45 protein-coding genes (1 of these 45 running past the window's edge) are annotated in these 57671 nt (G+C 66.1%); 17 read left to right on the forward strand and 28 right to left on the reverse strand.

What is annotated here, in order from left to right; translation table 11 throughout:
* Positions 1-150 precede the first annotated feature (150 nt).
* On the forward strand, positions 151-1824 hold the full coding sequence (locus WDB66_RS12430; protein WP_339398917.1) for an FMN-binding glutamate synthase family protein: 1674 nt from the start codon (positions 151-153) through the stop codon (positions 1822-1824).
* Between the two features lie 71 nt (positions 1825-1895).
* On the opposite strand, the gene xseA is transcribed toward WDB66_RS12430, so the two are convergent.
* Positions 1896-3251: an exodeoxyribonuclease VII large subunit gene (gene xseA, locus WDB66_RS12435; protein WP_339398918.1), complete on the reverse strand. Its 1356-nt coding sequence runs from the start codon at positions 3249-3251 to the stop codon at positions 1896-1898.
* 286 nt (positions 3252-3537) lie between these two features.
* Between xseA and WDB66_RS12440 the strand changes: the two genes are divergently transcribed.
* Together WDB66_RS12440 and ispG are read left to right on the forward strand one after the other, a co-directional pair.
* Positions 3538-5202, forward strand: coding sequence for a hypothetical protein (locus tag WDB66_RS12440; protein ID WP_339398919.1), 1665 nt, complete (start codon positions 3538-3540; stop codon positions 5200-5202).
* A 115-nt stretch (positions 5203-5317) separates the two neighbouring features.
* Positions 5318-6556: a flavodoxin-dependent (E)-4-hydroxy-3-methylbut-2-enyl-diphosphate synthase gene (ispG, locus tag WDB66_RS12445; protein ID WP_339398920.1), complete on the forward strand. Its 1239-nt coding sequence runs from the start codon at positions 5318-5320 to the stop codon at positions 6554-6556.
* 18 nt (positions 6557-6574) lie between these two features.
* Here ispG and WDB66_RS12450 read toward each other — a convergent pair whose 3' ends face one another.
* From WDB66_RS12450 to WDB66_RS12490, 9 genes are all read right to left on the reverse strand, one after another.
* Positions 6575-7465 carry a GGDEF domain-containing protein gene (locus tag WDB66_RS12450; RefSeq protein WP_339398921.1) on the reverse strand — a complete coding sequence of 297 codons (891 nt, stop codon included), beginning with the start codon at positions 7463-7465 and terminating at the stop codon, positions 6575-6577.
* Positions 7466-7555: 90 nt separating this feature from the next.
* On the reverse strand, positions 7556-8488 hold the full coding sequence (locus tag WDB66_RS12455; RefSeq protein WP_339398922.1) for a DMT family transporter: 933 nt from the start codon (positions 8486-8488) through the stop codon (positions 7556-7558).
* A 121-nt stretch (positions 8489-8609) separates the two neighbouring features.
* Positions 8610-9656, reverse strand: coding sequence for a UDP-N-acetylmuramate dehydrogenase (murB, locus tag WDB66_RS12460; RefSeq protein WP_339398923.1), 1047 nt, complete (start codon positions 9654-9656; stop codon positions 8610-8612).
* Complete coding sequence (locus WDB66_RS12465; RefSeq protein ID WP_339398924.1) at positions 9656-10693, reverse strand: quinone-dependent dihydroorotate dehydrogenase; 1038 nt, start codon at positions 10691-10693, stop codon at positions 9656-9658. Before WDB66_RS12465 ends, murB begins: the two co-directional genes overlap by 1 nt.
* Before the next feature lie 5 nt (positions 10694-10698).
* A complete protein-coding gene (locus WDB66_RS12470; protein ID WP_339398925.1) occupies positions 10699-10995 on the reverse strand; it encodes a DUF4190 domain-containing protein in 297 nt (98 codons plus the stop codon).
* A 90-nt stretch (positions 10996-11085) separates the two neighbouring features.
* Positions 11086-12618, reverse strand: coding sequence for an L-piperidine-6-carboxylate dehydrogenase (amaB, locus tag WDB66_RS12475; protein ID WP_339398926.1), 1533 nt, complete (start codon positions 12616-12618; stop codon positions 11086-11088).
* Positions 12619-12835: 217 nt separating this feature from the next.
* Entirely contained in the window at positions 12836-13951 is a 1116-nt protein-coding gene (locus WDB66_RS12480) for a formylglycine-generating enzyme family protein (protein WP_339398927.1), read from the reverse strand.
* Positions 13938-16184, reverse strand: a complete 2247-nt coding sequence (locus tag WDB66_RS12485) for a sulfatase-like hydrolase/transferase (protein ID WP_339398929.1) — start codon at positions 16182-16184, stop codon at positions 13938-13940. Before WDB66_RS12485 ends, WDB66_RS12480 begins: the two co-directional genes overlap by 14 nt.
* A 16-nt stretch (positions 16185-16200) precedes the next feature.
* A complete protein-coding gene (locus WDB66_RS12490; RefSeq protein ID WP_339398930.1) occupies positions 16201-18579 on the reverse strand; it encodes a sulfatase family protein in 2379 nt (792 codons plus the stop codon).
* Between the two features lie 210 nt (positions 18580-18789).
* On the opposite strand from WDB66_RS12490, the gene WDB66_RS12495 reads away from it, so the two are divergent.
* Complete coding sequence (locus tag WDB66_RS12495) at positions 18790-19446, forward strand: response regulator (protein WP_339398931.1); 657 nt, start codon at positions 18790-18792, stop codon at positions 19444-19446.
* Here the strand turns inward: WDB66_RS12495 and WDB66_RS12500 are convergent.
* The gene (locus tag WDB66_RS12500; protein WP_339398932.1) at positions 19436-21343 is read right to left on the reverse strand and encodes a sensor histidine kinase; all 1908 of its coding nucleotides are present in this window, start codon (positions 21341-21343) and stop codon (positions 19436-19438) included. The genes WDB66_RS12495 and WDB66_RS12500 overlap by 11 nt on opposite strands.
* Positions 21344-21644: 301 nt before the next feature.
* On the opposite strand from WDB66_RS12500, the gene WDB66_RS12505 reads away from it, so the two are divergent.
* Entirely contained in the window at positions 21645-23270 is a 1626-nt protein-coding gene (locus tag WDB66_RS12505) for a POT-type proton-dependent oligopeptide transporter (RefSeq protein WP_339398933.1), read from the forward strand.
* Positions 23271-23274: 4 nt separating this feature from the next.
* On the opposite strand, the gene ygfZ is transcribed toward WDB66_RS12505, so the two are convergent.
* Positions 23275-24195, reverse strand: a complete 921-nt coding sequence (gene ygfZ / locus WDB66_RS12510) for a CAF17-like 4Fe-4S cluster assembly/insertion protein YgfZ (RefSeq protein WP_339398934.1) — start codon at positions 24193-24195, stop codon at positions 23275-23277.
* A 43-nt stretch (positions 24196-24238) separates the two neighbouring features.
* Here ygfZ and WDB66_RS12515 point away from each other — a divergent pair, with 43 nt between their 5' ends.
* The 6 genes from WDB66_RS12515 (at position 24239) to WDB66_RS12540 (ending at position 28252) form a co-directional block, all read left to right on the forward strand.
* Positions 24239-24409, forward strand: coding sequence for a DUF1674 domain-containing protein (locus WDB66_RS12515; RefSeq protein WP_339398935.1), 171 nt, complete (start codon positions 24239-24241; stop codon positions 24407-24409).
* 75 nt (positions 24410-24484) lie between these two features.
* On the forward strand, positions 24485-24886 hold the full coding sequence (gene sdhC, locus WDB66_RS12520; RefSeq protein WP_339398936.1) for a succinate dehydrogenase, cytochrome b556 subunit: 402 nt from the start codon (positions 24485-24487) through the stop codon (positions 24884-24886).
* Positions 24883-25275 carry a succinate dehydrogenase, hydrophobic membrane anchor protein gene (sdhD, locus tag WDB66_RS12525; RefSeq protein WP_339398937.1) on the forward strand — a complete coding sequence of 131 codons (393 nt, stop codon included), beginning with the start codon at positions 24883-24885 and terminating at the stop codon, positions 25273-25275. The genes sdhC and sdhD overlap by 4 nt, the downstream gene beginning before the upstream one ends.
* 8 nt (positions 25276-25283) lie before the next feature.
* Entirely contained in the window at positions 25284-27077 is a 1794-nt protein-coding gene (gene sdhA / locus WDB66_RS12530) for a succinate dehydrogenase flavoprotein subunit (RefSeq protein ID WP_339398938.1), read from the forward strand.
* 94 nt (positions 27078-27171) lie between these two features.
* Positions 27172-27957, forward strand: a complete 786-nt coding sequence (locus WDB66_RS12535) for a succinate dehydrogenase iron-sulfur subunit (RefSeq protein ID WP_339398939.1) — start codon at positions 27172-27174, stop codon at positions 27955-27957.
* Positions 27958-27997: 40 nt separating this feature from the next.
* The gene (locus tag WDB66_RS12540; RefSeq protein WP_339398940.1) at positions 27998-28252 is read left to right on the forward strand and encodes an FAD assembly factor SdhE; all 255 of its coding nucleotides are present in this window, start codon (positions 27998-28000) and stop codon (positions 28250-28252) included.
* A gap of 382 nt (positions 28253-28634) precedes the next feature.
* Here the strand turns inward: WDB66_RS12540 and hflD are convergent, their stop codons facing one another.
* Positions 28635-29240, reverse strand: coding sequence for a high frequency lysogenization protein HflD (gene hflD, locus WDB66_RS12545; RefSeq protein ID WP_339398941.1), 606 nt, complete (start codon positions 29238-29240; stop codon positions 28635-28637).
* 275 nt (positions 29241-29515) lie between these two features.
* On the opposite strand from hflD, the gene WDB66_RS12550 reads away from it, so the two are divergent.
* Entirely contained in the window at positions 29516-30796 is a 1281-nt protein-coding gene (locus WDB66_RS12550; RefSeq protein WP_339398942.1) for a glutamate-5-semialdehyde dehydrogenase, read from the forward strand.
* A 220-nt stretch (positions 30797-31016) separates the two neighbouring features.
* Here WDB66_RS12550 and WDB66_RS12555 read toward each other — a convergent pair whose 3' ends face one another.
* The 11 genes from WDB66_RS12555 to WDB66_RS12605 form a co-directional block, all read right to left on the reverse strand.
* Positions 31017-35957 (reverse strand): alpha-2-macroglobulin family protein, encoded by a 4941-nt coding sequence (locus tag WDB66_RS12555; protein WP_339398943.1) that lies wholly within the window; start codon positions 35955-35957, stop codon positions 31017-31019.
* A 108-nt stretch (positions 35958-36065) separates the two neighbouring features.
* Positions 36066-37787: a thiol reductant ABC exporter subunit CydC gene (gene cydC / locus WDB66_RS12560; RefSeq protein ID WP_339398944.1), complete on the reverse strand. Its 1722-nt coding sequence runs from the start codon at positions 37785-37787 to the stop codon at positions 36066-36068.
* Positions 37784-39505 (reverse strand): thiol reductant ABC exporter subunit CydD, encoded by a 1722-nt coding sequence (cydD, locus tag WDB66_RS12565; protein ID WP_339398945.1) that lies wholly within the window; start codon positions 39503-39505, stop codon positions 37784-37786. The genes cydC and cydD overlap by 4 nt, the downstream gene beginning before the upstream one ends.
* Before the next feature lie 3 nt (positions 39506-39508).
* A complete protein-coding gene (gene cydX, locus WDB66_RS12570) occupies positions 39509-39625 on the reverse strand; it encodes a cytochrome bd-I oxidase subunit CydX (protein ID WP_337336310.1) in 117 nt (38 codons plus the stop codon).
* Between the two features lie 21 nt (positions 39626-39646).
* Entirely contained in the window at positions 39647-40801 is a 1155-nt protein-coding gene (gene cydB / locus WDB66_RS12575; protein WP_339398946.1) for a cytochrome d ubiquinol oxidase subunit II, read from the reverse strand.
* 11 nt (positions 40802-40812) lie between these two features.
* On the reverse strand, positions 40813-42384 hold the full coding sequence (locus WDB66_RS12580; protein ID WP_337336316.1) for a cytochrome ubiquinol oxidase subunit I: 1572 nt from the start codon (positions 42382-42384) through the stop codon (positions 40813-40815).
* 97 nt (positions 42385-42481) lie between these two features.
* A complete protein-coding gene (locus tag WDB66_RS12585) occupies positions 42482-42838 on the reverse strand; it encodes a carboxymuconolactone decarboxylase family protein (RefSeq protein ID WP_339398947.1) in 357 nt (118 codons plus the stop codon).
* A gap of 11 nt (positions 42839-42849) precedes the next feature.
* Positions 42850-43485 (reverse strand): SAM-dependent methyltransferase, encoded by a 636-nt coding sequence (locus tag WDB66_RS12590; RefSeq protein ID WP_339398948.1) that lies wholly within the window; start codon positions 43483-43485, stop codon positions 42850-42852.
* Positions 43486-43499: 14 nt separating this feature from the next.
* Positions 43500-43868, reverse strand: coding sequence for a rhodanese-like domain-containing protein (locus WDB66_RS12595; RefSeq protein ID WP_339398949.1), 369 nt, complete (start codon positions 43866-43868; stop codon positions 43500-43502).
* Positions 43865-44212: an ArsR/SmtB family transcription factor gene (locus WDB66_RS12600; RefSeq protein ID WP_339398950.1), complete on the reverse strand. Its 348-nt coding sequence runs from the start codon at positions 44210-44212 to the stop codon at positions 43865-43867. Before WDB66_RS12600 ends, WDB66_RS12595 begins: the two co-directional genes overlap by 4 nt.
* Before the next feature lie 5 nt (positions 44213-44217).
* The gene (locus WDB66_RS12605; protein WP_339398951.1) at positions 44218-44604 is read right to left on the reverse strand and encodes a rhodanese-like domain-containing protein; all 387 of its coding nucleotides are present in this window, start codon (positions 44602-44604) and stop codon (positions 44218-44220) included.
* Positions 44605-44882: 278 nt separating this feature from the next.
* Here WDB66_RS12605 and WDB66_RS12610 point away from each other — a divergent pair, with 278 nt between their 5' ends.
* The 5 genes from WDB66_RS12610 (at position 44883) to trxC (ending at position 50937) form a co-directional block, all read left to right on the forward strand.
* Positions 44883-45086 carry a YgaP family membrane protein gene (locus tag WDB66_RS12610; protein WP_339398952.1) on the forward strand — a complete coding sequence of 68 codons (204 nt, stop codon included), beginning with the start codon at positions 44883-44885 and terminating at the stop codon, positions 45084-45086.
* 12 nt (positions 45087-45098) lie between these two features.
* Positions 45099-46169, forward strand: coding sequence for an efflux RND transporter periplasmic adaptor subunit (locus WDB66_RS12615; protein WP_339398953.1), 1071 nt, complete (start codon positions 45099-45101; stop codon positions 46167-46169).
* A 1-nt stretch (position 46170) separates the two neighbouring features.
* Positions 46171-49434 carry an efflux RND transporter permease subunit gene (locus WDB66_RS12620; protein WP_339398954.1) on the forward strand — a complete coding sequence of 1088 codons (3264 nt, stop codon included), beginning with the start codon at positions 46171-46173 and terminating at the stop codon, positions 49432-49434.
* On the forward strand, positions 49431-50405 hold the full coding sequence (locus tag WDB66_RS12625) for a Tll0287-like domain-containing protein (protein ID WP_339398955.1): 975 nt from the start codon (positions 49431-49433) through the stop codon (positions 50403-50405). The genes WDB66_RS12620 and WDB66_RS12625 overlap by 4 nt, the downstream gene beginning before the upstream one ends.
* A 73-nt stretch (positions 50406-50478) precedes the next feature.
* Positions 50479-50937: a thioredoxin TrxC gene (gene trxC, locus WDB66_RS12630; RefSeq protein ID WP_339398956.1), complete on the forward strand. Its 459-nt coding sequence runs from the start codon at positions 50479-50481 to the stop codon at positions 50935-50937.
* Between the two features lie 218 nt (positions 50938-51155).
* On the opposite strand, the gene WDB66_RS12635 is transcribed toward trxC, so the two are convergent.
* The 4 genes from WDB66_RS12635 to WDB66_RS12650 all read right to left on the reverse strand — a co-directional run.
* Positions 51156-55193, reverse strand: a complete 4038-nt coding sequence (locus WDB66_RS12635; RefSeq protein WP_339398957.1) for a S8 family serine peptidase — start codon at positions 55191-55193, stop codon at positions 51156-51158.
* A gap of 391 nt (positions 55194-55584) precedes the next feature.
* Complete coding sequence (locus WDB66_RS12640) at positions 55585-56349, reverse strand: YggS family pyridoxal phosphate-dependent enzyme (protein WP_339398958.1); 765 nt, start codon at positions 56347-56349, stop codon at positions 55585-55587.
* Positions 56350-56461: 112 nt separating this feature from the next.
* Positions 56462-57217: a helix-turn-helix domain-containing protein gene (locus tag WDB66_RS12645; protein ID WP_339398959.1), complete on the reverse strand. Its 756-nt coding sequence runs from the start codon at positions 57215-57217 to the stop codon at positions 56462-56464.
* 20 nt (positions 57218-57237) lie between these two features.
* Positions 57238-57671, reverse strand: partial view of an oxygen-independent coproporphyrinogen III oxidase gene (locus WDB66_RS12650; protein WP_339398960.1) — the final stretch only. Its footprint extends 913 nt past the window's final position; 434 of the gene's 1347 nt are visible here — the last part of the coding sequence; the start codon falls outside the window, past its right edge; its stop codon occupies positions 57238-57240.

Consider the following 57671-nt stretch of genomic DNA (forward strand, 5'->3'; position numbering starts at 1 on the left):
CATGGATCAGGTCATGGATCAGGTCATGGATCAGGTCATGGATCAGGTCATGGATCAGGTCATGGATCAGGTCATGGGTCGGATCATGGATCAGGTCATGGGTCGGATCATGGGTGGTGTGCCGGCTCGCAGCTGCGGGGGCGACTGGCTATGCTTTTGCTCCCGTTCCTGCCGGAAGCCGCCGCCATTTTTTCGCCACGTTATTTCGTTTTCTGGGGATGTGTCCTGCTTGCGTTCGCTTCCGCCTGGGCGCTGTCGCGCGGCGCGGGGCTGGTCTGGTTCTGGCCGCTGGGGGTGTTCGGTGCGCTGGCGCTGCTGGGAGTGGTGGACATCACGCAGCGGCGCAGTTCGCTGCGGCAGAACTATCCGGTGGCGGCGCATGTGCGTTTCCTCGTGGAGGCTTTCCGGCTGGAGATCCGCCAGTACCTGATCGAGGACGACGAAGCCGAGTTGCCGTTCTCCCGGGTGCAGCGTTCGATCGTCTACCAGCGTGCCAAGGATGTGCTCGACAAGCGCCCGTTCGGCACCCAGATGGCGCTGTACGGCGACGGTTACGAGTGGATCAACCATTCGCTGGCGCCGGTGCAGATCGAGTCGCACGACTTCCGCATCAGCATCGGCGGATCGCAGTGCGCGCAGCCGTATTCGGCCAGCGTGTTCAATATCTCGGCGATGAGCTTCGGGGCGCTGTCGGCGAACGCGATCCTAGCGCTGAACGAGGGTGCGCGGCGTGGCGGCTTCTTCCATGACAGCGGCGAAGGTTCGATCTCGCGCTGGCACCGGCAGAACGGCGGTGATCTGGTCTGGGAAATCGGTTCGGGCTATTTCGGTTGCCGTGATGCCGAGGGCCGCTTCGATGTCGAACGTTTTCGAGAGAATGCGCGCGATCCGCAGGTCAAGATGATCGAGCTCAAGCTCAGCCAGGGCGCCAAGCCGGGGCAGGGTGGCATCCTGCCCGGGGCCAAGGTGTCAGCCGAGATCGCGCAGGCGCGAGGTGTGCCCGAAGGTGTGGATTGCATTTCGCCGGCGCGGCATAGCGCGTTTGATTCGCCGCTGGGGCTGCTGCGCTTCATCCAGTTGTTGCGCCAAGAAAGCGGCGGCAAGCCGGTCGGTTTCAAGCTGGCGATCGGGCATCCGTGGGAATGGTTCGGCATCGCCAAGGCGATGGAGGTCAGCGGCATCCTGCCGGATTTCATCGTGGTGGATGGCGGTGAAGGCGGCACTGGCGCGGCGCCGCTGGAGTTCGCCGATCACGTCGGAGTGCCGCTGCGCGAGGCGCTGATGCTGGTGCACAACACCCTGGTGGGGCTGGATCTGCGGCAGAAAATCCGCATCGGGGCGGCCGGCAAGATCATCACCGCGTTCGATCTGGCGCGGGTTCTGGCGATGGGTGCGGACTGGGGCAACGCCGGGCGCGGCTTCATGTTCGCGCTGGGCTGCATCCAGTCGCAGAGTTGCCATACCGACCGCTGCCCGACCGGCGTCGCGACGCAGGATGCGCGGCGCCAGCGTGCGCTGGATGTGCCGGACAAGGCGACACGCGTGCAGCAGTTCCACGACAACACGCTGATGGCGTTGAGGGAACTGCTGGCCGCAGCCGGTTTGAGCCATCCGGACCAGCTCGGTCCCGAACATCTGATCCGTCGTCTGTCCTCGTATGAAGTGCGATCGCTGGCGGCGCTGTACCCGTGGGTAAAGCCGGGCGAACTGCTGGCCGGTGGCAGCGAGCACCGCGTGTTCCAGCGCTTTTGGGCGATGTCGTCGGCGGACACCTTCGATGTGCCGGAGGAACTGATGTCGCTGCGGCAGAGCCGGGTGAGCTGATCCACGAACACCGTTTTCGTCCCCCGTTTCGGGCGGTGGAAGCGGCTGAAGCGAGGAACTCGCTCAGGTGTTCAATCTTCGCCCTCGGGTTCCACCCGCAAGCGGCGCCGGCCATCGGCCAGGCGTGCGCTGATGCGTTGCCCCGGTTGCAGTGCGCTGGCGTGGCGGATGCTGCGACCGTGTTCGTCCAGCAGGATGCTGTAGCCGCGTTGCAGCGTGGCCAGCGGGCTGACCGCGTTGAGGGTGCGGCCCAGTTCGGTCAGGCGTGCAGCGGCGCGGGCCAGATGCTGGCCGGTCAGGCTGCGCTGGCGCTGGTGGGCATGGGTGACGGCCTGGTGCAGCGCGGTGATGCGCAGGCGCGGGTGCTGCGCGGCCAGACGCAGCGCCAGACGTGAAAGCTGCGCCTGTGGCGGCTGCAGGGCCTGGGATGTGCGGTGCAGCAGGCGCTGCTGCAGTGCGCGCAGGCGCTCGCTGCCGCGCGCCAGCCGCGCGGCGGGATGCTGTGCGGCAAGCCGGTGCTGCAGTGGGTCCAGACGCAGCCAGCTGCGTTCGCGCAGGCGTGCGAACGCGCTGTCGATGCGGCCACGTTGGCGTTGCAGGCTGCGTTCAAGTTCGCTGCCGTCACGGCTGAGCAGTTCGGCTGCGGCCGACGGCGTGGCGGCGCGCAGGTCGGCGACCAGTTCGGCGATCGAGGTATCGACCTCGTGCCCGATCGCGGCCACCACCGGGGTCTGCGTGGCGGCGATCGTGCGCGCCAGGGATTCGTCGTTGAACGCGGCCAGGTCTTCCGGCGAGCCGCCGCCACGGGTCAGCAGCAGCACGTCGTAGCGGCCGGACTGGTCGGCGCGGGCCAGCATCCGGACGATTTCCGACGCGGCCAGCGGGCCTTGCACCGGCACCGGCAGCAGTTCCACGCTCAGCAGGGGGAAACGGCGGCGCAGCACGGTCAGCACATCGTGCACAGCGGCACCGCCGGGCGAGCTGAGCACGCCGATATGTGCGATGCGCGCGGGCAGGGCGCGTTTGCGTGCCGCTTCGAACAGGCCCTCGGCCTGGAGCCTGGCCTTTAGCTGCTCGAACGCACGGCGCAGCGCGCCTTCGCCGGCCTCTTCCATGTGGTCGATGATCAGCTGGTACTCGCCGCGCGGTTCGTACAGCGTGACGCGGCCGCGCGCCAGCACCTGCATGCCGTCCACCGGGCGGAACTTGAGCCACTGGCTCTTGGGCTTGAACAGCGCGCAGCGCACCTGGGCACGGGCGTCCTTCAGCGCGAAATACAGGTGCCCGGAGGCCGGGCGTGAAACGCCGCCCAGTTCGCCCTCGATCCAGACCATGCCGAAGGCGCCCTCCAGCAGGTCACGCGCCAGCGTGTTCAGCTGCGACGGTGCGAGGATGTTGCGTTCGGAAGTGGGCGGGCTGTTGTTCAACACGGTTCCGTGTGGGCGGGGCGATCGGTGATTCTCACATGAAATCGAGAAGAGTTTCCCACTGCATTGATTTGGAAGCACTTGTGCATTGTCACTTTTTGCAAGAACGCGGCCTGTGGCGCGTTGTTGCGCCACCTTGCCGTTGCCGGCGAGCGCTGTGGAAACATGGATGGCGCGCCGCCCGCCATGCTGGGGTTACACTCGCTGCATCCGGCCGCGCGCCTGCCCGGACGTGGCTGTTGCGTGTCCACGTCAGATCCACGTCAGAATCAGATCGGACTTCGCCATGATCAATCCCTACCGCACCCTGAGCGAACATCTGCCCGAGCGTTTGCCGGCCGGCAAGGATGCGCTGCCGGGTGATCCCAAAAGTCTGCGCGCCTGGGTCGAAGGGTTGCCGCGCGCCAACCAGCAGGCCTATCTGGCGCAACTGGTGCAGGCCCTGGACGGCTTCCGCAATCGGCGTTTCGATGGCTTTGCCCGGCTGGAAGCCATGGAGTCGCTGCGTCCGGCGCTGCTGGAAGCCCTGACCCTGCTCGCCAGCCGCTTGCAGGGCAGCACCTTTCCGCTGGCCAATGCCAAGGCCGAAACCGCCGGCCAGTTGATGGCGCTGCACCGTGATCTGGCGCTGGGCTACCGTCTGGCCGTGGTCGAGGCCTGTGCGCCGAGCGGCAAGCTGCCGTTCCTGCGCGGCGGGCAGGTGGCGCTGGCGCTGGAACGCGCCGCCTACCATCACGTGCGCTGGCTGGGCGCCAGCTATTTCCTGTACCGCCCGCCGGAGCCGCGTGCCTGGGCCAATCTGTACGCGCTGGCGGCATTCGCCGAATCCCAGGGTCTGGCCAGCAAGGCGGTCGAGGATCCGGCCGAGCGCAGCAGCCTGACGGTGGCGCTGCTGCAGAACCAGGCGGTGCTGATGTCCCTGGCCAATCCCTACCGCTTCAGCCAGCGCGAACTGGTCGATCTGTGGACCCTGACGCGTGATGTCGCCAATCTGGTGGAACTGACGCCGCAGCGCTTTTCCGCAGCAGGTTCGGTGGTGCTGATCGATGTGGATGCCGCGCCGACCTTCTTTTCGCGCGCACCGAATCCGGACGAAGGCGATGTGCTGTGGGTGGACCTGCGCAAGCTCGACGGCTTGATGCGGGCCACGCTCTCGCACGCCGGCGGCACCCGCGATGCGGTGCTGCGGCTTTCACGCCAGTACAGCCTGACATTGTCGGTCGGTTTGCTGCAGCGCGCACTGGAAGGCTGGGACCAGGATGCCTCGCGCAGCTTCGTGCGGCTGGATGGTGGTTATGCGCTGGAAGGCGTGGTGGGCCTGAGCGGGCTGCACTACCACATGGCCGGCCAGCAGGATTTCGACGGCTTCCTGCGCGATGTGCGTGGCATGCCGGCGCTGGCAGTGCAACGCGCGGCCTGGACACACGGCAGTGTCGACAGCAACCGCGTGCCAAGCGTGGAAACCCGCGTGCTGGACCAGAGCCTGGGCGGCTACCGGGTGCGCTGGGATGCGGCCCAGGGTGTGCGTGCGCGCATCGGCGAACTGGTCGGGTTGTCACTGCCGCTGCAGGACGAGACGCGCGACTGGAGCGTGGGCGTGGTGCGCTGGCTGCGTTACGACGAGGACGGCGCGATGGAGGCCGGCATCGATCTGATCGCGCGGCGTGGTCATGCCGTGGCGCTGCGGCCGCTGGATATCGAAGGCAGCTCGCAGGCGCCGGTGCGCGCGATCGGGCTGATGACGATGGCGGCAGAAGAAGGCGATGGAGAGCGGGAAGTCTTCCTCGTCGATTCGGTGGCGGGGCTGGATGGTCCGAGGATCGAGGTGGTGCGCAACGGCAACCGCTGGGATTTCGAGGAAGGCGACGGCGCCAAGATCTACGATTGTGGCCAGCTGAAAGTGCTGCGGCGCAACGGCGACTACCTGCTGGTGGCCGGCGAGCGCGCCTGAATCCGGCCTGCCTGCCGGTGGCGATGGCGGGTGACAGCCGTGCGGTGTCATATCCGATCCGCGATAATGCGCCGTTGCGCCGGCCGCTTCTGCCCGGCCGGAGTCCGTGAAGATCATGAGTATTGCCAGCATTCCCGTGCGTCGTCGCGCATTGCAGGCCCGCATCGGCGGCGTCGCGGTTGGTGGCGACGCGCCGGTGGTGGTGCAGTCGATGACCAACACCGATACCGCCGATGTCGCTTCCACTGTCAAGCAGGTCGCGCAGCTGTGGCGCGCCGGCTCCGAACTGGTGCGGCTGACGGTCAACAACGCCGAAGCCGCCGCCGCCGTGCCGCGCATCCGCGACAAGCTGGCGATGATGGGCGTGGAAGTGCCGCTGATCGGCGATTTCCACTACAACGGCCACACCCTGCTGACCGATGAGCCGGCCGCAGCGCAGGCGCTGGCCAAGTACCGCATCAATCCGGGCAACGTCGGTTTCGGGCGCAAGCGCGATACACAATTCGCCACGCTGATCGAATTCGCGATCCGTTACGCCAAGCCGGTCCGCATCGGTGCCAACTGGGGGTCGTTGGATCAGGATCTGGCGGCGCGGTTGATGGACGAGAACGCGCAGCGCGCGGTGCCCTGGGATGCAACGGCGGTACTGCGCGAAGCGCTGATCCGTTCGGCGCTGGATTCGGCGCAGCGTGCGGTGGAACTGGGGCTGGCGCCGGAAAACATCGTGCTCTCGTGCAAGGTATCCGGAGTGCAGGATCTGATCGCGGTCTATCGCGATCTTGCCGCGCGCTGCGACTTCCCGCTGCATCTGGGCCTGACCGAAGCCGGCATGGGCAGCAAGGGCATTGTTGCGTCCACCGCGGCGCTGGCGGTGTTGCTGCAGGAAGGCATTGGCGACACGATCCGCATTTCGCTGACGCCAGAACCGGAGGAATCGCGCACCCGGGAAGTCATCGTCGCGCAGGAACTGCTGCAGACGATGGGGCTGCGCGCCTTCACCCCGCAGGTCACGGCCTGCCCGGGCTGTGGCCGCACCACTTCGACCTTCTTCCAGCACTTGGCCAAGACCGTGCAGGAGCATGTGCGCGAACAGATGCCCCGCTGGAAGATCACCAACCCCGGCGCCGAAAACCTGACGCTCGCGGTGATGGGCTGCATCGTCAACGGCCCGGGCGAATCGCGCCATGCGAACATCGGCATTTCGCTGCCTGGAACCGGCGAGGCGCCGACCGCGCCGGTGTTCATCGACGGGCAGAAGGCAGCGACATTGCGCGGAGAAAACATCGCGCAGGAATTCATCACGCTGATCGACGACTACGTGCAGCGCACCTACCGCGCCGGCACCGGCGACTGAATCACGCCAGCCGCCGCATCAGTTGCCGCACAGCACCCGGTTGCGGCCTTCCTGCTTGGCGCGGTACAGCGCGTGGTCGGCCACGCGCATCAGGTTGGCGCGGTCCGGGTGCTGCGTATCGCGCACCGCCAGACCGATGCTGATCGTGATCGGTTCGCCGATCAGCGCCGGTGACCAGGTGGCGGCGGCCACCGCCTCGCGGATCTGCTGCATATGTACCAGCGCCGCCTCGCGTTCCAGATCCGGCAGCAGCAGGCCGAACTCTTCGCCGCCGATGCGTCCGGCGATGTCCTGCGGACGCAGCACCGTGCGCACCGTGGCGGCGATCTGCTTGAGTACCTGATCGCCGACCGGGTGGCCGTGGGTATCGTTGATGCGCTTGAACAGATCCACGTCCAGGATCGCGAAGGCCATGGCCGCGTCGGTGCGTGCCGCGCGTGCCAGCTCGCGGTCGACCAGTTCGACGAACTGGCGGCGGTTGTAGAAACCGGTCAGGCCGTCATGGCTGGCGAGCTGGTGAACTTCCTCGTGGTAGCGCGCCTCGACGCTGGCGTCGCTGATGAACTTCAGGATGCTCTCGCCGACGGTCAGATGGTCGCCATCGGCCAGATCGGCGACGCCGACAACTCGGTCGTTGAGCCGGGTGGCATTGGTCGAACCCAGGTCGCGCACGCGGTAACGGCCGTTTTCGGCCCAGATCTCGCAATGCCGGCGCGAGACCGACGGATGCAGGATGTGCAGATCGCTTTCGTGCTCGCGCCCGATCACCACCGGGGTGTCGCGGATGTCCACGCGCTTGCCGAGTCCGGCGCCGTGGATCACGACCACGCATGCGACCAGACTTCCCGGCTTGTCGGGGCCGGCCGACAGCAGGGTGCGCTGGGTAGTGTCAGGGTCGAACTTGGACATGGGTGCGACGGATTGGTGATGCACTGATCATCGCCGAAAACCGTCGCGAATGCGCACGCTTCGGCACATTCATGATGTTTTTTTCACGACTCAGCCTGAAATCCGGCTCTCGCCGCCGACCTCCGGATCGGTGACCGCGCGACGTGCCAGCTTGGCTTCGCGCAGTGCGATGTAGTAGTTCGACGCCAGGATGATGCCGGCACCCAGCATGGTCCAACGGTCAATCACCTCGTCGAACAGCAGCCAGCCGTAGAAGCCGACCACCAGCACCTGCACGAAGGTGATCGGGGTCAGCAGCGAGGCGTCGCCGAGCTTCAGCGCACGGGTCCACAGCAGATGCCCGGCGGTGCCGAAGAAGCCGGCCAGGATCACCCACAGCCAGGTGATGCCCTGCGGCCAGGTCCAGACGAACAAGGCCGGCACCAGCGACATCGGCACCCAGAACAGCGAGGTGTAGAGCACGATGGCGTCGGGCTTTTCGGTGCGCGACAGGAACTTGATGCTGATCGCGACGCTGCCGCTCAAGGCCGCTGCCGCCAGCGCCACCAGGGTGTGCACGCTGAACGAGGCCGCGCCCGGCCGCACGATCAGCAGCACGCCGACAAATCCCACCAGCACCGCAGTCCAGCGCCGGACGCGGACCACTTCGCCCAGCACCAGCACCGCGCCGATGGTGACGAACAGCGGCGTGGCATAGGAAATTGACACCGCCTCGGCCAGCGGCAGATTCACGATCGCCCAGAAACCGCACATCATCGACAGGATGCCGACCAGGCAGCGCATGAAGTACAGCGACAGGTGGCGGGTGCGCAGCAGCCCGGTGCCGTGGCGCAGCAGCAAGGGCAGGGCGAAAAACAAGCCGAACAGGGTGCGGAAAAAACCGATCTCGAAGACGTGCAGATCGTTGGCCGCGAACCGGATCGTCACCGCCATCGTGCCGAACATCAGGGTGCTGCCCAACATCATCAGGATGGCACGACGCAGGTCGTGGGTGGCGGAAGGTTCGGCGGGGGCAGGGCTCATGGTGCGCTGCAATATGAGGCCGGAAAGGCACTTTTGCCAGAGCGGAGCGAAGCTCGGGGTGGGATGGTTCAGCAAGGAGATCGCTGCAGCGTGGCGTGGTCTCGTGCCAGCGCTGCCGAGATCAGAAATCCGCGCCGATGATGCGTGCTTCCGGCTCCAGCTTCACCCCGAATCGTGTCTGTACCGAGGCACTGATGCGGCGCGCCAGATCCAGCAGTTGCGCGCCACTGGCCTGGCCGTGGTTGACCAGCACCAAGGCGTGCTGCGCGGCAACGCCGGCATCGCCATCGCGATGGCCCTTCCAGCCGGCATGTTCGATCAGCCAGGCGGCTGAGAGCTTGCGCTGCGTTTCGTCGCCATGGGCCGGGAACACCGGCAGCGACGGCGCTTCCCGTTGCAGCGCCTGCGCCAGCTCCTGCGGCACCACCGGATTGCGGAAGAAGCTGCCGACATTGGGCAGCCGGTCTGGGTCGGGCAGCTTGCGGGTGCGCAGCCGCGATACCGCCTCGGCGATCTGCGAAGGCCGTGGCGGGGTGTCGGCGCCGAGCGCGGCCAGTTCCTGCGGCAGGCCCGGATAGTCGATGCGCGGCGGATGTTGGTGCGGCAGGCGCAATTCCAGCGCGGTGATCAGCCAGCGCGCCGGTTCGCGCTTGAACAGGCTGTCGCGGTAACCGAACGCGCATTGGGCGCGGTCCAGCCGCACGATGCGGGCTTCGTGCCGATCCCAAGCTTCGACGGTTTCGATGAATTCGCCGACCTCGGTGCCGTAGGCGCCGATGTTCTGGATAGGTGCGGCGCCGGCAGTGCCGGGGATCAGCACCAGGTTCTCCAGCCCGGCCAGGCCCAGCCCCAGGCTCCAGCGCACCACGTCGTCCCAGTGCTCGCCGGCGCCCACGCGCAGCAGCGTGCCGCGCTCGTCCCGGCCCAGCTGCTGGCGGCCCAATTGGCCGATGGACAGCACCACGCCGGGCACGTCGCCGACGAACAGCGTGTTGCTGCCTTCGCCCAGCACCATCAGCGGCGCCTGTTGCAGATATGGCAGCGCGAACAGTTCGGGCAGGCCTTCGGGGCGCAGCACTTCGACCAGCAGTTCAGCGCGCGCGGCAACCCGGAACCCGTTGCGCGCCGCGAGCGAGGCGTTTTCCGCCAGACGATACGCAGGGCTCATCAGTGTTGCGTGCCCTGTTCGCGGCGCCGGCGCAGCGCATCGACGCATTCCCCGACCAGCGCCGGGCCGCGATACACCAGCCCGCTGTAGCACTGGACTAGCTGCGCACCAGCCGCCATCTTGCCGGCCGCATCGGCACCGCTGAGGATGCCGCCGACGCCGACCAGCGGGATATTCGGGTCCAGCGCATGGCGCAGGCGGCGCAGCACTTCGGTGGAAAGGCCGTACAGCGGTGCGCCGGACAGGCCGCCGGTTTCACTGGCGTGTTCGGCGCCGCCCACTTCGGAGCGGTCCAGCGTGGTGTTGGTCGCGATCACGCCGTCGATGCCCAGGTCGTTGAGGGTGCTGGCCAGCGCGTCGATTTCGGCACTTTCAAAATCCGGTGCGATCTTCAACAGCAGTGGCCGCTGGTTGCCGCGCGCGGCTGCGAGCCGGGCCTGGCTTTCGCGCAGGCCGCCAACCAGCGCGCGCAGCGGTTCGCCGAACTGCAATGCGCGCAGGCCGGCGGTATTGGGTGAGGAGATATTGACCACGATGTAGCCGGCCACGTCCCAGGCGCGCTCCAGGCAATGGAGGTAGTCGTCCAGCGCGCGCTCGTTCGGGGTGTCCTTGTTCTTGCCGATGTTGATGCCGATCACGCCGTTCCAGCGTGCCCGTTCGACGTTGCGCACCAGTGCATCGATGCCGTCGTTGTTGAAACCCATGCGGTTGATGATCGCCTGGTGTCCGGTGAGCCGGAACAGGCGCGGCTTCGGGTTGCCCGGCTGCGGTTTCGGCGTGACCGTGCCGACTTCGATGAAACCGAAGCCGAGCGCGGCCAGCGCGTCGATATGCGCGCCGTTCTTGTCCAGCCCGGCGGCCAGGCCGACCGGATTGCGGAACTCCAGACCGAACGCCCGGGTGGGCAGGTCCGGCACGCGGCGGGTGGCCAGGCGCGCCAGCCCGGTGCGGTGCGCCAGTTCGCCCCAGCGCAGCGCACGCTCGTGCGCGCGTTCCGGATCGGAGGCGAACAGCAGCGGGCGAAGCAGTCCGTACACGGTGGTCAGTTCGCCAGAACACTGATCGCAGCGAGCCCACCGAAGAACAGGAACAGCGCCAGCACTCCGAGCACCACCAGCACCAGTTGGATGTAACCCAGCAGCAGGCCGGCAATCGCCAGGCCGTCGCCGTCCAGGCGTTCGGGTTCGCGCCGGATTTCGGCACGCGCCATGTGGCCGGTGATGATCGCCACCAGCGAACCGAGCAGCGGGATCACGATCCAGCTCAGCACGCCGAAGATCAGGCTGACGATCGCCAGGGTGCTGGTCTGGCGCGGGGACAGCGGGGCAGGGACGTTCATGCGGGCATCCTCGACGTGCGGTGATGGGTGGATGATGCAGCCAACGGGCCGGCAGTGCGACTGCCGGCCTTGTGTGCGCAGGCGTTTGGCTTACAGATCGAACTTGATGCCCTGTGCCAGCGGCAGCGAATCGGAGTAGTTGATGGTGTTGGTCTGGCGGCGCATATAGACCTTCCACGCATCCGAACCGGATTCACGCCCGCCGCCGGTGTCCTTTTCGCCACCGAAGGCGCCACCGATTTCCGCACCGGAAGTGCCGATGTTGACGTTGGCGATGCCGCAGTCGCTGCCGGCCGGCGAGAGGAACTTCTCCGCCGCCTTCAGATTCTGCGTGAAGATCGACGAGGACAGGCCCTGCGGCACGCCGTTCTGCATGTCGATGGCCTCGTCCAGCGTCGAATACTTCATCACGTACAGGATCGGTGCGAAGGTCTCGTGCTGCACGATCTCGTCGCTGTTCTTCAGCCCGGTGATGATCGTGGGCAGCACGAAGTTGCCGGGGCGGTCGATGCGCGCACCGCCGGTGGCGACGGTGCCGCCGGCGGCCTTGGCCTTCTCGATCGAGTTCAGGAACTGCTCGACCGCTTCCGGGCTGTTGAGCGGGCCCATCAGATTGGCGGCATCGAGCGGATCGCCGATCTTGCCTTCGACCTGCTTGTAGGCCTTGACCAGCGTCGCCAGCACGTCGTCGTAAATGGATTCGTGCACGATCAGGCGACGGGTCGTGGTGCAACGCTGGCCGGCGGTGCCGACCGCGCCGAACACGATGCCGGGAATGGCCAGCTTCAGGTCGGCGCTTTCGTCCAGGATGATGGCGTTGTTGCCGCCCAGCTCCAGCAGGCAGCGGCCGAGACGGGCGGCGACCTTCTGGTTGACGATGCGGCCGACCTGGGTGGAACCGGTGAACGAGATCAGCGGCACGCGGCGGTCTTCGACCAGCTTTTCCGACAGCGCGGTGCCGGCATCGTTGATCAGGAAGAACAGGTCGGGGAAGCCGGCTTCGCGCAGCGCTTCATTGCAGATCTTCATGCTGGCGATGGCGGTCAACGGGGTCTTGTTGGACGGCTTCCAGATGCAGATATCGCCGCAGATCGCGGCCAGGAACGAGTTCCAGCTCCACACCGCGACCGGGAAGTTGAAGGCGCTGATGATGCCGACCAGGCCGATCGGATGGTACTGCTCGTACATGCGATGGCCGGGGCGCTCGGAATGCATGGTGTAGCCGTACAGCATGCGGCTCTGGCCGACCGCGAAATCGGCGATGTCGATCATTTCCTGCACTTCGCCGTCGCCTTCCGGCTTGGACTTGCCCATTTCCAGCGCCACCAGCGAACCGAGCGCGTCCTTGTGCTTGCGCAGGGCTTCGCCGCACAGGCGGATCGCCTCGCCACGGCGCGGTGCCGGCGTGGTGCGCCAGACCTTGTAGGCTTCCTGCGCACGCGCGATCACGGTTTCGTAATCAGCTTGGGTGGTGGCCTCGACCGTGGCGATGACCTCGCCGGTGGTCGGATTGCGTGGCTGGATCAGGCCGGCACCGGTGGCGCTGGACCATTCGCCATGGCCCAGATAAGTGCCGGGGTTGGTCTGGGCAAGGCCGAGGGATTGCAACAGGGCGTTCGACATGGTGACTCCGATCAGGATATTCAGCCGGCCATTGTAGCGGCTCGGGCCGGCGGCTGTTGACCGGCCAGCCTGCAACACGGGCGCGGGATCGGAAGCGGTGTGGCGGCTGGAGTTGTGTCCGAAAGAGCGCTCACGGCTGCGATGGCCGCCCGCTGTCGGCGGTCCCGGAGGTCTGACGCGATCAGCGCTTTTCAGGTGACGCTGAAGTCGCCGCTGATCACGCCGTGCGGACCAGCCGGAAGCCCAGATGCGACATCGGGCTGTACGGGTCGCAGCCGCGTCGGGCGCTGGGGCGGTAGGACAGGCAATAGTCCTCGTTGCAGAGGAAGGAGCCGCCGCGGATGACCCGTTTCGGCGCGTTGACCGGTACGCCGGGTTCGGACGGGTCGTAGCAGTCGGCCGGGCCGGCCGGGTTGTCTATCGGGCCGCCTGCATCGCGCGCCTGATGCGTGAAGTAGTCGGCGCGGTACCAGTCGGCCACCCATTGCCAGGCGTTGCCGGTCATGTCGTACAGGCCGTAGCCGTTGGCCGGAAAGGTGCGGGCGGCGGAGGTGCCGACCGCGCCGCCGGCCTTCGGGCTGACCACGGGGAATGGGCGCTGTTTCACATCCCAGTAATTGGCCAGTTGCGCGCCGTCGGGGCTGGTCAGTTCGTCGCCCCAGGCGTAGGTGGCCTGTTCCAGTCCACCGCGTGCGGCGAACTCCCATTCGGCTTCGGTCGGCAGCCGCTTGCCGGCCCAGCGCGCATAGGCCAGTGCGTCCTCGTGGCTGACCTGTACCACCGGGTGCGAACCCTTGCCTTCGATCGTGCTGCCCGGTCCTTGCGGGTGCCGCCATTGTGCGCCGGGGACATAGCTCCACCAGCGCGAATAATCGTCCAGCCGCTGCGGCGCACTGCTGCCGGTGAACACCATCGCGCCGGGCACCAGCATGTCATCCGGTGGCCGTGGCACGCCCGGCGGCAGTTGCACGCGGATGGTGTCCCAGTCCGGCTTGCGTTCGGCGGTGGTGACGTAGCCGGTTTCGCGCACGAACTGCGCGAACTGGTCGTTGCTGACGTGCGTGGTGTCCATCCAGAAGCCATCCACCTGCACCGCATGCGCCGGCCGTTCGTTCAACTGCGCCAGCTTGTGGTCGCTGCCCATCAGGAAGCGGCCGCCCGGAACCCAGGCCATGCCCAGTGGGCCGTTGCTGCCATCACCGATGAGGATCCGGTGTGCTTGCGGGCGTGCCAGCAGGCGCCCGCCGAGCACACCGCCGGCGGCGGCAGCGGCCACCAGGGTGATGCCGCCAAGCAGCAGTTTTCGACGTGGAATGGAATCAATGGACGGCATGGCTGGGCGGGCAGACGGTGTTGTAGTTGGACAGGATGATGACGCCGTCGTCGTTGTCGGTGATACCGTCGAAAACGCCGTCGATGAGGAAATCGTAGACACTGGACAGGCCCCAGTTATCGGCGATGCGTTGCCATTCAAACAGGTCGGTCGAATCCACCACGCCATCGCGGTTGCCATCGCCCGGGCAGTCGGGCTGGGAGGCGAGCAGTTCGTCCAGCCGCGCCGCCAGATGGTCGTAGGCGGCCTGCTGGTCGATGGTCAGGGGGCCGTCGAGCAGGTTGTTGCTGGCCGGATCTTCCAGCATCGGCAGCGGTGCGGCCTGGTCGACCCGATAGAACTCGATGCTCAGGTCCTGGCGGGCGTCATCGGTATCACTGTCGTAGTTGATCGTGGTGTTGTGCACGATCTTGTAATCGTCATCGCGGATCGCGAGTGAGCTTTCCGGCAGCACTTCGACCGGCAGCGCAGCCGGATCGGCGGCGAAGATGGCCCGGTTCACCTGCCAGCACTGCGCATAGCCGGCGCCGCCGTTGTCCACCACCGAAGGATCGCTGTAGCCCGGCCCCCACCAGACTCCGAGATTGTCTTCGCACACGCTCTTGGAGGTGGGAATCTGGGTGCAGCTGCCGCCGGCCACCGCGCTGCGGCTCATGACGCAGGGGCCGTTGCGGCCATCGTTGGCCTGGAGGTTGACCCCGGCCTGGGTGAAGTTGATCGTGCGCAGGCCGGCCTGGGCGGGGTCCTGCAGATACGGCAGCAGCGCCACCGAATCGATGGTGCGCGGCGATTCCTGTTGCGCGTCCAGGCCCGCCAGTTCACCGAAGAACTGGAACAGGTCCACCGCATTGACCATGTGCTCGACGCTGCGGCCGGGCTGTTCCACCTGCGGCCCGGCGACGATCAGCGGCACCCACACGCCGGTCTGGTAGGAGCCGCCCTTGGCCAGCGACGGGTTGAAGGGCGCCTTGACCGCGAAGCCCAGCGAGCCGTTGTCACCGACGATCAAGATCACGGTGTTGGACGCCTGCGGGTCGTAGACAAGATTGTCATCGCCGTCGCGCGTGGCCAGACCGGTTTCCAGCAGCAGGCGGCCGAATTCGGTGTCCATGGCCTCGGTCATCTGGTTCTGGATGATGCGCCCGTGCACGGTGCTGGTGCAGTCCAGCAGATTGCCGGAAAACCCCGGTGCATCCGGCAGGAATTGCGACAACAGCGCGCTGCTTTGCGGAGCGAGTGCCATCGGTGCCGGTTGCCACGGCGTGTGCGCGGCCGAATAGCTGACCGTGGCCATCCATGGGGCGTCAGCCGGGCGTGCATTGATCCACTGGATCGCGGCATCGGTTTCGATCGTGGTGCGGTAGCCGCGTGCGCGCGGATCGCTGAACGGCACTTCTTCCACATCGCCATCGTCCACGATCACCAGCGGCGAGACGTAGAAGGCGTTTTCCCGGTTGAAGTCCAGCGTCACGCCGTCCGGCAGCGGCGCATCGCAGTCGGCCTGCTCGCGCACGAAGATGCCGCCCTGGGCCATGCAGGCCATGCCGCTGCTGTCGTGGCCGAGCACCGGTGGCGCGGGCAGCGAGGTGCAGCTGCCGTCGCTGAAATGGCAGGCGCCGGCCAGATGGTGCGGGTAGAAGCCGCAGCGCCATTCCCCGGCCTCGTATACTCCGCCGGCCGTGGTGTCGACCGATCCGGGCAGGCCGCCGACCCAGCCGTGGAAATGGTCCCAGCCCAGCACCGCCGGGGTGGCGTTGCCGGCTTCGTTGTGCTCCGGCCCGGCCAGATGGAACTTGCCGAACATCGCGCTCTGGTAACCGGCTTTCTTCAGCAGTTTGGGCACGGTCAGGTCGTATGGCGAGATCTGCGAATTGGCCAGGTCGTTCGGCCCCAGCGCCTGGTACATGTTGGTGCGCAGCGGGAAGCGGCCGGTGAAGAACGCGGCCCGGCCGGGCGAGCATTCGGGCATCGACCAAGTGTTGCGGAACTTCACCCCGGCTTCGGCCACGGCTGCGATATTTGGCATCGGTGGCGGTGTTGCGCCGCCGTAGCCGAACGCGGCCATCTGGTCGATGCCGACATCGTCCATGACGATGAACAGGATGTTGGGTGGCGGTGCTTCGATTCCGCTTTCAAAGCTGTCGGAAAATATCGTGCTGCCCGCCGATGCGGCCATCGGCAGCAGGAGCATCGCCAGCAGTGCCGAAAACCGCCGGTACAGGAAGCTGTGCATGGTCGCGATTCCCATCTCAGTGCGCCGCCGGCGGCACGCAGGTGGCACCGAGGTTGGCGATGATGATGGCCAGATCCGCATCATCGGTGCGGCCATCGTGGTTGAAGTCGTACCAGGTCGATTGGCCGGCGCCATCGTGCTGGTTCAAGGTGCTCAGTTCGGCCCAGTTGTCCAGATCGGCCTGGTCCACCTGGAAATCGCGGTTGCCATCGCCGGGGCAATGGATCTGGTCGTAGTTGTAGTGGTAGGCGGCCACCGCATCGCGCTGGTCCAGTTCGGCGGAAAGCACGCCGTAGGCGGCCTGGGCTTCGGGATCGAGGCCGGACACATCCAGCGGCGCGGGGCCGATCGCAAGCTCGCTGCCTTCCTTGTCGAGCACCGGATTGGGCTGCGCCAGCATGTCGATCCGGTACAGCTCGTCGATATTGCTGTTGACGCCGGTGTAGACGGAATTGACCGGATTGGCCAGATCCTCGGTGAAAGTCTTGCGGTTCAGCCGCACCAGCTTGTGGACACCATCGCTGGCGGCCTTGGACGAGTCGGGCAGCACCTTGGTGGCATCGGCCGGATTCAGTGCCTTGCGGTAGGACATGACCTGTCCGCAGTGCTCGAAGCCGGCAGCCGGCACGCCCGCCAGACCCGAATCGGCGCCGTACCAGACTCCGCCCTGATCGCCGCACAGCGCCTTGTTCGGAAAGATCACGAAGCAGGTGTCGGCGGCCTCCACCACACAGGGCTGGGCCACGATGCCGGCGGCGGGGTTGGGGAAGTTGGTGCCCATTTCGGTGAAGTTGATCGTGCGCAGCGCGGCGTGCGCCGGGTCGGTCAGATAGGCCAGCATCGGCTGCGCATCAATCGGGCGTTCGGCTGGGATGTGCGCGTCGATGTCGGCGCCGACCAGATCGGCGAACAGGCGGTACAGATCGGGCGAACTGACCTGGTGCTGCACCTCGCGGCCCGGCGCGGCGACCATCGGGCCGGCCACCAGTAGCGGCACGCCGACGCCGGTCTGATAGGACGAGCCCTTGGCACGGGTCGGGTCGAAACGGCCCGGTTGGGTGAACTTGACGCTGTTGACGTAGGTGCCGTTGTCGCCCATGACCACCACCACGGTGTTGCTGCGGGCCGGGTCGTAGCTCAGGCTGCCGTCGCCGTTCCACTCGGCCAGCCCGGTTTCCACCAGCAGTCGGCCGATTTCCCGGTCCATCGCTTCGACCATCAGATTGGTGATCAGGTGGTCGTCGATCATGCCGATGATCTGCCCCGGCGCACCTTCCACATCCGACAGCGGCGAGCAGACCAGATTGTCGTTGCGGCCGGGCGTGTCCGGCGCGATCAGCGCCAACGGCGGCACCTGCAATGGCGTGTGCACGGCCGAATAGCCCAGTGACATCATCCACGGCCTGTCGGCAGGCTGCGCGTTCGCCCAGGCGATGGCGCGGTCGGTTTCCATGGTGCTGCGGTAGCCGCGCGCCGAGGCGTCGGTGGCCAGCACTTCGCCGGCGTTGCCATCCGCATCGCTCCAGACGAACTTGCCGGTGTAGTAGCCGTTCTGCGCCTCGAAATCGATATGCGCCGGCGTATTGGCCTGGCAAAACTGGTTCGGATCGAAGATGCCGCCGCGTTCCAGACAGGCACGGCCCGGTGTGTGCAGGCCGCCAGCATCGTCGCGCACGATCTGCTCGCAGCTGTTGTCGACGAAATAGCAGGCGCCCTGATCGGCGCCGTGGGTGCCGTCCATCGTGGTGTTGGAGACGAAGCCGCATTTGTGCGGGCCGGCGGTGACGTCATCGCCGAAGCTGCGCAGGCCGGCGCGGGTGTCGATCGGATAGGGCGCGCCATCCAGATAGCCGTCGAAGTGGTCCCAGCCGAGCTTCCACATGGTCTGCAGGCCGTAGGGCAGGTTCGCCGAGGTGCCCAGATTGGTGCCGGTCAGATGCATCTTGCCGATCATCGCGTTGGTGTAGCCGGCGGTCTTCAGCAGCTTCGGCAGCGTCATTTCGTAGGGCGAGATTTCCGAATTGGCCAGATCGGTCTGCACCACTGCGTTGAGGATGTTGGTGGTCGAGGGATAGCGCCCGGTGAAGAAGCTCGCGCGCGTCGGCGTGCAGGTTGGCATCGACCAGGCGTTACGGAACTTGAGCCCGGCCTCGGCAATCGCGGCCAGATTCGGCGTGCGCGGTGGAACCAGCCCGCCATAGCCGTAGAAATCGAGCTGATCCAGGCCCAGGTCGTCAATGACGATGAACAGGATGTTCGGTGGGCGGGCGCCGTCGGCGCTCTCGAAGCCGTCCGCGAATACGGCGTCGCCATCGCCGGCGAGGGCTGGCGCGGACAGCAGCAGGAGCGACAACGCTGCAAGCGGAACTTTCAGCAAACAAGGCAGGCGTTTCATGTGGTTCCCCCCGGAGCATGGATGTGATGCCTGTCATCAGACCGCCCGCCACGCGATTCGGGAACACCATGAATATGGCATGGGCGATGCTCCGCGCCTGCGCGATGATCGGCCGATCCGAAAACGACGCGTGGCATGAGTCCGCCTAACAAACGATGCCAACGTCCGGGGTCGACTTGAGGCAGGCCTTGCGAGCACGATGGCGCGGTGATGGAAACGATACGAATCCTGCTGCTTGAAGACGATGCCCCGACGCGCCAGCGGCTGCACGATGCGTTGGCCGCCGATCCGGGCTTTTCGGTCGAAGCGGTCGACAGCCTTGCCGCCGCCCGCGCCGCCATTGCGCGTGAATGCCCGCAGGTGCTGCTGACCGATCTGGAACTGCCCGATGGCCACGGCGCCGACCTCACCGCCGAAGTGCATGCCGCGCATCCGCAGGTGGAAATCCTGGTGATCTCGGTGTTGTGCGACGAGGCCAATGTGGTCGCAGCAATTGCGGCCGGCGCCAGCGGCTATATCGTCAAGGACGCATTGCCCGAGGATATCGGCAACACCGTGCGCCAGGTGCTGGATGGGGAATCACCGCTCTCGGCCGGCATCGCGCGCTATCTGCTGCGCCGCCTGCAACCGGCTGCGACAGCCGGTGCGGAACCGGTGGCCCGGCCCGCGCTGGATCTGACCGGGCGCGAAACCGACATCCTGTGGGGCATCGCCAAGGGCATGAGCTACAACGAAATCGCCGACAGCCTGGGCATTTCGCGCAAGACCCTGCCCAATTACATCAAGAGCATCTATCGCAAGCTCGAGGTCAACAGCCGGGGCGAAGCGGTGTTCGAGGCAGTATCGCGCAAGCTCATCACGCTGTGACGGCGGCATCGTGCCCGCCGCCAAGGCGCTGCGGCAGATCCACGATCACGCGTGTGCCCGAGGCATCGCTTTCCACGCTGAGTTCGGCGCCCAGCGCGCGTGCGCGGCGCTGCATATTGGCCATGCCGTAATGCCCGCGCTTTGCTTGCGCGCCGCCCTTGCCATGATCGCGCACGATCAGGCGCACGCCGTGGCCGGGCCGCGGCGGCGATTCGATCCGCACCACGTCCGAGCCGGAATGCCGGGCGGCATTGTTCACCGCCTCCTGCAGCAGGCGAAACAGGTTCAGCGTATGCGTGGGTGACAGGCCCGGCAGGTCGGGCAGGTCGTGCACCTTCCATTCAAGACGCAGTCCGGAACGGCGCAGCTGCGGTTCGATCCGGTCGCGGAAGGCGACCAGCATCATGCCCAGGTCGTCGCCGAAATCCTCCATCGAGTCCACCACCAGGCGCAGGTCGGTCAGCGCGCTGTGGCTGGCGCGCGCCACTTCCTCGGCCACCGGGCCGCTGCCGCGTTCGCTCAGCGACACGATGGATACCAGCTGCCCGGCGATGCCGTCGTGCAGATCGCCCATCAGCCGCATGCGTTCGGTGGCCAGTGTCTCGCGCCGCGCCTGCGCCTGTTCGCGCTCGAACGCCTGTTGCAGTTTCAGCCGCGCGGCCGCGACTTCGTGCTGCAGGCGGGCGTTGAAATCCTCCAGCAACGACAACCCTTCAGCAAAGCCGCGCAGCACGATAGCACCCATGATGGATACCAGGATCGGCCCGTTGAAACGCGCCAGCAACACATGCGCGCGGCCGATGCCGGTGCCCAGCATCACCTGATCGCGCACCGCAAGCGCCATCAGCACGCCGATCGCGACCAGCAATACCAGCGCGGTGCGATCCCGGCCCCGCACGCCGGCGCGCCACAGTTCCCACAGCGCCAGCGCCGCGAGCACCAGCGCCAGCGGCACGAAGAGCAGCGAGACCAGGCGCGTCGCCCAGACCGCCGGCAGCAGCAGGAAGGCGAGCACCATCAGCGCGGCGGGCAGCAGAAACCAGCGGGTGCGTAGCGGCGGCGTGCGTCCGGTCAGTTGCCAGACGAAGGGCAGCAACAGGCAGGCGGCGACGAAGCGCAGGGTGTTCGCCGGCACCAGCAGGAAATCGCCGAAGGCGCTGGCGATCAACGGCGACAGCGAGGTCAGCGCGAAACTCAATGAAATCGTCGCGCACAGCAGATACAGCTGATCCTGACGGCGCGCCAACCAGATCAGCAGCAGGATCGAACCGATCGCCAGCAGCGCGCCATCCATCAGCCGCGACAGCACCACGACCAGGAAATGCGCCGCTTCGTAATCGTCGCGCAGTTGTTCTTCCGGGCCGAAGAACACCGGGCCGACCGCACCCGAACCCATGCGCCCGGCCAGCACCAAGCCGATCTCGTTGCGGCCCGGCTGCAACAGACGTTCCGGAATGGTGGCGATCTGCGGCGCGCCCTGGCCCTGGCGCAGCGAGGTTTCGGCCAGCGTGCTGTCGAGCATCGGCACGCCGTTGAACATGACCTGGATGCGCCCGGTGAACTGCGGCACGTAGAGCGCGAACGGGCCGTCGGCAGAGGGCTGATGCTCGAATCCGATCCGGTAGCTGTGCACGCATTCGCCCTGCGAATGGCAGTTGCTCGGCAGCCGCATCGGCACCGGCCCGGTGTCGTGGGCGCCATCGCCGGAGCTGCGCAAGGCGCTGTCGAAACGCAGCACGCCCGGATCGTCGACGCGCGCACCGGTGTCCATCAGGGTGTCCAGCGCCAACAGCAACAGCGCGGCGCCGGCCAGCAGCGCCGCCAGGAATTTCCATGGCATCGGGCCGGGCGTCGGGCCGGGTGTTCCAGCGCCGGCGGTGGTGCGCGGTTCGGCCACGCGCGTTCCTGTTCGGATCAGAGCATTCGATCATGGCCGTGGCCATGGGCTGCCGCAAGGCGATTGTCGGGGCTTTGGCGCGGTCGGCGGGGTTCGCGTGCCACAGGTGCGTTGCCTGTCACAGTTCGCGGCATGTCCCGGGTGTCTCCGGATCTTCGTGCGGGCTGGCAATCCATCGGTGAATTGCGGCCGTGGCGGGTGTGATGCCGGCTTTCGCTGCCTCCAATGTGGCGCTGCGGCTTGGGCTTTGGCGGCGAGTTGGGCACACTGCTGCGCTTTCCTGCCTGATGGACCGCCCCGCATGAGCTCAACAGCAGCCGCTCCAGATGCGCGCATGCCGCGCCAGATTTCCTACATCATCGGCAACGAGGCCTGCGAGCGCTTCAGCTTCTACGGCATGAGGAACATCCTCATCCCGTTCCTGATCAGCTCGGTGCTGCTGGCCTATCTGCCAGCTGGCCCGGAGCGCGACGGGGCGGCCAAGGACATCTTCCACACTTTTGTCATCGGCGTGTACTTCTTCCCGCTGCTGGGTGGCTGGCTGTCGGACCGCTTCTTCGGCAAATACAACACCGTCCTCTGGTTCTCGCTGATCTATTGCGCCGGCCATGCCTGTCTGGCGCTGTTCGAGGACAACCGCAACGGCTTTTTCACCGGCCTGTTCCTGATCGCGCTGGGCTCGGGCGGCATCAAACCGCTGGTGGTGAGCTTCTGCGGCGACCAGTTCGACCAGAGCAACAAGTCCAAGGCCAAGGTGGTCTTTGATGCCTTCTACTGGATCATCAACTTCGGCTCGTTCTTCGCCTCGCTGCTGGCGCCGCTGCTGCTGCGCGGCTACGGGCCGGCGGTGGCATTCGGGGTGCCGGGCGTGCTGATGTTCATCGCCACCTTCGTGTTCTGGCTGGGGCGCAAGCAGTACGTCAACGTGCCGCCGTCCGGGCGCGATCCGGATTCGTTCCTCAATGTGGTGCGCAGCGCGCTGAACGGACGCAGCCAGGGGCAGGGCAATGCCGGCACCGTGGTGGCGCGCAGTGGCATCGTGATCGCGGTGGCGATGCTGGCGCTGTGGGCATTGAAAGCGCTCGGGGTTTCGTTGCCGTGGTGGCCGGATTCGTTCGGGTTTGTCATCACCGCCTGTCTGGCGCTGGGGGTGCTGATCGCCTTCGGCGGCTGGGGCGCCTCGCTGCAGCTGGAGCGCGCCCGTGGCCGGCATCCGGATGCGGCGGTGGATGGCGTGCGTGCGGTGCTGCGCATCCTGATCGTGTTCGCGCTGGTGACGCCGTTCTGGTCGCTGTTCGACCAGAAGGCCTCGACCTGGATCATCCAGGGCAATGCCATGGTCATCCCGCATGAGCAGTGGTGGTGGCCGAGCTGGCTGATCAAGGAGCCGGCGCAGATGCAGGCGCTGAACCCGTTGCTGGTGATGTTGCTGATCCCGTTCAACAACATCGTGCTGTATCCGCTGCTGCGGCGCATGGGATTCCAGGTCACGGCGCTGCGCCGCATGGGCTGGGGCATTGCGATCTCGGGTGTGTCGTGGATCGTGGCCGGTGTATTGCAGTTGTGGATCGACGGCGGCAGCGATGTCTCGCTGGCCTGGCAGGGCCTGCCCTATCTGCTGCTGACCTTCGGCGAGGTGCTGGTCTCGGCCACCGCGCTGGAGTTCGCCTACAGCCAGGCGCCGCACGCGATGAAGGGCGTGATCATGGCCTTCTGGTACCTGACCAGCACCTTCGGCAGCCTCTGGGTGCTGCTGACCAATGCCGCAGTCCGCAACGACGTGGTGACCGCCGCCATCGCCAACACCGGACTAAGCGAGAACGCCTTCCTGATGTTCTTCTTCGCCGTCTTCGCCTTCGTCGCGGCCGCCGCCTTCGCCGCCTACGCGCGGCGCTATCCGATGCAGGATAACTATCGGATGGCGTGATGGGTCAGCGTGCCAGGCCATCCAGCAGTGGCAGCGTGGTGGCATGGATGTCTCCGTCTTCGCTGTGGAAGCTGGCGTCGGCCGCATCAAGCGGGGCGATGGCGAGGGCTTCGATGCGTTCGCCGAGGGCCTGGATGCTGATGATTTCCGCCTGTGCGCCGGCTTCGTTGCGCAGGCGGGTGCCGGGTGTGGCGGGCTGGTTCAGTGCCAGACGCAGCGTGCCGCGTTTGGCCTGGCCAAGGAAGTGCACGCGCGCGACGATCTCCTGGCCCGGGTAGCAGCCTTTTTTCACACTGAAGGCGGCCAGACGGTCCAGCCCCAGCATCTGTGGAGTGAAGGCTTCGCTCTGGTCCGGGCCCAGGCGGGGCAGACCATGCGCGATATCGTCCAGATTCCAGCGGGCTTCAAGGGAGGCGTCATTGCCGCGCTGGTCGGCCTGTGTCCCGGTGTCGGCGGCATGAAGCACAAGGGTGCGTGCGCTGTCGCCGCCCAGGTCCAGTGCAATCCGGCGCCATTGGCCCTGATCGTCGCGTTCGATATGCGCCTGCGCGCGTTCGGCGCTGAAGCCGGCATCGGCCGGCGTGCCGAACAGGCCGAGGGCTGAAGCATCGGGCAGGGCCTGGAGCGTGAGCTTGCTGCGGAAGCGGAATGCGGCCAGTCGCTGTGCGAGTTCTTCGGCCGGAAAATCCGGCAGCCAGGCCAACAGGTTCTCGCCATCCAGCCGCAGCAACGCGAACAGCGCCACCACGCGGCCCTTGGCGGAAAGCCACAGGTTCCACTGCCACTGGCCATCGGCCAGCAGCGCCACATCGTTGGCGAACTGGGCCTGTGCGAAGGTGATCGCGTCGCGGCCGGAGAGCTGCAACAGGCTGCTTGCACCCAGCAGGATCACAGGTGTCGAAGTGGGGAGCGGCTTGATAGACATGGCCGGTGGTACTACCCTTTGTGCATTGCACGAACCGCCCGCCATGATAGGTCAAACGCAGCCAGCTCCCCAGCCCGCGCAACCGACGAACGAGCCTTCCGCAACGGAAGTGCCCGTGGAGCAGCCGGCCCCGCGCGAGATTGGTGGCCGCGATGGCCCGGAGCCCACACGCTACGGCGATTGGGAAAAAAACGGTAGATGCATTGATTTCTAGTTGTCGCTGCTGCCTCGTTGCGGAGGCGGCTGCGGTTTGTCGGCCATTTGTTCCAACCTCCACGAGAGCGTGTCCATGACGCAGCGCGAGCGCCCCCTGTCACCGTTCATGCTGGGATCGTATTACCGGTTCCAGGTCACTTCGGTCATGTCCCTGTTGCACCGAGCCACCGGTGTGGTGTTGTCGCTGGGCGCCTTCGTACTGACGGCCTGGCTGGTGGCGGTGATGGCCGGTCCGGAGGTCTACGCCCGCTTCGTCGAATGCGTCGGCTCACTGCCGGGCCGCATCGTGCTGGCCGGCATCGGTTTCTCGCTGATCTACCACCTGCTCAACGGCATCCGCCATCTGGCCTGGGATCTGGGCTACGGGCTGACGCTGAAGGGTGCTTACACCGGTGGCACGATCGTCGCGGTGCTGGCGGCGGTCTTCACCCTGTTGCTGTGGTATTTCGGCTTTTCGGCAGGAGGTGCGGCATGAGTTCGCAAGATCGTCTGCGTGATCCGCTGGCACGCGCCCGTGGCTTGGGTTCGGCCAAGCACGGCACCCAGCATTTCATTTTGCAGCGCGTCAGCGCGGTGATCCTGGCGTTGCTGACGCCGTGGCTGCTGTGGTTGCTGATCACCCTGATCCCGGCTGATTACGCGACGGTGCGCAGCACCCTGGCACACCCGGTCAATGCGGTGCTGCTGCTGTCGTTCCTGCTGGCGCTGTTCTGGCATTCGCGCCTGGGCCTGCAGGTGGTGATCGAGGATTACGTTCACCATCACGGCCTGGGCACCATCGCGCAGATTCTGGTGCTGTTCGCCTGCTCGCTGGGCGCGCTGGTTTCCCTGGTGGCCATCGGCCGCATCGTTTTCGCTGCTTGAGTGCTTTCATGACCACCGCATACAAGATCATTGAACATACCTATGACATGGTTGTCGTCGGTGCCGGCGGGTCCGGCCTGCGCGCGACCTTCGGCCTGGCCCAGAAGGGCTTCAACACCGCTTGCATCAGCAAGGTGTTCCCGACCCGTTCGCATACCGTTGCGGCGCAGGGTGGGGTGGCGGCGGCGCTGGCCAACATGGGCGACGACGACTGGCGCTACCACTTCTACGACACCGTCAAGGGCTCGGATTGGCTGGGCGACCAGGACGCGATCGAATACATGTGCCGCGAGGCGATTCCGGCGATCTACGAGCTGGAACACTACGGCGTGCCGTTCTCGCGCACCGAAGACGGCAAGATCTACCAGCGTCCGTTCGGCGGCATGACCACCAAGTTCGGTGAAGGCCCGCCGGCACAGCGCACCTGTGCCGCAGCCGACCGCACCGGTCACGCGATGCTGCATACGCTGTACCAGCAGTCGCTGGCGCACGATGCCAAGTTCTTCGTCGAGTACTTCGCGCTCGATCTGATCATGGACGAGGAGGGCGCCTGCCGCGGTGTGCTCGCGCTGGAACTTGAAACCGGCGATCTGCACCTGTTCCGCGCCCAGGGCGTGGTGCTGGCGACCGGCGGCTATGGCCGCGCCTACTTCTCGGCCACCTCGGCCCATACTTGTACCGGCGACGGTGGCGGCATGGCGCTGCGCGCCGGGCTTGCGTTGCAGGACATGGAGTTCGTGCAGTTCCATCCGACCGGCATCTACGGCGCCGGCTGCCTGATCACCGAAGGCGTGCGCGGCGAGGGCGGCATCCTGCGCAACTCGCTCGGCGAGCGTTTCATGGAACGCTACGCGCCCAGCGTCAAGGATCTGGCGCCGCGCGACATGGTCAGCCGCTCGATGACCATCGAAATCCGTGAAGGCCGTGGCGTCGGCGAGCACAAGGACCACATCCTGCTCGACCTGACCCACCTGGGGCCGGAAGTCATCCACGAAAAGCTGCCCGGCATCGCCGAAAGCGCCCGCATCTTTGCCGGTGTGGACGTGGAAAAGCAGCCGATTCCGGTGCTGCCGACGGTGCACTACAACATGGGCGGCATCCCGACCAACCTGCACGGCGAAGTGGTGCAACTGCGCAACGGCGATCCCAATGCCGTGGTGCCGGGCCTGTACGCGATCGGCGAAGCGGCCTGCGTCTCGGTGCATGGCGCCAATCGCCTGGGTTCCAACTCGCTGCTGGATCTGGTCGTGTTCGGCCGCGCCGTGGCCAACCGTTGTGCCGAAACCATCGTCAAGGGTGCCAGCCACAAGACCTTGCCGAAGTCGGCCTGCGATGCGGCACTCGACAATCTGGACAAACTGCGCCATGCGAAGGGCGAACTGCCGACCGCGCAGATCCGTCTGGACATGCAGCGCACGATGCAGGCCGATGCCGCCGTTTTCCGCACCGAGGAAACCCTGGCCGAAGGCGTGCAGAAGATCGGCGAGGTGTTCGACAGCTTCCAGCACGTGGGCGTCAGTGACCGCTCACTGATCTGGAACTCGGATCTGGTCGAAACCCTCGAATTGCAGAACCTGCTGGGCCAGGCTGTGGTGACGATGAACTGCGCGCTCAACCGCACCGAATCGCGCGGTGCGCATGCACGCGAGGACTATCCCAATCGCGACGACGTGAACTGGCTCAAGCACACGCTGGCCGACATCGACGCCAAGGGCAAGGTCAGCATCGACTACCGCCCGGTCCACCTGAAAACGCTGACCGACGAGATCGAAACCGTCCCGCCGAAGGCAAGGGTGTATTGAGGCGGGAATCGGCAATGGGGAATCGGCAGTAGAAAACGCCTGAAGCCCCTTCCCACGATTCCCGATTTTCCATTCCCGATTCCCGGAAAAAACAATGGCCGAATTCTCTCTCCCGAAAAATTCCAAGATCCAGAAGGGCAGACACTTCCCGGCGCACGACGCCAAGGGACCGGTGCGCACCTTCAAGGTCTATCGCTGGAATCCGGATGACGATGCCAACCCGCGCGTGGACACCTACGACATCGACCTGGCCAGCTGCGGCCCGATGGTTCTGGACGCGCTGATCAAGATCAAGAACGAGATCGACCCGACGCTGACCTTCCGCCGCTCCTGTCGCGAGGGCATCTGTGGCTCGTGCGCGATGAACATCGACGGCACCAACACGCTGGCCTGCACCCGCGCGATCGAGGACTGCAAGAAGGACGAAGTGCCGATCTACCCGCTGCCGCACATGCCGGTGGTCAAGGATCTGGTGCCGGACATGACGCATTTCTATGCGCAGTACGCCTCGATCAAGCCTTGGCTGCGCACCCAGAGCCCGACCCCGACCAGCGAGCGCCTGCAATCGCCTGCCGACCGCAAGAAGCTGGACGGCCTGTACGAATGCATCCTGTGCGCCTGCTGTAGCACCGCCTGTCCGAGCTACTGGTGGAACGGCGACCGTTATCTGGGCCCGGCGATCCTGCTGCAGGCCTACCGCTGGATCGTCGACTCGCGCGACGAGGACACCGGCGCACGTCTGGACGAACTGGAAGACCCGTTCCGCCTGTACCGCTGTCACACCATCATGAACTGCACCCGCACCTGTCCGAAGGGTCTGAACCCGGCCAAGGCGATCGCGCAGATCAAGAAGCTGATGGTGGAGCGGCGCGGCATCTGATGCCGCGTACGCACGTGGCCGGAAGCAGGTTCCCGAAGCAATGAGCGACAGCGCTGAACTCAACCGCCTGCGTTGGCGCAGCCGTCGCGGCATGCGTGAACTGGACCAGATCCTGGCACGCTATCTGGAACACGGCTGGCGCGGCGCCGATGCCGCCGAGCGCGCCACGTTCGAACGTCTGCTCGATTGCGAAGACACCCAGCTCTGGCCCTGGTTCGTCGGCCGCGAACGCCCCGACGAACCGGTGCTGGATGCCCTGGTGCAGAAGATCCTGGCGCTGCCCGTCGCAACGTAACCGGCTGCCTGCGCACTTCAACCTGCCGTAGGAGCGCATCCACAGGGGGCGCGACAATCCTGCGGTTCAACCTGTTCGGCATCCTGGCGCGGATACATGTTCGCGCCCCCTGTGGGTGCGCTCCTACAAAAAATCGCCTTTACGGCAGCCGTTCCCAGTTTGACCAGCTTCGTTGTTGAAAGCCGCCGGGACGACGCTGTGAGACTTGATCAGCCGGCATAGGTCGGGGTGGGCTTGCGAACCCCGACGTCGGGATGCCTTTCAACGTCGCCCCTGTTGCCTCCATCGCACCCCACCATGCCGAACTGCCGATGTCGGGCTCGCAACCGCTCAGCACACGCCCACACTAGCTCTCTGCATTCGAGTCTGTACCTGCCCGCGCTCAGGCATCCAGCCAGTGCTGTACCGCATCCAGCATCGGGCGACGACGCAGCAGCAGATCCCAGTAGCTGCCGCGCAATTGCCGCCACAGCACCGCCGAGCGCACCGAGGCCAGCAGGCTGGCGCGGATCTGGGCCACCACGTTTTCCTGCTGCAATTGCACCGGGTTGCCCTGCACCAGCACGCGCGTGGACAGGCGGCTGACGCTGTTGGCGTAGACCTCGCCCAGGCGCGCGATCACGGTGGGATGGGTCACGCCGAAGTGCTCGCGCTGGCGCTGGCTTTCGACGATGCCTTCGTGCAGCGCGCGCATCAGGTCCGGGTGCGATTGCAACTGGCGTTCAACCTGTAGCACGGTCAGCGCCATCCGCCCCAAGGTGGAATCCCGCAGCGCGCCGCCGCGCAGTTGCCCGTCGAGGGTTTCAAGGCCGGTGCGCATCAGCCGCGCCGAGCCGTAGACCGCTTCGACCGAATCGGCATCGATGCGGAATACGGAGGCCAGCGAGGCATTCAGATCGGCGTCGTCGGCGCGGCCGTCGCGGGCGGTGGATTGGGCAAGGCGCAGGCCCTGCATGACGCCGGCCAGGGCCAGGGTTCGGTGCTTCATCGTGTTCCTCGTGCGTACCGCCGGATGTACGCGGCGGTGGTGTGGGGGCGGATTCTGGCTGATGTGGAGGGTGGCGGGAAACCTCCGGGTGTTTTTCCGCCCGCAACGCAGGTAGGGCACCGTTGCTGTGGTGCACAAATCCGCTCTGGCCTATGCTGGTTCCGGCTGCGAATCCGGTGGACATACTGGCCGCTGGATTCGCGCTGCTTCCGGGCAAGTCCCGCCTACCCCTGCCGCGCGTGTGCGCTCCCACATCCGATCAATCAGGCAATCCGATGACGCAACACGATATCACCACCCAGGCACTGGCCTGCCGCGATGCCGCCCAGGCCATCGCTGAACTTTCCAGTGATGAAAAGCGCGCGCTGCTGCAAGCCATGGCCGCACAACTTGAAGCCCGGGCCGATGCGATCCTGGCGGCCAATGCGCGCGACATGGAGGCAGCCCGCGCGCGTGGCACCAGCGGCGCGATTCTGGACAGGCTGCGGCTTGATGCCGGGCGCCTGGGCGGTATCGCCAACGCGGTGCGCGAAGTGGCGACGTTGCCGGATCCGGTCGGTCAGGTCACGCGCCGGGAAACCCGCCCGAACGGCATCGACGTACTCCGGGTGCGGGTGCCGTTGGGCGTGGTGACGATGATCTACGAGGCGCGCCCGAACGTCACCGCCGACGCTGCGGCCTTGTGCCTGTATGCCGGCAACGGCGTGATCCTGCGCGGCGGTTCGGAAGCGATCCATTCCAACACTGCGATCGCGGCCGCGTTGCAGCAGGCGCTGACTGATGCCGGCCTGCGGCCTGCGGCGCTGACCCTGGTCACCGATCTTTCGCGCGACACCATGCTGCGTCTGCTGCAACTGACCGACATCATCGATCTGGCGATTCCACGCGGCGGCGAGGGCCTGATCCGCTTCGTCGCCGAACACGCGCGCGTGCCGGTGATCAAGCACTACAAGGGCGTATGCCATCTGTATGTGGATGCGCAGGCCGATCAGGATCTGGCGCTGGATCTGCTGGTCGATGGCAAGACCAGCCGTCCGGGTGTTTGCAATGCGCTGGAGACACTGTTGGTGCATGCCGATGTCGCGGCCGAATTCCTGCCGCGTGCCGCCGCTGCATTGCGTGCTCGCGGGGTCGAATTGCGTGGTGATGAGCGTGCCCGTGCACTGCTGCCGGATATCGGTGCGGCCAGCGAAGCCGATTACGATGCCGAGTTCCTTGATCTGATTCTTGCAGTGAAGGTGGTCGATGGCTTGGAAGCCGCGATCGCGCATATCCGGCGTTTTGGTTCGGACCACACCGAGGTCATCGTCACCCGCGACGACACCGCCGCCGCGCGTTTCATCGCGGCGCTGCGTTCGGCGGTGGTGATGGTCAATGCCTCGTCACGCTTTTCCGATGGTGGCGAGCTGGGGTTGGGTGCGGAAATCGGCATCTCCACCACGCGCCTGCACGCCTACGGCCCGATGGGCGCCGAATCGCTGACCGTGGAACGCTTCGTGGTGCGCGGGGCAGGGCAGGTGCGGCATCCGGAAAGTCGCAGCAGCAAGACCACCTGACACCTGCCCACTACAAATCGCAGGAGCGCACCCGCAGGTGGCGTGATGGGCTTTCCCAGAAATCTTCAGTCGGCGTGGACACGGATGTCGGGCATGGCTGCGCTCAGCCCGACCTATGTCGCCATGTCGCCGGGAGTGGGCTGGTCGTGGTCGGGAAATCGGACCTGTCCGCGTTTCCCAATCACGACAAGATTCCGACTCCCGGCTCCCGGCTCCCGGCTCACCTGGCCTTCGGCGGCACCACGCTGATGCGGTTCTGCGGCGCGCTGCCGATGCCGGAAAGCTGTGGCCGGTACATGTCTTCGGCCGAGGGCGGCGGCACCACGAACTGGCCGGGCGACACCGCCCGCACGAGGTAGAACAGGCGCGCGGTCGAGCCGCTCCAGAGCTTGAGCGCGGCGACATAGCGGTCGTCGCGGTATTCCTCGTAACGCAGCTCGGTGCCGTACTCGCGTTCGGACAGTTTCACCCCGTCCAGCATCAGTTCGCCGAAGGCTTCGTTGCCGCCCAGTGCCAGATTTTCTATCTCGACGCCGCCCGGCAGCAGGTCCACGACCAGTGCATCGGGGATGTTCTCGTTCGCTTCCACGGTCAGCATCGCGATCAGGCTTTCGCCTTCGGTCAGGGTGTCGCCGGTGAACAGGTTGCCATCGGTGCGGTACCAGGCGCGGCGGATGCGGATGCCCGATTCGCTGGCCTCTGGTGCCGTCAGTGGGTGCCCGACGATGTCCTGGCTGAGCCAGAACGGGCCGTCGCCTTCCAGCTCCAGTTGCACGCCCTGGCGCAGTTCGGTGATGCCCACTTCGCGTGATACCAGGGCGCGGCCGCTGAGCGCGTGCGGTGTGTCGGCGATGACGAATCTGCCCTGCAAGCCGTCGCGCTGTTCGTCCAGCACCGCGCGTCCGAGGCGGAAGATCGCGAGCCGTTCCTGGGTGCTGAACCAGTAGCGCGAGTTTTCCGGCAGGCGCAGGCGGCGCGCCAGGGTCAGCACGCGGCTGCCGGTGTCGGCATCGGCCAGATCGTGTTCGTACAGCAGCGCCAGCAGCAGTGCTTCATCACGGAAATCGGAGCCGTAATCGCCCAGGTAGCGCGGGCGCTTGCCGCTGGTCTGCAGCGCGGCATCGATCGCGGCGCGGGCGCGGGTGTCATCGCCGGCCAGCTTCAGCGCGATGCCCAGTTGCAACAGCGGCAGCGCGGTGATCGAGCGCTCGCGCTGGTTGTCCCACAGCGCGCGCAGGGTGCCGAGCGGGGCGCGGTTGACGCGCGCCAGCACGTAGCCGGCATAGGCGTTGCTGGCAAAGCGCAGGTGCTGCGGGTTGTCATAGCTGTAGAAACCGTCGCCGCCGGTCAGCAGGTCCTCGTTGAGGCGGTTGAGGGCCTTTTCCAGCACCGCTTCGGGAATCGCCAGGCCGTTCTGCCTGGCGGTGACCAGCAGGTCGGCGATGTAGGCGGTCATCTGCGGATCGGCCCAGCCTTCGCCGGGCCAGAAGCTGAAGCGGCCGTTCTGCTGCTGCATCGCGGCAATGCGTGAGAAGCCGGTATCCAGCATCGCGCGGCGCTTTTCCTCGGGCAGCGGTTCGAGCCCGAACTTGCGTGCGGTGGCGGCATCCAGATTCACCAGCGGCCAGAGCCGGCTGCTGGTCTGCTCCAGGCAGCCGTAGGGGTATTCAATCAGGCCACGGATCGATTCGGCGAACGGCAGCGGCGGCACCGAGGCGATGCTGATCAGCGCATTGCCGGATTCTGGCGAGAGGCCGTCGAACAGTTCCGGGCCGAAGCGCAACTGCTGCGCGCCTTCCAGCATCCGCGCCTGGCTGCGCCGGATCGCCGGCCATGCCGGCCGCACCGTGATCTCGAAGTCACGCTGCAGCACGCTGCCATCGGCGCTTTCGGCCTGCACGCTGAACGTGCCGACGCCGTTGCCGCCGCTGGCATGCAGCGGGAAGCTGAGGGTGGTGCGGGCGTTGTTGGCCAGATCCACACGCTGCGTCTGCCCGCCGATGGAAATCGGTGCGCCGGCGTGGGTGGAAATGCGGTAACTGGCGTCGGCGCCGCTGAGATTGTGCAGATCCACGCTGAGCGCGGCGCGGTCACCCGGTGCCATGACGCGGGGCGTGCTGACTTCCATCACCAGCGGCGCGCGCACGATGACATCCTCGCTGGCGCGTGCGTAGCGCTCAGTCGAGAACGCCAGTGCCGCGATCCGCAGGCTGCCATTGAAATCCGGTGCGGTGAAGCTGACGCTGGCCTTGCCCTGTGCATCGAACTGCACCGGCGCGGCGTGCAGCGCCACGGTCTGCACCTTCGCGGTCGGGCGACGTGCCTGCGGCAGTGCCGCCAGTGCCGCGTCGCCGCCATAGCGCAGCCGCGCGCGTTCGCCTTCCAGCGGGCCGATGATGCGTCCGTACAGATCCCAGGCTTCCACGCCGAGGCCACGCTGGCCGAGGAAATAGCCGGCCGCATCCGGCAGCGGATAGCCGGTCAGGTTGAGGATGCCCAGATCCACGGCTTCGACCACGACGTGCGCGGTTTCGCCGGCGAATCCGGGTGCCGACAGCTGCACCGACAACTGTTCGCCGGGGGCGGTCAGCGCGGAAGCGTCCAGCTGCATTTCCACATCGCGCGGGCCGCGCGTGATCGGCAGGTGTGCGACGCCGACGGCGCGGCTGGGGCCGGTCAGGTTGCCCTGGTCGGCGGGGCGGAACACCAGCGCGGTGACGTAGACATCGTGGCGCTGGAAGTCGGCGCTGATGGGAATCCGCACCTGCGCGCCATTGCGCACCTGGATATTGCTGCGGAACAACAGGCCGTCGGCTTCCACCAGCACCACACCGGGGCCGTCATGCGGCGCGGTCAGGGTGAGGGTGGCGGTGTCGCCGACGCTGTAGGAGCTCTGGTCGAAAGCGATCTTGACCTTGTCCGGGCGCGCGTCCAGACCCTGGTTGTCGTTGTTCCAGCTCCAGCCGGCGGTGAACGGATAACGCATCGTCAGGCCGGTTTCCGGATCGCGGACTTCCAGGCGGTATTCGCCCCATTCCACGCGCGCGGAAAACTGTCCGGGCGAGCTTCCATCCAGCGCCAGCGTGGTTTCCTCGGTGGTCTGGAAACGGCGGGTGAAATCGGTATTCCAGCCGCTGCCATCGACCCAGTTCCAGTGGTAGTCGCGCAGTTCGCGCACCAGTTTCACTTCCAGCGCGGCAGCGGCATGCAGGCTGCCATCGGCGCTGGCGCGGACGATTTCGAACCCGATCTGGCTGTTGGCATCCGGGCCATCGTCGGCATCGAACAGCGGCCGCACTCCGACCAGCACCGGCGCCGGCCATACCGTGCGCACCATCGAGCGGCGCACCGCGCGGCCGCCGGATTCGAACACGCTGCCGCTGGCGATCACCTCGAAGGGCGCAGCCGGCACTTCGGCATCCGCCAGCAGTGGCAGGTTGGCTTCCAGCCGGCCGTTGTCGTCCAGCTTGGTGTCCAGTGCCTGCTGCGGTTCGCGCGGCAGCGAAATCGTTGGATCACCGAAGAAGTATCCCTTCAGCTCCGGCACCGGATGCGTCGCCGGGCGGTACAGCAGTTCGGCCATGAAACGGTTGCCGGCCGCCGGTGCGCCGTAGAGGAAGGCGGCATCGACCTGCAGGCGCAGTGGCTGGCCCGGTTGCAGCCGGGCATCGGGCGAATCCAGCGTCAGTTTCAGGCGCTCGGGCAGGAACTCCTCGACCCGGAACGCGAAGCGTCCCAGCGGCTCGGCGGCGGTCGGATCCAGCCGGTATTCCACCGACCAGCGCCCGGTTGGCGCGTCTTCCGCGATGCTGCGCTGGTAGTGGTAATAGGCCTGCGCCTGCGGTTCCAGGGGCAGCGTGGAAATTGCGCGGCCATCAGGTTGGCGCAGCGTGGCGTAGAGCGTCTGCTGCTCGGGCAGCAGGCGGCCATCGTGATCGCGCAGCAGGGCCGACACCTGCAAGGTCTCACCGGGACGGAACAGGTCGCGGCCGGACCAGGCATAGACATCCTGCGCGGTGTGGCGGCGCCCGGCGACGGCGAATTCGGACAGATCCAGCGCCGGCTGGCGGAACGACACCAGCGCCACCTCGCCACCCTGGCGCGCGATCAGCACATGCGGCGAGCGCGGCTGAACGGCCAGCTTCGCCTCGCCCTCCGAATCGGTACTGGCGCTGGCCAGTACCTGACCCTTCTCGTCCTGCAGGTGCAGTTCCACACCGTTGCGCGGCTGCCCGCTGGCCAGCGAGGCGGCATGCACGAACAGGCCGTCGTTGTGCTGGCGCGCGTGCAGACCCAGATCGCTGACATAGAAATGCGTGGTTTCGAAACTGCCGTTGTAACTGCCAGCGCGGCGCAGCACGGCGAAATAGACGCCGGGTTCGCGCAGTTCGGCAATCGTGTGCACCGGCAGGAAACTGACCTGGCGCTGGTTGGTGCGCACGCTCAGCGCGAAGCGGTTGACGTAGACCGAATCGGCCAGCGATTCGATCCGGCCCAGCTCCCAATAGCCGCGACTGTCGTTGGCGGCGTAGCGCGCAAGGAAATCGGACAGCGATTTCTCCCGCACCCGGAAGAACTCCACGTCCACTTCCGGCGTGTTGACCGCCACCAGCGGCAGCCCCTGCGTGCCACGCGCCGGCAGCACACTGCCACGGCTGGCGAAACCGACGGTCGGCGACAGGTTGCCCGAATACACTTCCTGCTCGGGCAGACCTTCCAGCATACGCCCGTCCGGCGTGCCCAGACCGCCGTTGAAACTGATCCGGTAGGTGGTATCACCCTGCACGTAGGGGAAACGCAGCACGCCGGCATCATCGCCGTCCAGCACCCAGCTGCCTTCCACATCGGCGCCGTTGGCATCGCGCACCAGGATGCGCTCATCGAAGGCCTGCCCGGCGATCAGCGGCTGCGAAAAGCGCAACTGCAACGCAGGCCGCCCCTGCCAATCGCCGCCACTGGCCTCCAGCAACACGAAGGCATCACTGGTCGCCGGCGCCGCATCAGCATTGATTGCCGGGGCGGTAGCCGGTGCCGGATCGCGCGAACAGCCCGCCAGCAGCACCATCAATATCAGCAGGAACAGGGTGGCCGGACACTGCCGTAAAGACAGCAGGCGGGCGCTGGGGACGGAATCGCGGCGGAGGCGGAGCGTGGTGTTCATCGGCACGGTTTGGGACGGAAGGAAGGCCCGAGTATACGTCCGCCTGCACTGCGCCCAGTGACGATCCGCCGTGCCGGAAATGGCGGAATGCGGGCGGGGTGACAACCTTCAGCGGAGCGTGGACGAATCTGTCACCAGCCGTCCATCCACGACCCGTAGCTTCCGCACCTTGCCGGACATGGCGACATCGCGGTGGGTGGCGATGATCAGGCTGCGCGGGCCGATCCAGTGGTCGATGCCTTCTGCCACGCGAGCGCGGCTGGCCGGATCGAGGCCTTCGAAGGGTTCATCCAAGATGGTGAGTGCGGCTTTGCGCAACAGCACCGCGGCTGTCGCCACGCGCCGCGCTTCGCCGCCGGATAGTCCACGGCCGTATTCGCCGAGGGGTGTGGCCATCCCATCGGGCAATTGTGCCAACCAGCTCTGCAGGTCCACGGCGGCCAGCACGGCGCGCAGTTCGTCGTCGCTGGCCTGTGGATCGCCCAGCCGCAGGTTTTCCGCCAGCGTCATCGCAAACAGGTGCGGGCGCTGCGGCAGCAGGGCGATATGCCGGCGCAGTGTGGCTTCATCGAAGCGATGCAACGCGTGGCCGCCAAAGCGGATCGTGCCGCGATCCGGGTCGGCCATGCGCGCCGCCAGCGCCGCGAACGTCGACTTGCCACCGCCGGACGGGCCGCTGACCAGCACCCGTTCACCGGCCTCGATACACAGCGTGTCCACCTCGATGCCGACGCTGCGGTCGGGCCAGCGGAAGTGAACGCCGTCCATTGTCAGCGCGAAATTGCCAGCTTCCGCAGTCAATGGTTCGGCTGGCTGACGGGGAAAATCCAGCAACGGTTCAAGCCGATACAGCGCCTCCAGCCGGTCGGCGGCGGCGCGTGAGCGTCCATGGGCCAGCACCACGCCGGCGCAGGGGGTGATGGCTTCCAACGTGCCGAATGCCGCCAGGATAGCCAGTACCAGCCATGGCGCACTCACCGCATCGCCGGCGAGCAGGGCGTGACCAAGGCGTGCGGTTTGCCAAGTGGCCAGCCCGACCAGCGCGGTGATGCCGGCCACGGCCAGGGATTGAAGCAGGCGCTGGCGCCATTGCAGTTGCAGCAGGGCCTGGTCGTTGGCCAGCCAGTCGGCGCGGCGCTGTTGCCAGGCACCGCTCAGGCGCAGGGTGACGAAACCGCGTAGTGCATCGATCAGCTCGCTGCGACGGCGGGCACCGAAGGCCGCCAAATGTTCGCCGCTGCGGCGGGCACCGAAGGCCAGCAGCAGTGGTAGGCCCAACGTGGCCATCAGCAACCAGGGCAGCGCGCCCAGCGCCAGCTGCGGATGCGCCCAGTTCAGCAATAGCAACGCAACCGCCGTGACCAGCAGGCTCCACAGCCACGGCAGCCAGACCCGCAGTGGTGCTTCGTCGAGGGTATCGATGTCGCTGACCAGACGTTGCAACAGGTCGCCATCGGCCATGCGGGCCAGCGGTTCGGGTGCCAGCCGTGCCAGACGCGAGAAGGCATGCCGGCGCAGGTCAGCCAGCAGCCGAAGCACCGCTTCGTGCGAGATGATGCGTTCGCCATAACGCCCGGCGGTGCGGGCAATGGCAAAGAAACGGATCATCGCGCCGGGGCGAAAGATGTCGAAGACCGCCGCGCTGGCGACACTGCCGCCGGCAATGGCGGTGGCGGTGATGAAGTGGCCGGACAGCGCCAGCAGCCCGAGCGAGGCGAGCAGGGTGATGCTGCCCAGCAGTGCAGCCAACGCGAACCAGCGCAGATGGCGTGGCTGCGAGAAGCGCGGGATCGCGGCATCGTGCGGCGGTTTCTGGTCGATGCCGCTCATATGCCGGGCTCCGGTACATCCGGCCGGCTGCTGTCGGCCAGCAGCCGGCCGCGCTCCAGCAGCAGGGTGCGGTTGATCCAGTCCGGGTCTTCGCTTTCGTGCGTGGCCATCAGCACGGTGCGGCCGTGGCTGGCCAGGCCCAGGGTGTGGCGCAGGCGCATGCCGGTTTCTGCGTCCAGTTGCGAGAAGGGCTCATCCAGCAGCCAGACATCGGCATCGCGTGCCAGCGCACGGGCCAGCGCCAGGCGTTGCAGTTGCCCGCCCGACAGCGTGCCCTGTGCACTGCCGACCACCGCATTGGCCTGGCTGGGCAGGGCGCGAACCACTTCGTCCAGTCCGGCCTCGGTCAGCGCCTGCCACAGTCGCGCCTCGTCGGCTGGCTGTCCGACCAGCACGTTGTCGCGGATGGATTGGAAAAACCATTCCGGGCGTTGTTCCATCCAGCCCAGACGCGGCCACCAGGCGGTGGTGTCTAGTGCCTGGCCGTGGATCAGGATGCGACCGGAGGTCGGTTGGATCAGGCCGGCAGCCAGCGCCAGCAGCGTGCTCTTGCCAGAACCGCTGGCACCGCGCAGTGCGATCCGCTCACCGGCGTTGACGGTGAAACACACGTTTTCCAGCGCCACACGCCCATCGGCATGACGCAGGCCGACATGCTCAAACACGATCAGCGGCGCTGCCGGATCGCTGCGTGCAGTGCTCGCAGGCATCGCTGCCGCTGCAGTGGCAGCGGCCGGCAGTTGCGCCTGCAATCCACGTAGTCTGGCAGCAGCAGCCAGCGCATCGGCGCGCACGTGGTAATCGGCACCGAGCTGGCGCAGCGGGGCGTAGAACTCCGGTGCCAGCAGCAGCATGAACAGCGCAGGGCCCAGCGTCATCGTCTGGCCGTAGTGGCCGATATCCAGACGCCCGAGCAGCGACAGCCCCAGATACAGCGCCAGCATCGCGATCGATAGCGAGGCGAACAGCTCCAGCACCATCGAGGACAGGAAAGCCAGCCGCAGCACCTGCATGGTGCGGGTGCGGTAATCCTCGATGCCGTGCCCGAGACGCGCGGCAGCCGGCATCACCTGGCCCAGCAGGCGCAGCATCGGCAGACCCCGGACCAGATCCAGGAACTGTCCGCCAAGCCGTGCCAGCGCATCGGCCTGGCGCTGGCTGGCGGCCGCCGCGCCACGCCCGACCAGATGCATGAACACCGGAATCAGCGGCGCGGTTCCGGCCAGGATCAGCAGCGCCATCCAACTGAACGGCGTTACCGCCAGCAGCAGCGTGGGTAGGGCCAGCGCGATCGTCAGGCGTTGCGGCAGGTAGCGCGAGACGTGTCCATCCAGCGCATCGACCTGTTCCGTGACCAGCGTCGACAACGCGCCGTCGTCACCGGCGTGGCCACGCAGCGGGCCGAGGCGTTCCAGCGTATCCAGCACTTCGGCCCGCACCTGCTGGCGCAGCCTCAACCCGGCGAGGCCGCCGGCGTAGTCGCGCAGCGCCAGCAGCCCGCTGCGCGCGCCGATTGCCAGCACCATCGCCAGCAACTGCCAGCCGGTATCAAAACGCCCTTGCACCCAGGTACCGACGGCAAATGCCAGCGCAGCGGCGAATCCGACATGCGCCAGTACCGCCGCCGCACCGGCCAGCCCGGCCAGACGCACCAGCCCGGACACGGATGCGGTGCGCTGTTGCAGCCACTGCACATCGCTGCTGATGGCAGGTTCCACCGGTCAGTACTGGTCGTTGCCGTCCTCGTCCGGATAACCATGGAATTCCAGCCACATCGCATTGATGATGCCGGCGAAACAGGCCATCAGTACGCCGAGGATCCACGTGAAATACCACATGCTCGTTCTCCTTTGTTCCGCTCAGTAATGCTCGTGCGAGTCGCTCACCTGTTCCAGCGTCACCGGTCCGCGCAGCACGCTGAATACCCAGCTGGTGTAGAACAGGATCAGCGGCAGGAACAGCACCGTCATCCAGAACATCCAGCGCAGCGTCAGCAGGCTGGAGGTTGCATCCCAGACGGTCAGGCTGTGCGCTGGCTCCAGGCTGGAGGGCATCATGAACGGGAACATCGCGATGCCGGCGGTCAGGATGGTGCAGGCTACCGCTACCGAACTGGCGATGAAGCCCACGCCGGGTCGCCGGGCCGCCAGCCACCAGGCGCCGAAGGCACCGGTGAAAGCCAGCAACGGCACCAGCCACAACACCGGCGTGGCCTTGAAATTGGCGAACCAGGCACCGGTCTGGCGCACCACCTCCTTGGCCACCGGATTGGAAGCGGCTTCGGTGCCGGCGAACGCGGTCAGCACATAGCCGTCGATGCCGAAACCGACCCACAGTCCGGCACCCGCGAAGCTCAGCGCGAACACCAGTGCCGCCACACCCAGCGCACGGTGTGCACGTTCGCGCAGGTGGCCGACGGTCTTCAATAGCAGGAACGCGGCTCCCTGCATCACCAGCATCGACAGGCTGACCACGCCGGCCAGCAGGCCGAACGGGTTCAGCAGGCCGGGCAATCCGCCTTCGTAGTGCACCCGCAGGGAATCGTCGAAATAAAACGGCACGCCCTGCAGCAGATTGCCGAAGGCCACGCCGAACAGCAGTGCCGGCACGAAGCCGCCGATGAACAGGCCCCAGTCCCACATCGAGCGCCATTGCGGGTGCGGCAGTTTGCTGCGGTAGTCGAAACCGACAGGCCGCAGGATCAGCGCGAACAGCACCAGGATCAGCGCCACGAAGAAGCCGGAGAAGGCGGCCGAGTAGATCAGCGGATAGGCCGCGAAGATCGCGCCGCCTCCAAGGATGAACCAGACCTGGTTGCCTTCCCAAGTCGGACCGATGGCGTTGATCAGCACGCGGCGCTCGTCATCGGTGCGCGCCACCCATGGCAGCAGGGCACCGACACCCAGATCGAAGCCGTCCATGATGGCGAAGCCGATCAACAGCACACCCAGGAACAGCCACCAGATGAAACGCAGGGTTTCATAGCTCATCAGGAAAGCGAGAAGTTCAGTCATGGCGGTGCTCCTCAGGCCTGCTGCGCGCTGGTCAGCGACGGCGTATCGGCACCGCCTGTCGGAGTCGGATCATCCGGTCCCTGTCGCGCGAACTTGATCATCAGATACATCTCGACCACCAGCAGTGCGGTGTAGAGCAGCACGAAACCGCCCAGGCTGAAGATCAGATCACCGACGCTGAGCGAGGACACGCTGATCCAGGTCGGCAGGATTTCCGCCACCGTCCATGGCTGGCGTCCGACCTCGGCCACGAACCAGCCCATTTCCGAGGCGATCCACGGCATCGGGATCGTGAACACCGCCAGTTTCAGCAGCCAGCGCTGGCGCAACACGGTATTACGCGAGGTCGCAATGATCGCCAGCACGAACACGCCGAGCATGAAGAAACCGGCGCCCACCATGATGCGGAAAGCCCAGAACAGTGGTCCGACCGGTGGAATCCCGTCGCGTGCTGCCTGCGCGATCTGCTCGTCGGTGGCATCCACCACATCCGGGGCGTAGCGTTTGACCAGCAGGCCATAGCCCAGATCGGCCTGGTGTTCCATCAGGCGGGCGCGCGCGCCAGCGTCTTCCGGGTTAGCGCGCACCTGCTGCAACGCGGCGTAGGCCTGCATGCCGTTGCGGATCTTGATCTCGTGTTCGGCCACCAGATCGCGGATGCCGGTGATCGGTTTGTCGACCGAGCGGGTCGCGATCAGGCCCATGATCCACGGGATTTCGATCGCGTAATCGGTCTTCATGTTCTCCGAGTCGATCATGCCCACCACGGTGAACGGTGCCGGCGGCTGGTGCGTTTCCCACATGCCCTCGATCGCGGCCAACTTGACCTTCTGCGAATGGCCGATCTCATAGCCGCTCTCGTCGCCCAAAGTGATCACCGACAGCACCGAAGCCAGGCCGAAGGCGGCCGCGATCGCGAAGCTGCGCTGCGCGAATGCGATATGCCGGCCCTTGAGCAGATACCAGGCGCTGATGCCCAGCACGAAGCAGGCCGCCGTGGCATAACCGGCCGAGACCGTGTGCACGAACTTGACCTGTGCCACCGGGTTGAAGAACACCTCGGCAAAGCTGCTCATTTCCATGCGCAGGGTTTCCGGATTGAATTCGGCACCCACCGGGTACTGCATCCAGCCGTTGGCGATCAGGATCCACAGCGCCGAGAAGTTCGAGCCCAGCGCCACCAGCCAGGTCACCATCAGGTGCTTGACCCGGCTGAGCTTGTCCCAGCCGAAGAAGAACAGCCCCACGAAGGTCGATTCCATGAAGAACGCCATCAGCCCTTCAATCGCCAGCGGCGTGCCGAAGATGTCGCCCACGTACTGCGAGTAGTACGACCAGTTGGTGCCGAACTGGAACTCCATCGTGATGCCGGTGGCCACACCCAGCGCGAAGTTGATGCCGAACAACTTGCCCCAGAACTTCGTCATCTGTTTGTAGATTTCCTTGCCGGTCATCACATAGACCGACTCCATGATCGCCAGCATCAGCGACAGGCCCAGGGTCAGGGGAACAAACAGGAAGTGGTACATCGCCGTGGCTGCGAATTGCAGTCGCGACAGGTCGACGACCAACGGGTCCGGCATCATGGTGCTACTCCTTCGTCAGGCTCTTTTTTCAGGCTGCTCGAGTCGCAGTCTGAAAGGTTTGATCGGGGTCAAAGTGGTGGCGCCGGAGGGTGCGTCACTTTGTCGCAGCCGCGGCAAATTCGCGGTACGACTCCCAGGCGTGGGCGGCGTACATCAGCGAGGGGCCGCCGCCCATGTAGACCGCCACGCCGAGCATTTCGCGTACTTCCTCGTCGCTGGCGCCCAGCCGCACCAGGGCCTTGCCGTGGAAGCCCAGGCAGCCGTCGCAGCGCGTTGCCACGCCGATCGCCATCGCGATCAGTTCCTTGGTTTTTTCATCCAGTGCACCGGGTGCCATCGCGGCGCGGGCCATTGCGCTGAAGCCCTGCAGGGTGTCGGGGATGCCGCTGCGCAGCGGCGCCAGATGCTTGTTGATATTGGCGATGTGGTCTTGGTAACGGGTGGTGTCCATGGACAACTCCTTCATTGATCCGTTTCGAGAGCGGGTTTGCGGGCGACCAGATCGACCAGCGCGGACATGCCGCTGTGGCCGCAGCCTTCGCTGATGACCGAGTCGTGTTCTTCCAGGTGCAGGATCTCCATGCCGGCGAAGGCTTCGCGCAGCATGGCGGTGGTGTAGAGCTGTTCGATCTGCTTCGGCCCGCCGGTGTCGTAGTCGAGCTGTTCCGGGCGATAGCCTTGCAGGATCAACAGACCGTCGGGTTTCAGGCTGTCCTGGATCGCGGCGAACAGGTGCTGCCTCAGTTCCGGGCCGGCGAACTGGATGAAGATCGCGGCCACCAGATCGAAGTGTTGCTGGCCGAAATCCCAGTGCGCCAGATCGGCCTGTTCGGTTTCCAGTGTCACACCGCGTGCGGCGGCCAGTGCGCGGGCCTTGGCCAGTGCGGTTTCCGAGCCGTCCACCGACAGTACATCGAGGCCCTGCTGTGCCAGCCAGACGCCGTTACGGCCTTCGCCATCGGCCAGCGCCAGGGCGCGCATGCCCGGTTGCAAACGGTGTGACTGGGCTACGAGGAAGGCGTTGGGTTCGGTGCCGTAGACGTAGTCGGGTGTGTTGAAGCGGGCATCCCACATGGCGATACCGGTCTTGGTGTTCATGGACATCTCCTCGATCAGCTGGACGTGGCACGGCTCATCGGCAGGCCGGCGGCGGCCCATGCGGCCATGCCGCCGCGCACGTTGATGCAACGGCAATCCTGGCGCTGGCCGAGCAGGTTCTGGGCCAGACGCGAGCGCACGCCACTGTGGCAGAGCAGCAGCAGTTCGCCGTTGTGGGCTGGCAGCGCGTCCAGCGCGGCGTGGCGCTGTGCACGGATGCGGTCCAGCGGCAGCGGCTGCGCGTCCAGCGCGTGGCCGGCGTTGAATTCGCCCGGCTCGCGCACGTCCAGCAACAGGGCGCCGGCATTGATGCGTTGCACCGCCTGCTGCACGGACACCTGTTCACCGCCGAACCCGAACAGGGTTTTCAGCAGCGCGATCATGTCGCTTCATCCCCGCCGGTCGCGCCCGGTCCGCAATAGATGCCGTGCAGGGTCTGGATGACCTCGAAGGCTGGGCCGGGATTGAGCGAATAGAAGATTGTCTGCGCATCGCGCCGGGTCTGCACCAGCGCTTCCTCGCGCAGCACGGCCAGGTGCTGGGACAGCGCCGACTGGCTCAGGTCGAGTTTCGCGTTCAGTTCACTGACCGAGTGTTCGCCCTCGGCCAGCAGGCACAGGATCATCAGGCGTTTTTCGTTCGCCAGCGCCTTCAGCAGTTGCGCGGCGGCGCCGGCGTGCTGGCGCATCGTGGCCGGGTCGATCTGGAAGGTATCGGGCAGGTTCATCGTGCTCATCCGGTGGTGACGGGCAGGCCCGCGTCCTTCCAGGCGGTGAAGCCGCCCTCCAGCGACACCAGTTGGCTGAAGCCCATGCGCTGCAGGCTGTCGGTGGCCAGCGCCGAGCGCCCGCCGCTCAGACAGTACAGCGCGATGCGGCGCTCACGGTCGGCCAGCGCCGGGCTGGTTTCGCAGGCCAACGCCGGGTGCGCTTCGATCTTGAACTCCAGCACGCCGCGCGGAAGGTTGATCGCACCGGGCACGTGGCCTTCGGCGAACTCGCCCGGTTCGCGCACGTCGATGACGATCAGCTCGCCTTGCGCGGCCTGGAGTTGCTGCGGGCTGATGCACTGGATGCGGCTGTGGGCATCGGCGACGAGGTCGTTTGCGGTGGCGTTCATATTGGTTCCTTCTTGATTAGTTGACCCTAATATAAAGTGTTGCTAATATTACAGCAACTCGTGCTTGCCGGGTGGTTGTGGCAGGTGCGGCAAGACCGAAATCCATGACCGACCCAATGGCCATGAGTCCGGAGTCACCCGAGATCATGAGTTAGCAAGAGCGCTTCATATTCCCTCTCCCCCGCTACGGCGGGGGAGAGGGAGCACTTCGCTGCACCCCACGGCATGTCCTGAGCTTCAACTTCCAACCTGATCTTCGACTTCCAAGGAGAACCACCATGAACCTCGACCGCGCCATCCTCGCCTTTGCCGGTGTGATGATCCTTGCCAGCGTTGCGCTGGCGCATTTCGTTTCGTCCTGGTGGTTGCTGCTGACCTTGTTCGTCGGTGCCAACCTGTTGCAGGCCAGCTTCACCGGCTTCTGCCCGGCGGCGATGGTGTTCTCGAAGCTGGGTGTGAAGTCCGGCTGCGCGTTCAAGTAAGCGGCCCGCGCGATGCGTCCGATCCGTTTCCTGCCGCTGCTGGCGATGCTGTGGCTGGCGGCCTGTTCATCGGCCGCGCCCGAGCAGGCGCGCTCGATACCGGCGGTGTCGCTGGCCACGATCACGCTTGCGCCGCAGACCCTGCCGCTGACACGCAGCTGGGATGGCCGGATCGAGGCCATCGACCGCGCCACGCTTGCGGCGCAGACCAGCGGTCGCGTTGCGGAATTGCCGTTCGATGTCGGCGATGTGGTGGAGGAGGGCACCGTGGTGGTGCGCTTCACTGCGGTCGAACAGCAGTCCGGCCAGCGTCAGGCGCAGGCCGCGCTGGCCGCAGCGCGTGCCGCTGCCAACGATGCGGCGGCCCACTTCCGCCGGATCGAGGATGTGCATGCGCGCGGGCTGGTGGCACGCGCCGATCATGATCGCGCCAAAGCCGCGCACGAGGCCGCGCAGGCCCAGCTTGCGGCGGCACGCGCCGGGCTGAAAGCCGCCGACGAACAGGTCGGCTATACCGCGATCCGCGCGCCGTATCGCGGTGTGGTCACCGCGCGCCATGTCGAAGCCGGCGAAACCGTTTCGCCCGGCCAGGCGCTGATCTCCGGCTTGTCGCTGGACCGCTTGCGCCTGGTCGTGGATCTGCCGCAGCGCGTGGCCGCGACATTGGACCCGCAGCGCCCGACCTACATCCTGAGCGATGATGGGCGGCGCATTCCGGCCAGCCGTGTGACCTTGTTTCCGCAAGCCGATGCGGCTTCGCACACGGTCAGCGTGCGGCTGGATCTGCCGGAAAACGAAACCGGCCTGTTGCCGGGCATGAGCGCCAAGGCGCTGTTCGCGCAGCAGGAATCCGCGGTGCTCACGGTGCCGGCCACGGCGCTGGCGCAGCGTGGTGAGGTCGAATCGGTATACGTGCTTGCGCCCGATGGCCTGATCGCGTTGCGTCAGGTGCGTAGCGGGCGGCGGCTGGATGATTCGGTCGAGATCCTCGCCGGCCTTGTAGCGGGTGAAACCATCGCCGTCGATGCCGCCGCCGCGTTGCAGGCGCGCCGCATGCAGCGCGAAAAGATGGCGGAGCGTTGACGTGCGTTTCGGCATTTCCGGCCGTCTGGCGCGTACCTTCCAGAACCACGCACTGACTCCGGTGCTGGCGATTGCCGGCCTGCTGCTGGGCATCGCGGCGGTGCTGATCACCCCGCGCGAGGAAGAGCCGCAGATCGACGTGACGATGGCCGATGTCATCGTCGCCTTCCCCGGTGCGCCGGCGCGTGATGTCGAATCCCTGGTGGCCACGCCGCTGGAGCGCGTGCTGGCGGAAATCGAGGGCATCAAGCACGTCTATTCGGCCAGCCGCACCGGCGTGGCGGTGGTCACGGTCGAGTTCCAGGTCGGCGTGCCGCGCCAGGACGCGCTGGTGCGGCTGTACGACAAGGTCTGGTCGCATGCCGATCTGCTGCCGGCGGGATTGGGCGTCTCGCAACCGCTGGTGCGTCCGCTAGGTATCGACGATGTTCCGGTGATGGCGCTGACGCTGTGGGCCGACGATCCCGCCATCGACGGCGAGGCGCTGGCCGAAGTCGCGCGCAGCCTGCAAGCCGAACTCAAACGCGTGCCCGGTACCCGCGATGTGGAACTGATCGGCGCACCGCGCCGCGCGGTGCTGGTGCAACCGGACGCGCAACGGCTGACCGCGCATGGTTTGAGTGTGACCGAACTGGGAGCGGCGCTGGCGGCGGCCAATATCGTCGCCGAACCGGGTGCGCGCGCCACCGCCGGCGGCCATGTGCCACTGACGCTCGGCACCTGGCTGGCCGATGCCGACGAGGTGGCGCAACTGGTCATCGGCCTGGCCGATGGCAAGCCGCTGCGCATCGCCGATGTGGCGAACGTGGAGCGTGGCGCGGATCGGCCGGACAGTCTGGTCTGGCATGGCGCGCCACCCGGCCGTGCCGGCCCTGTCGATGGCCCGGTGCCGGCGGTGACGCTGTCGGTCGCCAAGAAGCCCGGCACCAATGCCACGCAAATCACTGCTGCCGTGCTGGAGCGTCTGGCTGGTCTTCGCATCGGCACGATTCCCGATGGCGTGAACATCGAGGTGGTGCGCGACTACGGCGCGACCGCCGCCGACAAGGCCAACACCCTGATCCAGAAACTGGTCTTCGCGACCGGCTCGGTGGTGCTGCTGGTGCTGTTCGCGCTGGGCTGGCGCGAGGCCATCGTGGTCGGCACGGCGGTGGTGCTGACCCTGGCGCTGACGCTGTTCGCGTCCTGGGCGATGGGTTTCACCCTGAACCGGGTGTCGCTGTTCGCGTTGATCTTTTCCATCGGCATTCTGGTCGATGACGCCATCGTCGTGGTCGAGAACATCCACCGCCACATGCGCCTGGGTGGGAAGTCGCTGCGCGAGGCGATCCCGCCGGCGGTGGACGAAGTCGGTGGGCCGACGATTCTTGCCACCTTCACCGTGATCGCGGCGCTGCTGCCGATGGCGTTTGTCACCGGCCTGATGGGCCCGTACATGCGCCCGATCCCGATCAACGCCTCGGTCGGCATGGCGCTGTCGCTGCTGATCGCGTTGACCGTGACGCCGTGGCTGGCGCTGAAACTGCTGCGTCGGCATGGTGCGGCGGACGACGATTCCACCGCTTCCGACCAGACTTTGGGCCAGACTTCCGGCATCGCGGCGCGCCTGCATCGCCTGTTCGAGCGCCTGCTGCGGCCGTTCCTGGACGCCGCGCAGGGCGGCAAGCGCCGCGCCGCACTGTTCGCCGTGGTCGCGCTGCTCGTGGGTGCCTCCATCGGCCTGGCCGGCATGCAGTGGGTGGTGCTGAAGATGCTGCCGTTCGACAACAAGTCCGAATTCCAGATCGTCGTGGACCTGCCCGAAGGCGCGCCGCTGGAACGCACCAACGCGCTGCTGGCCGAACTGGCCGAAGCGCTGTCGCAGGTGCCGGAAGTGGCCAGCTTCCAGGGTTATGCCGGCACCTCGGCACCGATCACCTTCAACGGACTGGTGCGCCAGTACTACCTGCGTGAAGGCGCGAATCTGGGCGATCTCCAGGTCAATCTGGTCGACAAGTCCGAACGCCGCCGCCAGAGCCACACCATCGCACGCGCGGTGCGGCCGATGCTGGTCGAAATCGGCGCACGCTACGGCGCGGCGCTGAAGGTGATCGAAGTGCCACCCGGTCCGCCGGTGCTGTCGCCCATCGTGGCCGAGGTTTACGGACCGGACCATGCCGGTATCCAGCGCATCGCCAAGGCGCTGGAAGCGCGCTTTGCCGGCACCGAAGGCATCGTCGATATCGACACCACGGTCGAAGCCCCCGCGTCGCGCGATCTGCTCGTCATCGACCGCGACCGCGCTGCGCGCCTGGGTGTGCCGCTGGCAGCGATCACCGAACTGGTCAGCACCGCCGTGGCTGGCAGCGATGTCAGCTTCATCCGCGATGGCCGCGCGCTGGAACCGGTGCCGATTCGTCTGCGCCTGCCAGCGGAAGTCGAGGCCGACCTGGACCGTTTGCTGGCGCTGGTGGTGCGTTCGCACTCCGGCGCGCTGGTGCCGTTGTCCGAACTGGTGCGCCCGCAAGCTGCGCCGTGGGACAACGCGATCCTGCACAAGAACGGCCTGCCGGTGGCGCATGTGATGGCAGACGAAGCCGGGCGGCTGGACAGCCCGCTGTACGGCATGTTCGATCTGGTCGGGCAGGTCGCCGACAACGCGGTCGGCGGCGCGATGCTGGAACAGTTCTTCTTCCGCCAGCCCGCCGCGCGCGACGGCTACGCGATCAAATGGGATGGCGAGTGGCAGATCACCTTCGAGACCTTCCGCGACATGGGTCTGGCCTATGCGGTCGGACTGGTGCTGATCTATCTGCTGGTGGTCGGCCAGTTCAGGAGCTATCTGGTGCCGCTGGTGATCATGGCCCCGATCCCCTTGACCATCATCGGGGTGATGCCCGGCCATGCGTTGCTGGGCAAGCAGTTCACCGCCACCAGCATGATCGGCATGATCGCGCTGGCCGGCATCATCGTGCGCAACTCGATCCTGCTGGTGGACTTCATCGACCAGCAGGTCGCGCGCGGCAAGCGGCTGGAGGATGCCGCGATTGAAGCCTGCGCGGTGCGCGCCCAGCCGATCGCGTTGACCGCCGTGGCGGCGATGGCCGGCGCGCTGTTCATCCTCGACGACCCGATCTTCAACGGCCTGGCGATCTCGCTGGTGTCGGGGATTCTGGTTTCAACCCTGCTGACCCTGCTGGTGATCCCGCTGTTGTACGTGATGCTGCGCCGGCGTTGGCCGCAGCGTATCGATGATGCTCCCGTTTCAGAGGAAGCTTCCTCATGAACCCGATGATGTTCCCGCTGACCCTGCTGGGCCTGTTGCCAATCAACAGCGCGGCCATCGCGCAACAAGCGGCAGACGTGCCGGCCGACCAGGCCCGCGCCCAGGCCGCGATGGCCGATCTTGGCCAGCGCCTGAAAAGCGCACTGGTGGCGAAGATGCAGGCGCAAGGCCCGCTCGCGGCGGTGGATTTCTGCCATGCGCAGGCACCGCAGATCGCCGCCGATGTTAGCGCCGAACACGGCATCGCGGTGGGCCGAACCGCGCTGCGCGTGCGCAACCCTTCCAATGCGCCGGCGCCGTGGCAGGAAGCGGTGCTGACGCAGTTCCTGCAACAGTCACAGGCGGGCACGCCGCCGGGCCGGTTGCTGCATGTGGAACGCGAATCCGGCGGCCTGCGCGTGGCACGCGGTATCGCCACCGAAGGCCCGTGCCTGGTCTGCCACGGCCACAACATCGCCGAACCGGTGCGTGACGCGATCAAGGCGCGTTACCCCGACGATGCCGCCACCGGTTTTTCCGAAGGTGAATTGCGTGGCCTGATCTGGGCCGAAATCCCGGATGCACCCGCGCCGGCCGGGCCTTCACCCGGCATCGACCACGCCGCCGCCGGTGCGGCGACGGAGGATCCGCGCCAGTCGATCACGCTGGATCCGGCCGCGCGCGAATCGCTGCGTGCCGAAATGCGCTGGCGCATGGAACTGTTGTCGCGCGCGATGCGCGCGCTGGCGGATGGCGACTGGAACGCGCTGCAACAGGCCGGCGAAAGCGGTACCGATGGCACCCCGCGCGGCGTGGATTTCCGTGTCTCGATGCCGGAAGGCTGGTTTGCGATGTCGCGCCCGCTGCACCGCCAGTTCGCAGAACTGGCCGCCGAAGCGCGTGGCGCGCAGCGCAAGGACGTGGCGATGGAACATATCGCGCGCGCCAGCGCCTACTGTGCGGCCTGCCATGCGGCCTACCGGATCCAGTGAATCGCCAGCATGCAATCACGCCACGGATGCCGTATCCGGCATCATGCCGGCATTGATCGAACAGGAGCTGCCCGTGAGCCAATCCTCGCCCATCCTGCTGGCCTGCCCGCATTGCCACCGGATGAACCGCATTCCGTCTGCACGCCTGCGTGATGCGCCCAACTGCGGGCACTGCCAGCAGCCACTGTTCGCCGGCCAGCCCTTCGACCTGGACGCGGCCAGCTTTGATGCACATGCACAGCGCGGCGACCTGCCGCTGCTGGTGGATTTCTGGGCACCGTGGTGCGGGCCATGCCGCGCGATGGCACCGGGCTACGCACAAGCGGCCGGCGTGCTGGAGCCCGAGGCACAACTGGCCAAGGTCGATACCGAAGCCCAACCGCAACTGGGCGCACGCTTCGGCATCCGCAGCATCCCGACCCTGATCCTGTTCCTGCACGGCCGCGAACTGGCCCGCCACTCCGGCGCAATGCCGGCAGCGGCCATCGTGCAATGGGCGCGGCAGCATCTGCCGTTGCTGCCGGATGCTTGAAGCCTGAGATAACGCCTGATCAGCGCAGGCGGTGGTGTCACCCATCCATGCCATGGATTCCGGGTGCGCTTGTCTTGCCGGGTTTCTCAAACGATCCGAAGCCGCGGGCAGGACCGATATCCAGGCGCGCCCCAAAAAAAGAGGCGGAGCAAAGCCCCGCCTCATGAACAGGCTCCTTGACCCGACCTGTGCATGCACAGGCCGGGTCCGGGTCCGCATCAGGGGATGGTGATGCTTCCACCTGCGGGGTTGTAGACGAGACGGGTGACCGTGGCCGGGAGGCCGCTGGCTCCGGTGGTCTCCAGTTCAACATAGCCGTAGTTGAACTGCCCGGTGCTCTCGTTGAAGAACTTCACGCCGATATAGCCGCTGGTTCCAACATTCCAGCCGGTCATGTTGTTCTGGCCGCTGGAGGTGAAGTCGCTGGAAGGACCGATCACGGCGCCGGACTGGAGCACTGCGATCTGGTTGCCTTCAGGCGCTGTGGTGACAGCACCTTGTCCGGTAACGCTGTCGCCGAAGGAGTAGTACATCAAAATGCTGCCGGTTCCCGAGTAGAGGTTGAAGTCGGCACCGCTGAACGTACCGTAGTCGCCAAACTGGCCGGTCACCAGATTCCACTGCTTGTCGCCACCGGCGGGCACCACATGGGTGACCACGCCGCTGTCCGCCAACGGTACTGGCTCGAAGCCGTCGGAGAACAGGGCTTGGCCCACGATGTTGGTCAGTACCGTGACGCTGTTGTTGGCCGGGCTCGGATCGGCATTGGTCGAGTGGATGGAGACATGCGTAGCCAGAATGCCTTCGGCGGCGTCCGGGCTGATCCGCGCGATCACTTGGAGCGGTTGGGCCACGCCCGACAACGTGCCGGCATAGGTGCAGATCACCGGTGAAACACCGGTTTCACAGTCCCAGTTGGTGTTCTGGAACTGGCTGACCTCGGAATCGTTGGCCTTGCGTGTTTCCACCAGGCTGACGGACTGGACGGAAATATCCTCAGGCAGATTCAACACCACTTCGACATTGTCGGCGGCTGCCGGGCCGAAGTTCACCGCACTGACCAGGAAGGTCACGTTGCTGCCGGCCGTCGTGGTGCCGGGCAGGCCGGTGGCATTGAGGCTCACATCCGCCATCAGGGAGGGATCGGGAGTGATATCCAGCAGCACCGGAACCACGGTGAACTCCTCATTGGCTGCATTGCTTTCAAGGCAGATGGCAGCCACATGCTTGCCCCAGGGCAGGCCGACGGGATTGATCGTCAGGTTCACATCGCTGAACTGCTCAGCCGGGATCGACCCGGAAGTGGTGTCCAGTGACAGCCAGCTTGCACCGCACTGAACCGTCTGAGTACCGCTGAGGTTGAAGGCCACATCCACAATGGCAGAGCCGAGGCCACCAGGACCTGTCGGTGTCCAGTTGGGGGCTGAGAAAATACTGCCGAGCAGCTTGGAGACCTCTGTTGCGCCGGGATCAGCCATGAACCAGTTCCAGCGCGGCGCACCGGTTCCTAATGTTGTGTTCGATGTTGGGTAAGCCGTGATCCAGTAATGGCCTGGTGGCAGGCTCAGCGACTGGTTGGCAGCCACAAGATCCAGCGCAATCACGCCGCTGCCGCTCAAGGTGACACCAGGGCCATTGGGAGGTGTGCTGTACTGCCACAGTGCCCCGGTATGACCATCCTCGAAGCTGCCCGACGGCTGGCCGCCATCATCCGGGTAGATCACCCAGGTGATGCTGTCCACCGAGGCCATGCTGCTGGTGTTGTCGAAGCCGAATACCTGGATCCGGGTCAGATCGGTCGGATTGCCCAGACGGAAGTCACCGGCGGTGTTTGCACCGCCACTAACTGCGGTCGAGAAATGCGACACTATGCCGCTGGTGCCTGATTGCGGCTGGTCGAAGACCACGGCTTCCGGATAGTTGATGGTGCCATCGGCGGCCTGCTCCCAGTTCAGGGTCTGTGTGCCGATGTTGTTGATGCGCAGCACGCTGTTGATCGGCGCGTTGTCGCCTTCAGCAATCACTGATGTCAGTTGTTCGGGGTTCACCGATATTGCAGCAGCGGTGAACGGGCCGGTACCCCGGACGGCCACCGTCAGATGCAGATCAGGCGACTGGCTGCCACCTTCCTGCAGGTTGATCTGGCCGAAAACCGCCTTGGCAGCCTGATCGCCATTGGGTGAGGCGGTGATGGTCAGCACCTGGGTTTCCGTGGTGTCGCCGCTGAAGCTGAAGCTCGCGGGAGAAACCGTGATGTTGACGTCCTCCGAGAAGGCGGCCGAGGCGGACCAGCTGGACGGCGTGTCAAGCGTGTTGCGCACGGTACGGGTCCAGGTGCAGGACGGCGTGCAGCTCACGTCACGCAGTGCCGGCAGGTTCAAGGTACGCACATCGCCGGAACTGGTTGGATTGGCGGCGGTGAAGTTGGCGATACTTTCGTCCATCACCAGTCCGGCCTTGACGGCCTTGGCCAGATCCATGCGGCCGCTGCCGACATCATCGACATCCCACGGTCCGGTGCTGGGATTGCCGTTCACACCGTCCTTGGTGCCGATGGTGCTGGCAGTCATCATCATGGCCGACTTGACTTCGGTCGGCGTCCAGTCCGGCTTGCTGGCGCGGACAAGCAATGCCCCACCTGCGACCTGCGGGCCGGACATGGAGGTACCACCCATCCACGCATATCCACCCGGATAGGCGGCGTAAACGTCATCGCCCGGAGCGGTGATGTCGGGTTTGGTCAGGTTGGCCAGCGGCGCAGGCGTCGGGCCACGGAAACTGAAGTCTGACAGTCTGTCGCCAGGCGGTCGGGCCTGGGTGAATCCGACTTCCGTACCGGGATTGTTGTCGATGAAGGCAGCCAGCGCATCGCCATCGACCTGCAGCATGCTGTATGCAGGGACGCTCGGCGCACCTGTGGTGTCCATTGAGATCGTACCAACCTGATTGTTGCGGATCAGGACCAGTTCTGCGCCAGCGTCGTAGGCGTTCTGGATCTTGATCGTGAATGCGCAGGTGCCGCGCTGGATCAGGGCCGCTTTGCCGGCAAAATAGTTGGCACTGAAAGGATCACAGCCTTCGTCGTTGGACGGGTCGCGGAGGATTTCAACCGCAGGACCGTTATACGCAGGCGTTGTGCTGCCCGACTGGGTCTGGATGTTCTGAAGTTCCACCGGACCGTCCACCACGGAGAGCCCGAGGCCGAAGGGCTGCTCATCGTGCGTGGACGAGGCCACGGTCATCACCCATGGGCCACGGTGGGACACCATGCCTACCGGGTCCGGGGTTTCGGCGCGGGTATTGCCGGCGGACGCCACGGTCAGGATGCCTGCCTGGATCATGTCCAGCTTCTTGCGATCGCTGTCAATGTTCGACCACGGATTGGTGCCGCCGCCGATGGAGTAGTTCGAGACATCCACATCGCCGGCCAGGATGGCGTTGTTCATGCCGGCTGTGGTCATGCTGCTGGAACAGGTATTGGTGGCGCAGACCTTGTAAGCGCGAATCTGGGCACAGGGCGCGATGCCGGAGATTTGATCGCCCACTTCCGGCTGCAGCGACGGGTCCTGGGCGGTGGTCACGACGTTGCCCGCTGCGGTACTGGCCACGTGGGTGCCATGACCCTGGTTGTCGGCCAGGTCGCTGCCGTTGCAGACGCCGGCACCATCGGTGGTCGAGCAGTCCAGATAGCTCAGGACCTTGGGGTTGGCGGCGCTGAAGCCGCAGCTTGCATCGTTGGCAAATGAGGGGCGGGCCAGATCGATGCCGGTATCCAGGATCGCCACGACCATGCCTTCACCCTTGGTCGCAGCAACGCCGGCCGTACCGTCCCAGATGCGATCAGCGCCAACGAAGCTCGCGCTGCGGTGGGTGTGGAGTTCGTATTCGACATCGCGCTCCACGCTGCGGACGAAGGGCAGGTTCTTCAGTGCTTCCAGTTGCTCCTGACTCTTGACCCGGACCGCGACACCGCTGTGGGTGGCGAGGAAGTGGTGGGTGACCTGCACATTGCCGAGCTTGTGGATCTCGGTGACGTGGTTGGCCTGGATGGCCATCAACTGGTTGCGGTATGTCTGGGTGTCGGCTGCGTTGGGATCGAACTTCGCGGCCGGTCGCCCGGAGCGCTGAGCTTGCGAGAGGTGATTCTGGACCAGGCCGTCCTCGGTGAAATCCACCAGATACAAGCCGGCCTCAAAAGCCTTTTGGGTGACCAGTTGGGAGCGGTCGAGCCGCGGGGCGTCCTTGGCGTGGGCCATGGAGTACCAACCACTGGCAAGTCCTGCGGTCGCGATGGCGGCTGCCAGCGACGTTGTGACAAGTATGCGCATTTAGATCTACCTGAACAGATTACATTCCGGGCCGAAGCGGAAGCGCCGCAACGACAGACTGCGGCCGGTGAGCGGGCCGCTGGAACCGAACATAGCCTGAATGCTTCGTAGCCGGAGGGTGTCTTTCGTCATGTTTGATTCGTCAGCTCATGCCCGCTGAGGGGAAGGGCCAGACGGCGATACTGGTCCGTTGCCAGATGCGGTCCGCTTTGATGCAAAAGCGGAGACCTTGTGGGCGCGATGCTAGGGGATTGCCGCGATGCGTGGCTGCTGTCGCCAGGAGCGAGTCGCCAGGAGCGAAAAGTGGACTTGAGCCTGCTCAGATCGGCTTTTGTGCGCCAGCAAACCCTGGCCAGTAGGCGCTGTCGGGAGTCGGCCGGTGGCCGAAGATCGCCGTGCCTACGCGCACCGTGGTGGCGCCTTCGGCGATGGCCAGTTCGAAGTCGCCGGACATGCCCATCGACAGTTCGTCCATGACGATGCCGTCCGGTGCGTCCTGGCGCAGGCGTTCGCGCAGTTCGCGCAGGCGGACGAAGCAGGGCCGTACTTTTGACTCGTCATCCGAGAACAGGGCCAGCGTCATCAGGCCACGTACGCGCAGCGCGGAGAACGCCGGCAGTTGCCGCACGAAGGCGACGACTTCCTCCGGCGGCAAGCCGAACTTGCTGGCTTCGCCCGAGGTGTTGACCTGCACCAGCACGTCCAGCGCGCGACCCTGCTTTTGCAGCTGCGTATCCAGCGCGGCCGCCGCGCGCAGGCTGTCCAGCGCCTGGAATTCGCTGACGAAGCGCGCTGCGTACTTGGCCTTGTTGGTCTGCAGATGGCCGATCAGCACCCAGCGCAGCTCGGGCAGGTCGGCCATGGCTTCGGATTTGGCCTGCGCTTCCTGCACCTTGTTCTCGCCCAGCTCGCGTAGGCCCAGTGCGTAGGCGTCGCGCAGCCGGGCCTCGTCCACGGTCTTGCTGACCGGCAGCAGGCGCACCTGCGAGGGATCGCGGCCGGCGCGTTCGCAGGCGGCGGTGATGCGGGTGCGGATTGCGGCAAGGTTGGAGGACAGGATGCTGGTGGAGGAGTGTTCGGACATGCTGGCGGAAGTTAAGCAGTGGCAGACGGGCGGACGGAGGCGGCCGCAGCCGCTCATCGTAGCAACCACGGCGGCGGCTTCGGTGCCGGCAGCGCCTGTGGCCGGGGGTGGATCAGATGCGCAGCACCGAGGTCGCCAGTGTTTCCAGTCCGGCCATGTCGAGGATTTCCACTTCGCGCCGGCTGATGTGGATCAGCCGGTCACGCTCGAAGCGGCGCAGTACGCGGCTGACGGTTTCCGGTGCCTGGCGCAGGTAGTTGGCGATGTCGGTGCGCGACATGATCAGGCGGAAGCGCAACGGCGAAAATCCGCGCGCTGCCAGCCGCCGCGACAGCGTGACCAGGAAGGCCGCGACGCGCTCGTCCGCCGAACAGTCGCCGGCGAACATCGAGGCGTTGCCGATATCGCGGCTCATCAGCCGGAACAGGTGCTGTTGCAGGCGCGGCAGGCGCGTGGCCAGCAGCGCGATCTTCGGGAACGAAAAGCGGCACAGCGTCACCGTGTCCAGCGCCACTGCGTTGCAGGGATAGCGCTCGCCGTCGATCGCGTTCAGCCCGATGATCTCGCCGGGCAGGTGGAAGCCCAGCACCTGCTCGCGGCCCTGGCGGTCAACCAGATAGGTCTTGACGGTGCCGGCGCGCACCGCGGCGATCGCGGTGAACGGATCGCCCTCGCGGAACACATGCTCGCCCGGGTGCAGCGGTTCGGTGTGCTCGACCAGCACATGCATGTCGCGCAGCCCGTCCTTGGGCACGCCTTCGGCCATGAACACCTGGGAGAACGCGCAGGTGCTGCAGAACTGGCTGTCGTCGCCATCGTCGGCGACGATGTTGATGTCGATCTGCGGGAAGACGGCACGTTCGCCCACGTCTGGTTTCCCTTCCCGCGTCATGGAATGCGGGCGATATGCGGCCGCAGGACATCGCCGTCCGCAGCCGGGTGGGGATCGAAACACGCGGCCAGCGCCGGCAGCGCCAGGCGTCCGCGCACGGTCACATGCAGCCGTGTCGGATGCAGTTCCACCAGCCCTTGCGCGGCCAGGGTTTCGAGCCGGGTCAGCGCGTTGGCGAAGCGCTGGCGGAAGTCGATACCGTACTGGCGGCCGATGGCGGTGTAATCGAGCGCGCCCTGGCAGACCAGCTGCTGGATCAGTTCGGCGCGCAGCAGCTCGTTTTCGTCCAGCTGCATGCCGCGCCAGGTCGGCAGGCGGCCGTGGTCGATGGCGTCCTCCCAGCTCGGCAGGTCGCGCGGGTTCTGGCTCAGGCAGCTGCCGATATGACTCAGCGCGCCGACACCCAGGCCGACGATGTCGCTTTCGGCGC

Origin of the sequence: Denitratimonas organivorans, assembly GCF_037478135.1 — a bacterium.
Taxonomy (GTDB): Bacteria; Pseudomonadota; Gammaproteobacteria; order Xanthomonadales; family Xanthomonadaceae; genus Denitratimonas.

Coding starts and splice junctions, on each gene's coding strand:
- WDB66_RS12640 (WP_339398958.1), bottom strand. CDS start 56,349: ATGTCCGAACACTCCTCCACCAGCATCCTGTCCTCCAACCTTGCCGCA.
- WDB66_RS12455 (WP_339398922.1), bottom strand. CDS start 8,488: ATGAGCCCTGCCCCCGCCGAACCTTCCGCCACCCACGACCTGCGTCGT.
- WDB66_RS12580 (WP_337336316.1), bottom strand. CDS start 42,384: ATGCCGGACCCGTTGGTCGTCGACCTGTCGCGACTGCAATTCGCAGCC.
- WDB66_RS12590 (WP_339398948.1), bottom strand. CDS start 43,485: ATGAACACCAAGACCGGTATCGCCATGTGGGATGCCCGCTTCAACACA.
- hflD (WP_339398941.1), bottom strand. CDS start 29,240: ATGAAGCACCGAACCCTGGCCCTGGCCGGCGTCATGCAGGGCCTGCGC.
- WDB66_RS12505 (WP_339398933.1), top strand. CDS start 21,645: ATGAGCTCAACAGCAGCCGCTCCAGATGCGCGCATGCCGCGCCAGATT.
- murB (WP_339398923.1), bottom strand. CDS start 9,656: ATGAGCCCTGCGTATCGTCTGGCGGAAAACGCCTCGCTCGCGGCGCGC.
- WDB66_RS12540 (WP_339398940.1), top strand. CDS start 27,998: ATGAGCGACAGCGCTGAACTCAACCGCCTGCGTTGGCGCAGCCGTCGC.
- WDB66_RS12515 (WP_339398935.1), top strand. CDS start 24,239: ATGATAGGTCAAACGCAGCCAGCTCCCCAGCCCGCGCAACCGACGAAC.
- WDB66_RS12440 (WP_339398919.1), top strand. CDS start 3,538: ATGATCAATCCCTACCGCACCCTGAGCGAACATCTGCCCGAGCGTTTG.
- WDB66_RS12605 (WP_339398951.1), bottom strand. CDS start 44,604: ATGAACGCCACCGCAAACGACCTCGTCGCCGATGCCCACAGCCGCATC.
- WDB66_RS12480 (WP_339398927.1), bottom strand. CDS start 13,951: ATGCCGTCCATTGATTCCATTCCACGTCGAAAACTGCTGCTTGGCGGC.
- WDB66_RS12495 (WP_339398931.1), top strand. CDS start 18,790: ATGGAAACGATACGAATCCTGCTGCTTGAAGACGATGCCCCGACGCGC.
- WDB66_RS12550 (WP_339398942.1), top strand. CDS start 29,516: ATGACGCAACACGATATCACCACCCAGGCACTGGCCTGCCGCGATGCC.
- WDB66_RS12555 (WP_339398943.1), bottom strand. CDS start 35,957: ATGAACACCACGCTCCGCCTCCGCCGCGATTCCGTCCCCAGCGCCCGC.
- WDB66_RS12635 (WP_339398957.1), bottom strand. CDS start 55,193: ATGGCCCACGCCAAGGACGCCCCGCGGCTCGACCGCTCCCAACTGGTC.
- sdhC (WP_339398936.1), top strand. CDS start 24,485: ATGACGCAGCGCGAGCGCCCCCTGTCACCGTTCATGCTGGGATCGTAT.
- WDB66_RS12450 (WP_339398921.1), bottom strand. CDS start 7,465: ATGTCCAAGTTCGACCCTGACACTACCCAGCGCACCCTGCTGTCGGCC.
- cydX (WP_337336310.1), bottom strand. CDS start 39,625: ATGTGGTATTTCACGTGGATCCTCGGCGTACTGATGGCCTGTTTCGCC.
- WDB66_RS12600 (WP_339398950.1), bottom strand. CDS start 44,212: ATGAACCTGCCCGATACCTTCCAGATCGACCCGGCCACGATGCGCCAG.
- WDB66_RS12430 (WP_339398917.1), top strand. CDS start 151: ATGCTTTTGCTCCCGTTCCTGCCGGAAGCCGCCGCCATTTTTTCGCCA.
- WDB66_RS12625 (WP_339398955.1), top strand. CDS start 49,431: ATGAACCCGATGATGTTCCCGCTGACCCTGCTGGGCCTGTTGCCAATC.
- WDB66_RS12615 (WP_339398953.1), top strand. CDS start 45,099: ATGCGTCCGATCCGTTTCCTGCCGCTGCTGGCGATGCTGTGGCTGGCG.
- amaB (WP_339398926.1), bottom strand. CDS start 12,618: ATGTCGAACGCCCTGTTGCAATCCCTCGGCCTTGCCCAGACCAACCCC.
- WDB66_RS12585 (WP_339398947.1), bottom strand. CDS start 42,838: ATGGACACCACCCGTTACCAAGACCACATCGCCAATATCAACAAGCAT.
- ygfZ (WP_339398934.1), bottom strand. CDS start 24,195: ATGTCTATCAAGCCGCTCCCCACTTCGACACCTGTGATCCTGCTGGGT.
- WDB66_RS12535 (WP_339398939.1), top strand. CDS start 27,172: ATGGCCGAATTCTCTCTCCCGAAAAATTCCAAGATCCAGAAGGGCAGA.
- cydB (WP_339398946.1), bottom strand. CDS start 40,801: ATGACTGAACTTCTCGCTTTCCTGATGAGCTATGAAACCCTGCGTTTC.
- WDB66_RS12470 (WP_339398925.1), bottom strand. CDS start 10,995: ATGAACGTCCCTGCCCCGCTGTCCCCGCGCCAGACCAGCACCCTGGCG.
- WDB66_RS12485 (WP_339398929.1), bottom strand. CDS start 16,184: ATGCACAGCTTCCTGTACCGGCGGTTTTCGGCACTGCTGGCGATGCTC.
- WDB66_RS12610 (WP_339398952.1), top strand. CDS start 44,883: ATGAACCTCGACCGCGCCATCCTCGCCTTTGCCGGTGTGATGATCCTT.
- ispG (WP_339398920.1), top strand. CDS start 5,318: ATGAGTATTGCCAGCATTCCCGTGCGTCGTCGCGCATTGCAGGCCCGC.
- cydC (WP_339398944.1), bottom strand. CDS start 37,787: ATGAGCGGCATCGACCAGAAACCGCCGCACGATGCCGCGATCCCGCGC.
- WDB66_RS12490 (WP_339398930.1), bottom strand. CDS start 18,579: ATGAAACGCCTGCCTTGTTTGCTGAAAGTTCCGCTTGCAGCGTTGTCG.
- sdhD (WP_339398937.1), top strand. CDS start 24,883: ATGAGTTCGCAAGATCGTCTGCGTGATCCGCTGGCACGCGCCCGTGGC.
- sdhA (WP_339398938.1), top strand. CDS start 25,284: ATGACCACCGCATACAAGATCATTGAACATACCTATGACATGGTTGTC.
- WDB66_RS12595 (WP_339398949.1), bottom strand. CDS start 43,868: ATGATCGCGCTGCTGAAAACCCTGTTCGGGTTCGGCGGTGAACAGGTG.